The following is a 48,496-nucleotide window of genomic DNA, read 5'->3' as shown; positions in this document are numbered from 1 at the left end:
GCCGGTCCCGCCCGCTGTGGCTGCTGGACGCGGCGGCGGCGTCCGCGTTGCCGCGCTCGCTGTACCCGCCGGCTTCCCCCTGACAGGTGGGCCCCGGTCACCGCCTCGGGGGCTCCGCCCCCGAACCCCCGTTGCGCAGTTCCCCGCGCCCCTAGGTACCCATAGGCGCGGGGACCTGCGCAGTCTTTTGTCTTTTAGGGGCGCGGGGAACTGCGCAGTCTTTCAGGGGCGCGGGGAACTGCGCGGCCAGCCACAGCGCACCCGCGCCTGCCCCACTACCCCCGGCCCCACTACCCCCGGCCCCGCAACTCCCGGTACGTCGCCACGAGGGCAGCCGTGGACTCGTCCAGACCAGGCACATCCACCCCCTCCGTAAGCGCCGGCTCAACCCGCTTCGCAAGGACCTTGCCGAGCTCCACACCCCACTGGTCGAACGAGTCGACGTCCCAGATCGCCCCCTGCACGAACACCTTGTGCTCGTAGAGCGCGATGAGTTGCCCGAGGACCGACGGAGTCAGCTCCCGCGCGAGGATCGTGGTCGTCGGATGGTTCCCCTTGAACGTCTTGTGCGGCACCAGTTCCTCGGGCACACCCTCCGCCCGCACCTCGTCCGGCGTCTTGCCGAAGGCCAACGCCTGCGTCTGCGCGAAGAAGTTGGCCATCAGCAGGTCGTGCTGCGCCTTGAGCCCGTCGCTGAGCTCGGCGACCGGCTCGGCGAAGCCGATGAAGTCCGCCGGGATGACCTTCGTGCCCTGGTGGATGAGCTGGTAGTACGCGTGCTGCCCGTTGGTGCCGGGCGTGCCCCACACGACCGGGCCGGTCTGCCATTCGACGGGGCGGCCCTGGCGGTCCACGGACTTGCCGTTGGACTCCATGTCCAGCTGCTGCAAGTACGCCGTGAACTTGGACAGGTAGTGCGAGTACGGCAGCACCGCGTGCGACTGCGCGTCGTGGAAGTTGCCGTACCAGACGCCCAACAGACCCAGCAGCAACGGCACGTTGGACTCGGCGGGCGCGGTGCGGAAGTGCTCGTCGACGAGGTGGAAGCCGTCGAGCAGCTCCCGGAAGCGGTCCGGGCCGATCGCGATCATCAGGGACAGGCCGATCGCGGAGTCGAAGGAGTAGCGCCCGCCGACCCAGTCCCAGAACTCGAACATGTTGGCCGTGTCGATGCCGAAGTCGGCGACCTTCCCGGCGTTCGTCGACAGCGCCACGAAGTGCTTGGCCACGGCCTCCTGGCCGGCCTTCAGCTCGGTCAGCAGCCAGTCGCGCGCCGACGTCGCGTTGGTGATCGTCTCGATGGTGGTGAAGGTCTTCGAGGCGATGACGAACAGCGTCTCGGCCGGGTCCAGGTCCCGCACGGCCTCGTGCAGGTCGGCCCCGTCCACGTTCGACACGAAGCGGACGGTCAGGTCCCGGTCGGTGAAGGACCGCAGTGCCTCGTACGCCATCGCCGGGCCCAGGTCGGAGCCGCCGATGCCGATGTTCACCACGTTCTTGATGCGCCTGCCGGTGTGCCCGGTCCACTCGCCGGAGCGGACGCGCTCGGCGAAGCCGGACATCTTGTCGAGGACCGCGTGCACCGCCGGTACCACGTTCTCCCCGTCGACCTCGACGACCGCGTCGCGCGGGGCGCGCAACGCGGTGTGCAGGACCGCCCGGTCCTCGGTCGTGTTGATCTTCTCGCCGCCGAAGAGGGCGTCCCGCAGGCCGAACACGTCCGTCGCCGCGGCCAGCTCACGCAGCAGCCGCAGTGTCCGGTCGGTGACCAGGTGCTTGGAGTAGTCGACGTGCAGATCGCCGACGCGCAGGGTGTATGCGGTGCCGCGTCCCGGGTTCCGGTCGAACAGCTCGCGCAGCTGCGTCTCGGCGAGTTCCTTCCGGTGCTCGGCCAGAGCGGTCCACTCGGGCGTCTGGTTGAGCCTGGTGCGGCTGTCTGCGTTCATCTCGGAGTTCCGCCTCTTTCCTGCCTGTGCTGCGTACCTTGCCCCGCTGCCGGTCCCAACCTAATTGATCAGGCTGCGGCGTGAGGTGTCGTCCCGCCGCCGTCCGGCTCAACAACAGATACGTCCGCCCCCTGCGATTCCGTCACTCCAAGAACCGTAGAGGGCACCACTGACAATGGGCCGCGGGGCTGTGCGACCGCAGGCGTACGATAAATACGCCCGTATGAGAAATACGGCCGCGCGAAAGCACGGCCGCGCACACGACACAGCCGGCCGGACACCTCTCGGTGTCGGCCGGCCGGCTCTCAACTCCTAGATCTCGCCCCGCAGTTTGGCGAGCGCCTCGGCGAGGATGGCCTCGCCGTCCGCGTCGCTGCGCCGCTCCCGTACGTACGCGAGGTGCGTCTTGTACGGCTCGGTGCGCGGCGGGTCCGGCGGGTTGTCCCTGTCCTGTCCGGCGGGAAAGCCGCAGCGGGGGCAGTCCCAGGTGTCGGGGACCTGCGCGTCGCTGGCGAAGCTGGGCTGCGTCTCGTGCCCGTTGGAGCACCAGAAGGAGATGCGCAGCCGTGGCGCGGACTCGCCACGCTCGGCCTCGCCCATCGGCCCCGCCCCGACCCGGCTTCCTCGGATCGCGTTGCCACTTGCCACGGTCGTAACTCCCTGCGTGATGGTGCCGCGAAGCGAGTCGGCGTGACGCTTCGCTGCGGGCGCCTCAGTCTACGTAAGGCCCAACGCGCGTCCAGTGACAGGAGTTACACCTCCACACACAGACGCAGGCCCCATGATAGGCCGCGCCTGCGGGCGCGTACCGGACATGGGGCCTTACGTGCGCAATGTGCTTGCGTAATGTGCGTCTGTGCTGCCGTACCGATGGTGCCGGTGGTCAGTTGTTGACCTTCATCACGATGCCCAGCACCACGATGGAGGCGAACCACAGCAGTCCGACCACCACGGTGATGCGGTCGAGGTTGCGCTCGGCGACCGAGGAACCGCCGACGGACGACTGCATGCCGCCACCGAACATGTCGGACAGGCCGCCGCCCTTCCCCTTGTGCATCAGCACCAGCAGCATCAGCAACAGGCTGAAGACGATCAGGGCGATCGAGAACCCCATAACCACGGCTGGACCAACTTCCTAGGACTTGGACGGACGACGGGGGCCGGTGCTTCGGGTACGAAGCCGCCCGGCCCCCGCAAGGGTACGACGTAACGCCGCTACCGCATACTCGCGGCCTGGCGGCCCACCTCCGGAGCACGACTTACCGGTCTTACCGGTCGCGCCACGGGTCTTACTGCTCCTGCTGGTCCTACTGGTCCTACTGGTCGCGGAACCGGACGATCTTGACGAAGTCCTCGGCGTCCAGAGCCGCGCCGCCGACCAGGGCACCGTCGATGTCGGGCTTCGCCATGATCTCCGCGACGTTCCCGGACTTCACCGAGCCGCCGTACTGGATACGGACGGCGTCGGCCACCTCCTGCGAGTACAGCTCGGCGAGCTTGCCGCGGATCGCCGCGCAGACCTCCTGGGCGTCGTCGGCGCCGCAGACCTTGCCGGTGCCGATGGCCCAGACGGGCTCGTACGCGATGACGATCGACTCGGCCTGCTCGGCAGGGACGTCCTTGAGGCCGCCCTCGACCTGGCTGAGCGTGTGCGCGACGTGCTCGCCCGCCTCGCGGACCTCCAGCTCCTCACCGACGCACAGGATCGGGGTGAGGCCGTGCTTGTGGGCGGCCCGCACCTTGGCGTTGACGATCTCGTCGGTCTCGGCGTGGTACTGGCGGCGCTCGGAGTGGCCGATCGCCACGTACGTGCACTTGAGCTTGGCCAGCATGGCGCCGGAGATCTCGCCGGTGTAGGCGCCGGAGTCGTGCGCGGAGATGTCCTGGGCGCCGTACTTGATCTTGAGTTTGTCGCCGTCGACCAGGGTCTGTACCGAACGCAGGTCCGTGAAGGGCGGCAGGACCGCGACCTCACAGGCGTCGTAGTCCTTGTCGGCCAGGGCGAAGGCGAGCTTCTGGACGTGGGCGATGGCCTCAAGGTGGTTGAGGTTCATCTTCCAGTTGCCGGCCATCAGCGGCGTACGAGTGGTCATGCGGGGTCAGTCCTCCAGTGCGGCGAGACCGGGCAGCGTCTTGCCCTCAAGGTATTCGAGGGAGGCGCCGCCACCGGTCGAGATGTGGCCGAACGCGTTTTCGTCGAAGCCCAGGGTGCGGACGGCCGCGGCGGAGTCGCCACCGCCGACGACCGTGAAGGCCTGGGAGTCGAGAAGGGCCTGGGCGACCGCCTTGGTGCCCTCGGCGTACTCGGGGTGCTCGAAGACGCCCATCGGACCGTTCCAGAAGACGGTGGCCGCGTCGGTGAGTTTCGAGGCGTACAGCTTGTCGGACTCAGGACCGATGTCCAGGCCCATCCGGTCGGCGGGGACGGCGTCCGCGGCGACGGTGGTGGAGCCGGCCGGAGCCTTGGTCTTCAGGTCCGGGAACGCGGGGCCGACCACGACGTCGACGGGCAGGACCAGCTCGACACCGCTCTTCTCCGCGCGCTCGATGTACTCCTTGACGGCCGGGAGCTGGTCCTCCTGGAGGAGCGAGATGCCGACCTCGTACCCCTTGGCCTTGAGGAAGGTGAAGGCCATGCCGCCGCCGATGAGCAGCTTGTCGGCCTTGCCGAGCAGCTGGTCGATGACGGCGAGCTTGTCGGAGACCTTGGAGCCGCCGAGAGCGACCACGTAGGGGCGCGCGACGTCCTCGGTGAGCTTTTTCAGGACACCGACCTCGGTGGCGATGAGGTGGCCCGCGTAGTGCGGCAGCCGCGCGGGGAGGTCGAAGACCGAGGCGTGCTTGCGGTGCACGGCGCCGAATCCGTCGCCCACGTAGACATCGGCCAGGGCGGCCAGCTGATCGGCGAACTCGCCGCGCTCGGTGTCGTCCTTGGACGTTTCGCCGGCGTTGAAGCGCAGGTTCTCGATGACCGCCACCTGTCCGGGCTGCAGCCCGTTCACGGCGTCGTGGGCGGCGGGGCCGACGGTGTCCTGGGCGAACGCGACGGGCGCGCCGAGGAGTTCGCCGAGCCGCTCGGCGGCGGGCAGCAGCGAGAAGGCGGGGTCCGGGGCTCCCTTGGGGCGGCCCAGGTGCGAGGCGACGATCACCTTGGCGCCGGCCGCGGCGAGGGCCTTGACGGTCGGCAGTACGGCGCGGATGCGGCCGTCGTCGGTGATGCGGCCGTCGGCCAGCGGCACGTTCAGGTCGGCGCGCACGAAGACCCGCTTGCCGTCGGCCCCTTCGGCCAGAAGTTCGTCGATCGTCTTCATAAGTGGACTCCTAGGAGGCTCTTTTGTCCGAGTATCCGAGTAAGGGCTGGTCGATCAGCACGTGACACAGGGCCCGGGGTGCGCGGCGGTGCGCTGCCCGGGCCCTGTGCTCACATCGAGGTGCCTTGCTCTGGGACCTAGAGCTGGCCGCCGACGAAGACCGTGAGGTCGACGAGGCGGTTGGAGTAGCCCCACTCGTTGTCGTACCAGCCGAGGATCTTCACCGACGTGCCGTCCTGGACCATGGTCAGGGACGAGTCGAAGGTGCAGGAGGCCGGGTCGCCGACGATGTCCGAGGAGACGATCGGGTCCTCGGTGTAGGTCAGGTAGCCCTTGAGGTCGCCGTCGTCGGAGGCCTTCTTGAACGCGGCGTTGACCTCGTCCTTGGTGACCTCGCGCTGCAGCGTGACGACCAGGTCGGTGGCCGATCCCGTCGGGACCGGGACGCGCATCGCGATGCCGTCGAGCTTGCCCTTGAGCTGCGGGAGGACCAGCGCGGTGGCCTTGGCGGCACCCGTGGTGGTCGGGATGATGTTCTCGGCGGCGGCGCGGGCGCGGCGCAGGTCCGAGTGCGGGAAGTCCAGGATGCGCTGGTCGTTCGTGTACGCGTGGACCGTCGTCATCAGGCCCTTGACGATGCCGAAGTTCTCGTCGAGAACCTTCGCCATCGGCGCCACACAGTTGGTGGTGCAGGAGGCGTTGGAGATGACGTGATGGCTGGCCGCGTCGTACTTGTCCTGGTTGACGCCCATCACGATGGTGATGTCCTCGTCCTTGGCCGGAGCCGAGATGAGGACCTTCTTGGCGCCGCCCGCGATGTGCTTCTCGGCGTCGGCCTTCTTGGTGAAGATGCCGGTCGACTCGATGACGATGTCGACGCCGAGGTCGCCCCACGGGATGTCGGCGGGGTTGCGCTCCGAGAGCACCTTGATGGTGTGCCCATCGACGGTGATCGTGTCTGCGGTGTGCGACACCTCGGCCTTGAGACGGCCCAGAATGGTGTCGTATTTGAGCAGATGAGCGGTGGTCGCGGTGTCACCCAGGTCGTTGACAGCCACGATCTCGATGTCAGCACCCTGCTCCAGCAGCGCGCGGAAGTAGTTACGACCGATGCGGCCAAAGCCGTTGATGCCTACGCGGATCGTCACGAACCGATCTCCTCGTTAGGTACGCCGGCTGTGTACGCCGGCGAGTTGTATGGGATGTCCCCGACCGCCTACGACCCTACCTCCCTGAGGCTCCCGGGGTGACATCGAGATGCCCCATACGCGGCGAGGCGACCCGTACCCGCCAGTAGGGGGTACGGGCCGCCTCGGGGGACTTCCGGTGAATCTCCGGGCCGGAGGGCTGGAGTCCCCTTCGGTCCGTGTCAGTCCCTTCCGTCCGGGTCAGCCGCGCAGGGCGGCCAGCGCCTTACCGAGCAGGGCCGTGCGGTCGGCCGCCGTGGTGACGTGCTCCAGGCCGAAGCCGAAGAGCACGGTGTCCCGCGTGGTGACCGCGCCGTACGTCTTGAAGAGCTCGCCGGAGATGCCCCAGTCCTGGATGACCGCGGGGCTGCCCGCGGGCGGCCCCGCGACCTTCCAGGCGCCGAGGGACGTCTCGAAGCCCTCGGTCCCGGCGGCCGTGCCGCCGGTCACGACGGAGGTGTTGTCGGCGAGGACTCCGTGCCCGCCGGAACCCGGGTCGGTGATGTAGCTGAGCGACACCTCCACGGTCTTCCCGGCGTACGCGGACAGGTCGAACTCGACCTGCTGCCAGCCGTCGGAGGCCCCGGTGAAGCTGTTCCAGGAGCCGCTCGTGCCGGTCGGGACGCAGCCGCCCTCGCCCCGGGTCAGGTAGCGAGTGAGGGCGGGGTGCGCCTGGATGAAGTACCCGGCCTCGCACTCGGCGGGCACCGCGGTGCCGGTGGCGCCGCCCTTGTCCGGGAGCGTGGTCCAGTCGTCGGCACCGGCGGTGTGCGCCTCCAGGACCGCGTGGTCGTACCCCTCCTCGGTGTCCCACAGGAGCCTCGTACGCAGGGCGGGCGCGTCGGCCGCGCTCACCGAGGTGAGGTCGATGGTGCGGGTGAGGCGGTTCCAGGCGAAGTCGGAGTGCGTGACGGCCGCCATGGACGCGCCCTCGTAGGGGCCGTACGGGTTGACGGTGCCCGGATACGCCCCGGCGCCCGCGCTCGCGAACTGCGGGTACGTGGCGGCGGGCAGGGTGTCCGAGGTGACGCTGTAGGCGCCCGCCGCGTTCAGCGGATTGCCGGGCGTGTCGCCGAGCGGTCCCGCGGCGCCCGTGAGCTTCCCCGAGCCGGTGAAGGCCGTGACGCCCGGAGTCGTCGTACGGGAGTAGGCGCCGAGGTAGTACTGGCTGAAGTCGTTCGTCAGGGCGCCCGGCAGCGCGACCTGGCCGCCCGCCTGCTCGCCCGCCTCGATCAGCTTGCCGCCCTCGTTGAGGTAGGCGCGCAGCTGCAGCTGGGTGGTGTATCCGGGACGGTCGGCGCCGGTGTGGTGGACGACCGTGCCGAAGTGGCCGAGGACGCCGAGCGCGTCGGGCGCGCCCTGGGTGGTGACGTCCCATACGAGGGGCTTGCGGCCGTTGGCCTTCAGGGCCTCGACGTAGGTCTGGGCCTTCGTCGCCGCCGCTCCCTCCTCGGCGACCACGAGCGTGTCGGCACGCGGCCGTTCGGCGACCGTGTACGTGAAGTGCTCGCTGGAGGTGGGCTTCCCGCTCCGGGTCCTGCCGCTGAACCAGACCTCGACCTTGTCGCCCGGCTCGCCGTCCTGGACCAGCGCGCGGTACTCGTCGAAGTAGAGGTCGTCCTCGCCGCCGTAGGTCTCGCCGCCCTTCCAGTGTTTGAGCGCCCGGTCCTTCGTACGGCCGTCGTTGACGCGGTACCTGAGCTCCTTGTCGCGTACGGACTTGCGGGCGACCACGGAGACCTCCTGGTCGGCGCCGCGGGAGTACGACGTCGTGAAGGTGGCCGGGGTGAAGTCGGGGGCGTCGATGCCGACCGAGGACTTCGGCCGGTCGGGCGCGGCCGCCGACTCGGCGACGGAGAGCGCGAACGGGATGTTCTTCGCGAACTCCTGCTGGATCAGCTTCTCGTCGTCGGGGAAGGTGAAGACCGAGGCGCAGTCGGCCGCGTTCCAGGCGTCGTTCGGGTCGAGGTTCGACACGGTCTGGCAGGTCGACATCTCGGGGGTGAACATCGCCGTGCCGTTGACGTTGGACGCGTGTCCGTCGGCCTCGCCGTTGGTCGTGTAGAGCTCGGAGGACACCTGCGGGTGGTAGCCGGGGATCGCCGAGTTCTCGGGGGTGCCGGCGAGGGACTTGTAGAGCACGTCGTCGGGGCTCGGGGTCGCCACCTGCCAGCCGACTCCGTAGAGGAGCAGTTCGGCGGCGGAGTGGTAGTTGATGCCGTACTCGAAGCCGATGCGCTTCTCGAAGGCGTCGAGCGCCTTGGTCTCGGGCTCGGAGCCGGGGCTCGCGCCGCGGTAGGTCTGGCTGGTCGGGTACGGGGACGAGCCCTCGTCGTCGTAGCCCCACTTGTAGGCGAAGTTGCGGTTGAGGTCGACGCCGTCGCCCGTCGTCAGGGCCCCGTCGCCGTTGACGTCCCGCAGGTTCTTGCGCCACTGGCGGTCGCCCTCGGGCTTGAACGTCCAGTCGTAGCCGTCCGGGTTCGCGGACAGGACGAACCACAGCTCGGTGGAGTCCACGAGCCGGGTGACGCGCTTGTCCTTGCCGTAGTTGTCCAGGTAGTAGTGCATCAGGCGCCGGGTCATCTCGGGCGTGATCCACTCACGGGCGTGCTGGTTGGACATGTACAGCGTGGCGGGCTTGGCGCCGTCCTTGGTCTTCTTGGCGCCCTTGGTGAGCTTGACGGCCAGGATGTCCTGCCCCTGGAGGGTCTTGCCGATGGAGACGACCTTCGTCAGGGCCGGGTTCCGCTGCCCGGTCCTGAGAATTTCTTCCTTGAGGTTGCCCGCGCCGCTGTACGGCCGGTAGACCCCGTCCCCGGCAGCCGCCACGCGCGCGCGTGCCGTGGCCGAGAGTTTGTGTTCGGCGAGGTCGACGCCCTTGTCCTCCAACTGCTCGGCCTGCTTGTCGGTGAGGTAGACCTCGACCGTGGCCGTGCCCTTCTGCGGCACTCGTTCGCCCAGCTCGTGACTGTCCTGGCCGACCGCGAGAAGCAGGGGTACCTGCTCCTTGGTGACGTCCGCGCGGAAGACCTTGACCTCGTCCGCGCCCGGGCCGGCCGGTGCGCCGGGTTCCGCCTGTGCCATCGGCGCGACGGCCACTCCGCCGAGCAGGAGCGCGCCGGCAGCGAGGATCGATCTCGCTCTTCGTCTCATGAGCCCCCCTTGCAGGAGTCCGCCACAGCGGCGAACAGGTGCCAGGGTCATGACACTTCATGGTCAAGTCAAGACGGTGCCCCGGCGGCGCGACACGGACACGGTTACCCCAAATGGTCGTGCGTCGAGGTGCGTTGAGGTGCGTTTGCGGGAGCGACGGAGACGTGGGGGAGGCGGAGCGGGGCTGCTTGCCAGGTGCGGGCCGGTGGGGATTGCTCGCACAGTTCCCCGCGCTCCTGGGTATCAGAAGGGCCCTAGGGGCGCGGGGAACTGCGCGACCGGCCACAGCTGACCCGCACCCGTTGTCCGTACCCGCGTCCGTGGATACGACGCGCCGGCGGGCGGTCAGCCGGTCAGCCGACGAGGTTGTCCGCCATCTCCTCGCTGAGCGTGGACTCCGTGCCCGGGATTCCGAGGTCCTGGGCCCGCTTGTCGGCCATCGCGAGGAGCCGGCGGATACGGCCCGCCACGGCGTCCTTGGTCAGGGGCGGCTCGGCGAGTGCGCCCAGCTCCTCCAGGGAAGCCTGCTTGTGCTCCATGCGCAGGCGCCCGGCGGCGGCCAGGTGCTCCGGAACCTCGTCCGCGAGGATCTCAAGGGCACGCTGCACGCGCGCGCCGGCGGCGACGGCGGCCCGGGCCGAGCGGCGCAGGTTGGCGTCGTCGAAGTTGGCGAGGCGGTTCGCGGTGGCGCGGACCTCGCGGCGCATCCGCCGCTCCTCCCAGGCCAGCACGGACTCGTGGGCGCCGAGGCGGGTCAGGAGCGCGCCGATGGCGTCCCCGTCACGGACGACGACCCGGTCCACGCCGCGCACCTCGCGGGCCTTCGCGGCGATCGACAGACGCCGGGCGGCGCCGACCAGCGCGAGCGCGGCCTCCGGACCCGGGCAGGTCACCTCCAGGGAGGACGAGCGGCCGGGCTCGGTGAGCGAGCCGTGGGCCAGGAAGGCCCCGCGCCAGGCCGCCTCGGCGTCGCAGGTGGCCCCCGAGACCACCTGTGGCGGCAGACCCCTGATCGGGCGGCCACGGCCGTCCACGAGGCCGGTCTGGCGGGCCAGCTGGTCACCACCGGCGACAACCCGGACGACGTAGTGCGAGGCGCGGCGCAGTCCGCCGGGTGCCATCACGATCAGCTCGGAACTGTGGCCGAAAATCTCCAGGATGTCCCGCTTCAGCCGTCGTGCCGCCATCGCGGTGTCCAGCTCCGCCTCGATCACGATGCGCCCGCTCACCAGGTGAAGGCCGCCCGCGAACCGCAGGATGGCGGAGACCTCCGCCTTTCTGCAGCAGGTCCGGGTGACGGGAAGCCGGGAGATCTCGTCCTTCACCGCTGCCGTCATCGCCATGGGCCGATCCTTCCATGCATCCGAAAAATACGGTCGTACGCGGCGGCCAACAGCTCCGGGTCGTGCCTCGGAGTCCCGTCGGTCCTGGCCACCGGCGCCAGCTCGACCGCGGCACCGAACCGTTTCGCGGCGTCGGTGAGTGAGTCACGGTCGGGCACGGCGGCCTCGTCGGCCAACACCACGTCCAGGGCGAGTTTAGGGGCGTGTCGTCCCAAAACCTCCAAATGACGCTGCGGGGAGAAGCCTTCTGTTTCTCCGGGCTGCGGCGCGAGGTTCAGCGGGAGGACCCGGCGCGCCTTCGTCTCGGTGAGGGCGTCGAGCAGCTCGGGCACCAGCAGGTGCGGGATCACCGAGGAGAACCAGGAGCCGGGACCGAGGACCACCCAGTCCGCGTCGAGGACCGCGGCGACGGCCTCGGGCACGGCCGGCGGGTCGTTCGGCATGAGGTGCACGGACTGCACCTCACCGGGCGTGAGGGCCACGTTCGCCTGGCCCCGGACGGTGTCGACGTCCTCGGGCCGCTCCGGGTCGTGGCCCTTGACCAGCGCCTGGAGCTCCAGCGGTACGGCGGACATGGGCAGCACCCTGCCGTGCGCGCCCAGCAGCCTGCCGACCAGGTCCAGGGCCTGCACATGGTCGCCGAGCTGTTCCCACAGGGCGACGATCAGCAGATTGCCGACCGCGTGCTCGTGCAGTTCGCCCTGGGACTGGAAGCGGTGCTGGATGACGCGGGCCCAGGTCTGCCCCCAGTCGTCGTCGCCGCACAGCGCGGCCAGGGCCTTGCGCAGGTCACCAGGCGGAAGCACGCCCAGCTCGTCGCGCAGACGGCCGCTGGAACCGCCGTCGTCGGCGACCGTGACGACCGCGGTGAGGTCGCCGGTGATGCGGCGCAGGGCGGTGAGCGAGGCGGACAGGCCCATGCCCCCGCCCAGTGCGACGACCTTGGGCTGGGCGCCGCGGCGGCGCGGCTTGGCGCCGCGGGACTCGGCGGGCTTGCCGCCGCGTCCTTCGGCGCCCACACGCCGCAGCCGGCTCAGCCGCAGAGAGCGTTCCGTCATTCCCGGCCCATGTCCCGGTGGACGACGACCGTCTCCACTCCCTCGGACACCAGGCGGGCGGCAAGCCTCTCGGACATGGCGACGGAGCGGTGCTTGCCGCCGGTGCAGCCGACCGCGATGGTCACATAGCGCTTGCCCTCACGGCGGTACCCGGTCCGGATGAGGTGCAGCAGTTCGGCGTACCGGTCCAGGAACTCCTTGGCGCCGGGCTGGTTGAAGACGTACGAGGCCACCTCCTCGTTGAGCCCGGTGTACTGGCGCAGCTCCGGGACCCAGTGCGGGTTGGGCAGGAACCGCATGTCCGCGACCAGGTCGGCGTCGACCGGCAGGCCGTACTTGAAGCCGAAGGACATGACGGTGGCCCGCAGCTCGGGCTCCTCCTCCCCGGCGAACTGGGCGTCCATCTTGGCGCGCAGCTCGTGCACGTTCAGGCTGGAGGTGTCGATCACCAGGTCGGCGTCGCCGCGCAGCTCGCGCAGCAGTTCGCGCTCGGCGGCGATGCCGTCGACGATGCGGCCGTCGCCCTGGAGGGGATGCGGCCTGCGCACGGACTCGAAGCGGCGCACCAGGGCGTCCTCGGAGGACTCCAGGAAGACGATCCGCCGTGTGACGTTCTTGGTCTCCAGGTCGGCGAGGGACTCGCGCAGGTTGTCGAAGAAGCGGCGGCCACGGACGTCGACGACGACCGCGATCCTCGCCACGTTCCCCTGCGAGCGGGCGCCGAGCTCCACCATGGTGGGGATCAGCGCGGGCGGCAGGTTGTCGACGACGAACCAGCCCAGGTCCTCCAGACACTTGGCGGCGGTGGACCGGCCCGCGCCCGACATCCCGGAGATGATCACCAGCTCCGGAATGGCCGTCTCGGGGACGCCGGCCGTCTCGATGATCGTGCCCGTGTTCACTTCCGCTCCATCTTTCAGTACCGCTTCGTCGCCCGTGCCGCCCGTGCCGGCTGCGTCGGCTGCGTCGGCTGCGTCGTCGGTGCCGGACGGATCGTCGGTACCGGCCACGCCGGCCGCCGTCGTCCGCCGCGCACCAGCTTCGCGCGCTTCCTTGTGCGATGACTCGGTTTCAGCTGTGCGTGGTTCCCCGGCCGCGCTCGCGGCTGCGTTCGCGGCCGCGTCCGCATGCGGTTCTTCGGCGTCCGGCGTGCGCCGTGCCGCCGGTTCTCCCTGCTCATGCTGCTCGTGCTCGGTCATCTCTCCTGCCCCCGTCGCTCGTCCGAGGCGCCCGCGGACACGGGCTCCCCCACGGCCCCCGCCGTCGCCTCGGGTGCCGCGTCCTCCATGCGATCCACGTTCTCCACGCGATCCACGTTCTCCTCGCGGGCCTCGTGATCTTCGTGATCCTCGTCTTCGATGATCTCTCCGGTCGCGGTGTTCACGGCGGGAGCCACCGGAGCCGCCTGGGCGAAGGCCACGGCGATCGACTCGGCCGTCTTGCGGCCTATGCCGGGAACCTCGCAGATCTGGTCGATTGTCGCGGATCGCAGCCTTTTCACCGAACCGAAATGCTTGATCAGCGCCTGCTTGCGCGTCTCCCCGAGGCCCGGCACGTCATCGAGCGGGCTCGCCCTGAAACGCCGGGCCCGCTTGGCGCGCTGGTAGGTGATCGCGAAGCGGTGCGCCTCGTCGCGCACACGCTGAAGAAGATAGAGCCCTTCACTGGTACGTGGCAGTACCACCGGGTCGTCGTCGCCGGGCAGCCAGACCTCTTCGAGCCGCTTGGCGAGGCCGCAGACGACGATGTCGTCGATGCCCAGCTCGTCCAGGGCCCGCTGGGCGGCGGCGACCTGCGGCTTGCCGCCGTCCACGACGACCAGCTGCGGCGGGTACGCGAACCGCTTGGGCCGCCCGTCCTCCTCCGTGAAGCCGGTCTCGCCGTCGGCCCACTCGCCGGTCTTCTCCTTCTCCCCCAGGTACCGCTTGAAGCGGCGTGTGATCACCTCGTGCATGGACCGGACGTCGTCCTGGCCCTCGAAGCCCTTGATCTGGAAGCGCCGGTACTCGCTCTTGCGCTGCAGGCCGTCCTCGAAGACGACCATCGACGCCACGACGTCGTCGCCCTGGAGGTGCGAGATGTCGTAGCACTCGATCCGCAGGGGCACGCTGTCCAGGCCGAGGGCCTCGGAGATCTCCTCCAGCGCGCGGGAGCGGGTGGTCAGGTCGGAGGCGCGCTTGGTCTTGTGGAGGCCGAGCGCCTGGAGCGCGTTGCGCTGGACCGTCTCCATGAGGGCCTTCTTGTCACCGCGCTGCGGAATCCGCAGCGACACGTTCGACCCGCGCCGCTCGGTGAGCCACTCCTGGACGGGCTCCACGGGGTCGGGCAGCGCCGGGACCAGCACCTCCTTGGGTACGGAGTCGCCGGTCTCCTCTCCGTACAGCTGCTGGAGCGCGTGCTCGACCAGGCCTGCCGTAGTGACCGCCTCGACCTTGTCGGTGACCCAGCCGCGCTGGCCGCGCACCCGGCCGCCGCGTACGTGGAAGATCTGCACGGCGGCTTCCAGCTCGTCCTCGGCGAGCGCGATCAGATCGGCGTCCGTCGCGTCGGCGAGCACGACGGCGCTCTTCTCCATGGCCTTCTTGAGGGCCCCGATGTCGTCGCGCAGACGGGCCGCGCGCTCGTACTCCATGTCCTCGGCGGCATCCGTCATCTGCCGTTCCAGGCGACGGATGTACGTCCCCGTGCGACCGGTCATGAAGTCGCTGAACTCCTCGGCGAGTTCCCGGTGCTCCTCGGCCGAGACTCGCCCGACGCAGGGCGCGGAGCACTTGCCGATGTAACCGAGCAGACAGGGCCGGCCCGACCGCTCGGCGTTCTTGAACACGCCCGTGGAGCACGTCCGTACGGGGAAGACGCGCAGCAGGAGGTCCACGGTGTCGCGGATCGCCCACGCGTGCCCGTACGGACCGAAGTAGCGCACGCCCTTCTTCTTCTGGCCGCGCATCACCTGCACCCGCGGAAACTGCTCGTTCATGGTGACCGCGAGGTACGGGTAGCTCTTGTCGTCGCGGTACTTGACGTTGAACCGGGGGTCGTACTCCTTGATCCAGGAGTACTCCAGCTGGAGCGCCTCGACCTCCGTGGACACCACTGTCCACTCCACCGAGGCGGCCGTGGTGACCATCGTGCGCGTACGCGGGTGGAGGCCGGAGAGGTCCTGGAAGTAGCTGGCCAGGCGCTGGCGCAGGCTCTTCGCCTTCCCGACGTAGATCACCCGGCGGTGCTCGTCGCGGAATCTGTAGACCCCTGGGGAGTCGGGGATCTGTCCCGGCTTGGGGCGGTAGCTGGAGGGGTCGGCCATGTCTCCCACCCTACTGGCGGGGTATGACAGCGCGACGGCCCGCCAGTCCCCGGGCCGACCGCGAACCGCGGCGCTCACCGGCCACTCGGCCGGCCGCTGCCGCACGCGTCCGGGGCGTGCCGTCCCGGCCCACTTCCCGGCCCACGTCTTGCAGCCGACCGGACGTTGAAGGTTACAGCTGCCAGGAGGTGGGCAATTGTGGTGGACCGGAACCCGTTTCGGGTGCTGGCCGTGACGACCCGAAGACAATTCGGGGCAATGCTCGTACCAGTGCAGATGCAGGTGGACCCGCCGCCTCGGACACAGGCGTCGGATCGATGACCGAAGGGCTGCGGAAGATGCGACAGACACGGATCGAGAAGACACGGCGGTCGGTCCGGGTCCGCCCGTACCAGGACGAGGAGCGGTACGGCGACGGCCTGCTGTCCGGCCTCGATCCCCGCGACCCCGACATCGTGCGCGCCAAGCGCCTGCGGCCGGCCCGGCAGGGCGGCGACGGCCGCACCTGAGCCGGACGGCTGCCGCACCGTTCGTGAGGCGTGACGGCGGCCCGGAGCACAGGCGTGGCACGTACGGGTGAAGACCCGTCCAGGACGCTCCCTCGTCGGGCGCCCACCGCCTGCGCTCCGGGCCGCCCCCTGTCCGCCTTCCCTGGTCCCGCAGCTCTCACCGGCTGTCGGCCCCACCTGCCGCGTACCGCGTACCGGATGCCGCGTGAAGACACCGCGGCAGCCTCACGATGTACGTGCCGCCCCCGCCCGATTGCGCGTGGTGAGGGGTGAAGCGGCGCGTCCGGGACGTCCCGGACGCCCCGGGGCGCCCTCGGTGCGTCGGGCTTCAGCGAAGTTACGCATCAAGTGTTGTCCGGGCCTGGTCAACAGGCTTCAATGCGGGATTACTTGGGCCGGGCACCACGGCGTACGCAGGTGAACCTTTCCCGTACGCCGACCGGGCGGCCCCTACGAACAGCGCGAACGGCCCGACCAGCCGTTGTGAGCATTCACAGAAAGGGCCCTGCATGCGGCACGGCACACAGCACGCGGACGTCGCCACGGCGGAACTGGAGACGGCCCTGCGGGGCGGCCCCTTCCATGTCGCGCTGCGCGCCGCGATCACCGCCCGCGGACTGCCGCTGCAGCGCGTACAGCACCATCTGACGCGCTACGGGGTCAAGGTCGGCGTGACGAGCCTGAGTTACTGGCAGCAGGGCGCCCGGCGCCCCCAGCGCGCCGAGTCGCTGCGAGCCGTGCGCGCCCTGGAGGAGATACTCCAGCTGCCGGACGAGTCACTGATCAGGCTGCTCACGACGGCGGACGAGCTCACCGGCGCGGAACGGCCCGCGGCCCGCTCCTACCGCTCGCTGGTCGAGGCCTCCGGCGCCCTGGAGAAGCTGCTGGCCGAGCTCGACTCACCGCTCGACGGCGGGCTGCTCGCCCTCGGCCATCACGAACGGGTACGGATCGGCGCCCGCCGCGAGCTGCTGGGGCGCGACTCCCAGCACATCGTGCGGGCCCACAAGGACGGGGTCGACCGCTATGTGGCCGTCCACCACGGCGACCCCGGCTGCACCCCGGAGCGCATGGCCGTGCACGCCCTGGAGAACTGCCGTGCCGGACGCGTGCTGTGGCACCACGAGACCGGCGTGCTCGTGGCGGAGCTGCTCTTCGACACCCGGCTGCGGTCGGGCGACACCTTCCTGTTCCGCTACGGCGTCGAGGACGGCACGGCCGGCGCGTCCAGCGAGTACGTCCGCGGGTTCGGCTTCTCCGGCGGGCAGTACGCCCTGGAGGTGCGGTTCGCCGAGGAGGCGCTGCCCGTGCGCTGTCACCGGTTCACCCAGCACTCGGCGGCGGCGCCCCGCAGCGGCCGGCAGGAACTGACGCTGAGCGGGCGCCACCGGTCGGTCCACATGGTGGAGCAGCGGGTGCGCTCGGGGATCGTCGGAATCGGGTGGGACTGGGAGTGATGGGACTGGGAGTGATGGGGCTGAGGGTGATGGGCCTTCACTGAGCCCCCGCTGAGCTCCCCTCCCTCGACGTAAACGCTTACGTAAGCGTTTACGTCCCTCGCCGCATGGGGTACTTTCGCGGGCGGGCAGACCGTTCCGGGGAGGGCAGCATGGCGACGATGGCCGACGTGGCCCGGCACGCGGGCGTATCCGTCGCGACGGTGTCGCACGTCCTCAACGACACGCGCCCGGTGCTGCCGCACACCCGCCAGGCCGTGCTCGACGCCATCGACACACTCGGGTACACCACGAACAGCCTGGCCAGATCCCTGGTCACCGCCCGCACACGGTCCATCGGGCTCGCGGTGTCGGCGATCAGCAACCCCTACTTCACCGAGATCCTCCAGGGCGTGGAGGCGGGCGCCCTGGAACACGGATACAGCCTGTTGATCGCGGACCCGCACGACGACCCGGAGCATGAACGCAAGGTGGTCCGGCTGCTGCACGAACGACGCGTGGACGGCATGATCGTCGCGCCCTCCTCGGAGCCGCGGGAGCTGATCGGCTACCTCGGGCGGCACGGCGTACCGACGGTGTTCCTGGACCGGCTGGTCGACGGGGTCGACCAGGGCCCGGTGCCCGGTTTCGCGTTCGACCAGGTGTGTGCGGAGAACGCCGAGCCCGTCACCCGCCTGGTCACCCACCTCGCCGAACTGGGCCACCGGAGGATCGGCCTGGTCGCGGGCCTTTCGGGGCTCAGCACGACGAGCGAGCGGATCACCGGCTACCGGCACGGCCTGGCGTACGCGGGACTGGCGTACGACGAGCGGCTCGTGGTCCCCGGCAACTCCGAGGCGACGGGCGCCGAGCGGGCGACGGACGCCCTGCTGTCCCTCCCGGCACCGCCGACAGCGCTCGTCACCGCCAACAACGCGATGACCATCGGCGCCCTGCGGGCCGTACGCGCGCGGGGTCTGACCGTGCCCGCCGATCTGGCCCTGTGCTGCTTCGACGACTTCTCCTGGGCGGACCTCTTCTCGCCCCGGCTCACCGCGATCTCCCAGCCCAGCAAGGAGATCGGGGCGCAGGCCGTGCGGCTGCTGCTTGAACGGCTGGACTCCCCCGGCCGCGCGGCCCGTACGGTCCGGCTGCCCTCCGCCTTCGTCCACCGCACCTCGTGCGGCTGCCCCGGGAAAGGAACCGACTCGTGATCGTCGTCGCAGGTGAGGCCCTGATAGACCTGGTGCCCAGCGAGTCGGGCGCGCTCGCCGGGCTCACCCCGCGCCGCGGCGGCGGCCCGTACAACACCGCCGTGTCGCTGGGCCGGCTCGGCTCCCCCACGGCCTTCTGCTCCCGGGTATCTGCCGACGCCTTCGGCGAGGCCCTGGTCGGCGGGCTGCGCGAGGCCGGCGTCGACGTGTCGTCCGTGCAGCGGGGCGCCGAGCCCACGACCCTCGCCGTCGCGTCCATCGCCTCGGACGGTTCCGCCGGTTACTCCTTCTACGTCGAGGGCACCGCGGACCGGTTGTTCTCGGCGCCCGCCCGACTCCCGGACGGGACGCGGGCGGTGTCCTTCGGTACCTGTTCGCTGGTCCTGGAGCCGGGGGCGAGCGCGTACGAGGAACTGATGCGGAGCGCGTCCGCGCAGGGCGTGTTCACCACGCTCGATCCGAACATTCGCGCGGGGCTCATCTCCGATCCCGACGCCTACCGGGCCCGCTTCAAGAGCTGGTTGCCGTCGGTGTCGCTGCTCAAGCTGTCCGAGGACGACGCCCGCTGGCTGGGCGGCACACCGCGCGAGTGGCTGGCCTCGGGTCCCTCGGCCGTCGTGATCACGCGGGGCGGTGACGGACTGACCGCCTTCACCCGTGACGGCGGTGAGTACTCCATGCCGGGCGAACCGGTCGACGTGGTGGACACGATCGGCGCGGGCGACACGGTGAACGCGGCGCTGCTGCACGGCCTCGCCTCCCGCGACGCGTTGTCCGGCGCCGCGGTGACAGGGCTGGGGGCCGACGGCTGGGGCGAGTTGCTGCGGTTCGCCGCACGGGCCGCGGCGATCACCTGCTCCCGAGCCGGCGCGGAACCGCCGTACGCCCATGAGCTGGGCGCCCTCTGAGCGACCTCGATCTCAACAGGGTGGCGCCCCGAAGGGGCGCGGGGAACTGCGCGATCGGCCACGACGGCCCGCAGACACAAGACGGCCTGACCCGGCACCCCTGGGTGGAACCCCCGGCAGGGTTCCACAACGCGCCGCGCCCCACGGGGGATCCCGTGGGGCGCGGCGCGTGACGGTGACGACGTACAGGACCACACGGCCCTGGAGCCGGTTCAGGCCTTGCGGGCCCGGGTCGTCTTCTTGGCCGGGGCCGCCTTCTTCGTGACCGCGGTCGCCTTCTCGGCTGCCGTGCCGTTGGCGCCCTTGGCCGCGGTGGTCTTGGCCGCCGCGGACTTCGCCGTCGTGGTCCTGGCCGTCGCCGTCTTCCTCGTCGTCGACCTGGCCGCCACGGCCGTCCTGGCGGCGGCCTTGCGCGCGGGCTTCGCCTGCGGGGCGTCGCTGACGCGCTCGGCGCCCAGGACCTCCCGCAGGAACTTGCCCGTGTGGCTGGCCGGCACCCCGGCGACCTCCTCGGGCGTGCCCTCGGCGATGACGAGGCCACCGCCGCCGCCGCCCTCGGGACCCATGTCGACGACCCAGTCCGCGGTCTTGATGACATCGAGGTTGTGCTCGATGACGATGACCGTGTTGCCCTTCTCGACCAGACCGGACAGGACGACGAGCAGCTTGCTGATGTCCTCGAAGTGCAGGCCGGTGGTCGGCTCGTCCAGGACGTACACCGTGCTTCCGGTGGACCGCTTCTGGAGCTCGCTGGCGAGCTTCACGCGCTGGGCCTCACCGCCGGACAGGGTCGTCGCGGACTGGCCGAGCCTGACATAGCCGAGGCCGACGTCGTTCAGCGTCGTGAGGTGACGGGAGATCCGCGGGACCGCGTCGAAGAAGTTCATGGCTTCCTCGATCGGCATGTTCAGGACGTCGGCGATGGACTTGCCCTTGTAGTGGACGTCCAGGGTCTCCCGGTTGTAGCGGGCACCGTGGCAGACCTCGCACGGGACGTACACGTCCGGGAGGAAGTTCATCTCGATCTTGATCGTGCCGTCGCCCGAGCAGTTCTCGCAGCGGCCGCCCTTGACGTTGAAGGAGAAGCGGCCGGGCAGGTAGCCGCGCACCTTCGCCTCGGTGGTCTCGGCGAACAGCTTGCGGACGTGGTCGAAGACGCCTGTGTACGTCGCCGGGTTCGACCGGGGGGTGCGGCCGATGGGCGACTGGTCGACGTGCACGACCTTGTCGACGAGGTCGTCGCCGTCCACGCGCGTGTGACGGCCGGGAACGCTCCTGGCGCCGTTCAACTCGCGGGCCAGGTGCGTGTACAGGATGTCGTTGACCAGCGTGGACTTGCCGGAGCCCGAGACTCCCGTGACGGCCGTGAGGACGCCCAGCGGGAACGACACGTCGATGTCTTGGAGGTTGTTCTCACGGGCTCCGTGCACCGTGAGCTGCCGGGAAGGGTCGCGCGGGCGCCGGATGTCGGGCAGCGGGATGGCCTTCTTGCCGGACAGGTACTGACCGGTCTGCGACTCCTCGTTGGCGAGGAGCTCCTTCAGGGAGCCACTGTGCACGACGTGGCCGCCGTGCTCGCCCGCGCCGGGACCGATGTCGACGATCCAGTCGGCGACCTTGATGGTGTCCTCGTCGTGCTCGACGACGATGAGCGTGTTGCCCATGTCGCGCAGCCGGACGAGGGTCTCGATGAGGCGGTGGTTGTCCCGCTGGTGCAGACCGATGGAGGGCTCGTCCAGGACGTACAGGACGCCTACGAGGCCGGAGCCGATCTGGGTGGCCAGCCGGATGCGCTGGGCCTCGCCGCCGGAGAGGGTGCCCGCCGCGCGGTTCAGCGACAGGTAGTCGAGGCCGACGTCGACCAGGAACCGCAGCCGTTCGTTGACCTCCTTCAGGACGCGCTCGGCGATCTTCTTGTCGCGGGCGTCGAGCTTGAGCTCGCCCAGGAACTCCGCGCAGTCGCTGATGGACATGGCGGCGACCTCGGCGATGGACTTCTCCATGACCGTGACCGCGAGGACGACCGGCTTGAGGCGCGTGCCCTCACAGGTGGGACAGGGCACCTCGCGCATGTAGCCCTCGAAGCGCTCGCGGCTCGCGTCGCTCTCGGCCTCGCCGTGCCGGCGCTTCACGAAGGGGACGGCGCCTTCGAAGGGCGTGGTGTACACACGCTCTCTGCCGTACCGGTTCCGGTAGCGGACCTCGATCTGCGTCTTGTGCCCGTACAGGAGGGCCTTCTTGGCGCGCTGCGGGAGACCGGCGAAGGGGATGTCGGTCCGGAATCCCAACGCGTCCGCGAGGGCTCCGATCAGGCGCGCGAAGTAGTCCTTGGTGTGCCCGTGCGACCAGGGGTGGATGGCGCCCTCGTCGAGGGACTTGTCCTCGTCCGGGACGATCAGCTCGGCATCGACCTCCATGCGCGTGCCGATGCCGGAGCACTCCGGGCAGGCGCCGAAGGGCGAGTTGAAGGAGAAGGAGCGGGGCTCCATCTCCTCGAAGGACAGGTCGTCGTACGCGCAGTACAGGTGCTCGGAGTACATACGCTCGCGCTCGGGGTCATCGGCCGGGAGGTCGACGAAATCGAGCACGACCATGCCTCCGGAGAGGCCGAGCGCGGTCTCCACGGAGTCGGTCAGGCGGCGCTTGGCGCCGTCCTTGACCGTGAGGCGGTCGACGACCACCTCGATGGTGTGCTTCTCCTGCTTCTTCAGCGTGGGCGGCTCGGTGAGCTGGATCGTCTCGCCGTCGACCCGGGCCCTGCTGTACCCCTTGGTCTGGAGGTCGGCGAAGAGGTCGACGAACTCTCCCTTGCGCTCACGCACCAGCGGCGAGAGCACCTGGAAGCGGCTGCCCTGCGGGAGCTCCAGGACCTTGTCGACGATGGCCTGCGGCGACTGGCGCGAGATGGGACGGCCGCACTCGGGGCAGTGCGGCTTGCCGATGCGCGCGAAGAGCAGACGCAGGTAGTCGTAGACCTCGGTGATGGTGCCGACCGTCGAGCGCGGGTTGCGCGAGGTCGACTTCTGGTCGATGGAGACCGCAGGGGAGAGGCCCTCGATGAAGTCGACGTCCGGCTTGTCCATCTGGCCGAGGAACTGCCGGGCGTACGAGGACAGCGATTCCACGTAGCGCCGCTGTCCCTCGGCGAAGATCGTGTCGAAGGCCAGCGAGGACTTGCCCGACCCCGACAGGCCCGTGAAGACGATGAGCGAGTCGCGCGGGAGGTCGAGCGAGACATTCTTCAGGTTGTGCTCGCGCGCTCCACGGACGATGAGACGGTCGGCCACGCCGGTCCGCACCTTTCTTGAGAGAAGTGACAGGGGCGAGGCCCCACGTCTTTCTCAGACTAGGGGGAGCCACTGACAACGCCGGTTCGGTTCGTCTCGATGAGAACAATCCCGGGCTTCCAAGAATGCCAGGCGCCGCCCATGACCATATAGCACGCGCATTCGATTTGCGGAGGCTGTCCACCACCTTCACCCGAACGTGTGGCGGGGCTATCGTCGGACGCATGAATGATCATGTGCGCGACCTGGCGTCTGTACGTGACGCGACCGATCGGCTGCTCAGCGCAGTCGCCGGGCTGGACAACGCTTCTGTGACCCAACCGTCACGGCTGCCCGGCTGGAGCCGTGGCCATGTCCTGGCTCATCTCTCCCGCAACGCGGACGCCCTCGTGAACGTCCTGGAGGGGCGGCCGATGTACGCCTCCGAGGGCGCCCGGGACGCCGACATCGAGCGGGACGCCCCCAGGCCCCTGGAGACACAGCTCACCGACCTGCGCGACAGCGCGGCCCGCTTCCAGGAGAGCGGGGCGGCACTCGCCGACTGGTCCCGCACCGTGGAGCTGCGCAACGGGGTCACCGACTCGGTGGCCCGGCTGCCGTTCCGGCGGTGGATCGAGGTCGAGCTGCACCGGGTGGACCTGGGGCTCGGGTACGAGCTGGAGGACCTGCCCGCGGAGTTCGTGGAACGGGAGGTCGCCTTCCTCGCGGACCGCTTCGCCGGGCACCCCGAGCTCCCGTCCACCCGCGTCACGGACGGCACGCACGCGTGGAGCACGGGACGCGCCTCCGGAGGCGGGCCCGAGGTCACCGTGACAGGTCCCGCCCCCGTCCTGCTCGGCTGGCTCACCGGGCGCCGGAAGGGTGCCGAGCTGCTCGTCGCGGGCGGACCCCTTCCCGTACCGCCCCCGCTATAGGCTGAGCGGTATGACGTACAGCGGAGCGGTGAAGGTCGGCGGCCCTGCGGATGTGCACGAGCTGCGGGACCTGATGATCTCCAAGGTCGCGGTCGGCCCGATGGACAACAACGCCTACGTGCTGCGCTGCCGGGCCACGGACGAGCAGCTGCTGATCGACGCGGCCGACGACGCCGGGACGCTGCTCACGCTGATCGGCGACGACGGGATCACGTCCGTGGTGACCACCCATCGGCACGGCGACCACTGGCAGGCGCTCGCGGAGGTGGTGGCGACCACGGGCGCGCGTACGTACGCCGGACGGGACGACGTCGACGGCATCCCCGTCCCGACGGACGTCCCGGTCGGGGACGGCGACACGATCCGGGTGGGACACGTGGAGCTGACCGCGCGCCATCTGGTGGGCCACACACCCGGCTCGATCGCGCTGGTCTACGACGACCCGCACGGGCACCCTCATGTGTTCACGGGTGACTGTCTGTTCCCGGGTGGTGTGGGCAACACACGTAAGGACCCGAAAGCCTTCGCCAGTCTGATCCACGATGTCGAGACGAAGATCTTCGGCACCCTGCCCGACGAGACCTGGGTCTACCCGGGACACGGCAACGACACGACACTGGGCTCGGAGCGGCCCCATCTGCCGGAGTGGCGCGCACGGGGCTGGTGAAGCGCACGGGGCTGGTGCATCCGCCTGTGCCGCGAGCGGGACGGTGAACGGTCCGCTGTCGGCTGCCCGCCGGGAGGCGGGCGGACGTCTGTGGGACGTCCGCTGCGGCATGCGATGCCGGGGAGCGCGCGCGTCGGCGCGCGCCCCGTGTGAACCGAGCGCTCACGCCGGTGCCCCGCGCGCGCTCCCCGCGCCCGGGGGCACGCTGTCCACTGGTAGCAGTCCCGCACAGGATGACGGCTCCTGCGCGGACGGGCCGCCGGCCATTCGATCCCCGCCCTCGGCCGGCGGCCCCGCTCGGCAGCGGTGGCCGACGTCCGGCGGCCACCGCCCCGGGGTTCGGCCCGGTGGACACGTGAATCGCCGCTGATGTCACACCAGTTCACAGCATTGCAACACCCGTTCCCACTATGCGGACAGTTGTCGCTGTGACCTCGACAGCCGGGCCCGCGCACTGCCACTCTCCCGCCATGCATCCTGCCCAAGTCACCCTGCGCGGGGCTCTGTCCGCCGCCACCGTCGCTCTGCTCGCCGTCGCCGTCGGCTGTGCCCCGCAGCCCGAGGACCCCGAGGACAAGGCCGCCGACAAGCCCTCCGGCGCGTCGTGCGCCAAGGGCAAGCTGGACACCGAGACCTCCGGCAAGCTGACCGTCGCGACGGACGAGCCCGCGTACGAGCCGTGGTTCACGGACGGCAAGCCGGCCAACGGCAAGGGCTTCGAGTCGGCCGTCGCGTACGCCGTGGCGAAGCAGCTCGGGTACGACAAGGGTGACGTCGTCTGGCAGACCGTGCCCTTCAACAAGGCCTTCGCGCCCGGCGAGAAGACCTTCGACCTCGACATCAACCAGGTGTCGATCAGCGACGAACGCAAGAGGGCCGTCGACTTCTCGTCCGGCTACTACGACGTGCGCCAGGCCGTCATCGCGCTGAAGGACTCCAAGGCCGCCCGGGCGAAGAGCATCGCCGACCTCAGGGGCGTCAAGCTGGGCGCGCAGGTCGGCACGACCAGCCTCGACTACATCGACGACGTGGTGAAGCCGACCCGGGCACCGGCCGCGTACGCGAAGAACGACCAGGCCAAGTCCGCGCTCAAGAACGGTCAGGTGGACGCCATCGTGGTCGACCTGCCGACCGCGTTCTACATCACCGCGGCCGAGGTCACGGACGCGAGGATCGTCGGGCAGTTCGAGAACCAGGGCGGCGCACCGGAGCAGTTCGGGCTCGTGCTGGACAAGGGCAGCGCGCTCACCTCGTGCGTGACGGACGCCGTGGACGCCCTGCGCGAAGACGGCTCCCTCGCCGCCATCGAGAAGCAGTGGCTGTCCGACGCCGTCGACGCGCCGGTACTCAAGTGACCGTCGTGAAGGCGGAGTCGGGCGAGGGACCCGGCAAAGGGCCTGCCGAGGGCGACGCACACGATCCGTATGTCCCGTCGCGGCGGCGGATCGAGCGTGAGCGCCACAAGCGCTCGCGTGCCCGCCGCGCGACCACGATCGCCGCGCTCTCCACTCTGGTGACCGGTGTCCTCCTCTACCTCGTCGTCGTCAACGCACCCGGCTGGCCGCGTGCCAAGGAGACGTTCTTCAACGCGCGGTACGCGCGCGAGGCGTTCCCCAAGGTTCTGGAAGGTCTGTGGCTGAACGTCCGGCTGCTGCTCGTGTGCGGCGCGGCGGTCCTCGTACTCGGCATGCTGATCGCCGTCGCCCGCACCCTGCGCGGTCCGGTCTTCTTCCCCCTTCGGGCGCTGGCCGCCGCGTACACCGACTTCTTCCGCGGCCTGCCGCTGATCATCAACCTGATGATCGTGGTTCTGGGCGTTCCGGCGCTGCGGCTGCAGGGCATCACGGTCGATCCGGTGCTGCTGGGCGGCACGGCGCTCACGCTGACGTACTCGGCGTACGTCGCCGAGGTGTTCCGCGCCGGCATCGAGTCGGTGCATCCCTCGCAGCGGGCCGCGGCGCGCTCGCTCGGGCTGAGCAACCGTCAGGCACTGCGGTACGTGGTCCTGCCCCAGGCCGTACGCCGCCAGGTGCCGCCGCTGCTCAACGACCTGGTGTCGCTGCAGAAGGACACCGGACTCGTCTCGATCGGCGGCGCGGTCGACGCCGTACGTGCCGCGGACATCATCGTGGGCCGCAGCCTCAACTACACGCCGTACATCGTCGCGGGACTGGTCTTCGTCGCACTGACCATTCCCATGACCCGATTCACGGACTGGGTCACGGCGCGGATGGACCGCCGACAGGCACAGGGAGGAACCATATGAGCCGGGCGACCACGGACTCCGCCGCCCCCGTGCTGCGTATGGAGGCCGTCCGCAAGACCTTCGGCAGTTCGGTCGTGCTGCGCGACGTCGACCTGGAGGTCGCTCCGCACACGGTGACGGCGCTGATCGGGGCCTCGGGGTCCGGCAAGTCCACCCTGCTGCGCTGCGCGAACCTGTTGGAGGAGATCGACGACGGCGCCATCTGGCTGGACGACGAGGAGATCACCGACCCGCGGACCGACCAGGACGCGGTGCGCCGCCGCATCGGCGTGGTCTTCCAGGCGTACAACCTGTTCCCGCACATGACCGTCATGGAGAACATCACGCTCGCCCCGCGCCGCGTGCACGGCATGGACCGCGGGGAGGCACAGGCACGCGCCCGCGAGCTGCTCGACCGGCTCGGGCTCGGCGCCAAGGCCGACGAGTATCCCGACCGGCTGAGCGGCGGCCAGCAGCAACGGGCCGCTATCGTCCGCGCCCTGGCCGTACGCCCCCGCCTGCTGCTCCTCGACGAGGTCACCGCCGCCCTCGATCCGGAGCTCGTGGGCGAAGTCCTGGGCGTCGTCCGGGACTTGAAGGACGACGGCATGACCATGGTGCTGGCCACGCACGAGATGGGCTTCGCCCGCGATGTCGCGGACCAGGTCTGCTTCCTCGACGGCGGGGTCGTGCTGGAGCGCGGCACGGCCGAGGAGATCTTCGGCGAGCCGCGGGAGGAGCGCACGCGACGCTTTCTGCGACGGATCGTGGAGGCGGGACGGCTCTGAGAGGTCATCGGACAGGTCATGCGCGAGGTCATGTGTCGATGGTGGCACCCGCCACTGACATCGACCGCCCGACCGCCCGACCGCCTGACCGCCGGTGATCGGTGACCGGTGATCGCTCACGTGTGACCGCTCACCCGTGGCGGCTCTCGCGTGGCGACTCACCCGGCCTCTCACCCGTGGTCGTCAGGCCTGCGCCCGCCCCGTCCCCGCCAGCGCCGCGACCCGCTCCACCCCGAACACGTACCCCTGCACACCGCAGCCCGCGATGACCCCGTCGGCACGAAGCGAGACGTACGAGTGGTGCCGGAACTCCTCGCGCTTGTGGATGTTGGAGATGTGGACCTCCAACACGGGCAGGCCGTCACAGGTGTTGAGCGCGTCCAGGATCGCGACGGAGGTGTGCGAGTAGGCGCCCGGGTTGATCACGATCCCCGAGTGGCCGAGGCGTGCCTCGTGGATCCAGTCGACCAGCTCCCCCTCGTGGTTGGACTGCCGGAAGTCGACCGTGCCGCCGTGCGCGGCCGCCGCCTTGGCGCACAACGCCTCGATGTCGGCGAGGGTGTCCGAACCGTAGATCTCCGGCTGCCGCTGGCCGAGGAGATTCAGGTTGGGGCCGTTGAGAATCATGATGGGGGCGCTGGCGAGGGTGCGGGGCACGGTTCCTCCGGTCCGATCGGGTGGGCCGGTCCGTTCAGGACCGCTGACCCGGTTTATCACGGTGCGCGGACACCGGGACGGCCTGTGCCCTGCCCACCGCTCTGCCCGGCGCATCACGGTGATGCACTGAAGCCCCTGGGCCCCCGCGCGCCCCCGTAACCCCTGGTGACCGTGGGTAGTTGACGCGGCATGCATCGTGTACGCACAGTAAATCCCCCTTCCGGTCCCCCTTCCATGTTGCGGCTCGCGGCCGCCGCGCTCGCCGGGACGGCCATCGAGTTCTACGACTTCTTCGTCTACGGGACGGCGGCCGCGCTCGTCCTCGGTCCCCTGTTCTTCCCCACGTTCTCGCCGGTGGCGGGGACGCTGGCCGCCTTCGCGACCTTCGGGGTCGGGTTCGTGGCGCGGCCCCTGGGCTCGGTCCTGTTCGGCCACATCGGGGACCGGCACGGACGGCGGCCCGTGCTCGTCGCCTCCCTGTTGCTGACCGGCGCCGCGACCGTCGCGGTCGGCTGCGTACCGACGTACGACTCCATCGGTACGGCCGCTCCCGCGCTGCTCCTCGTGCTGCGTTTCCTGCAAGGGCTCGGGCTCGGCGGGGAGTGGGGCGGGGCGGTGCTGCTGACCGCGGAGCACGCGCCCGCCGACCGTCGCGGACTGTGGTCGAGCTTCCCCCAGATCGGTCCGGCGCTGGGCTTCGTCCTCGCCAACGGCGTGATGCTGGCGCTGTCGGCGACGCTCTCGGAGGCGCAGTTCGCGGCCTGGGGCTGGCGGGTGCCGTTCTGGGCGGCGGGCGTGCTCGCCGCGGCCGGGCTGTGGCTGCGCTCCTCGCTCGCCGAGAGCCCGCGGTTCCTCGAACTGCGGGAGCACGCGCGCGTACCGCTCGTCGAAGTGGTCCGCGGCCACTGGCGACTCGTGCTGCTGACGGCGGGGGCGCTCGCGGTCGGGTACGCGCTGTTCTACGCGGTGACGACCTGGTCCCTCGCCTACGCGACCGAGCGGCTCGGGGTGAGCCGTACCGTCATGCTGGCCTGCATCATGGCGGCCGTCGTGGTGAAGGGCGCGCTCACTCCGCTGGTGGCTGTCCTGAGCGACCGTTACGGACGGCGGCCCCTGTGCCTGGCCGGCTGCGCGGGCGCCGCGGTGTGGATGTTCCCGATGATCGCACTGCTGTCGACGGGCGAACCGCTGCTGATGTTCCTCGGCTTTCTGGTGGCGCTGATCGCCTTCGTGACGATGTTCGCCGTGATCGCCGCGTATCTGCCGGAGCTGTACGAACCGCGGGTGCGCTGCACGGGCGCGGCGGTGGGCTACAACCTGGGCGGGGTGCTCGGAGGCGCGCTCACCCCGATCGTGGCGACGGCGATCGCCGACCAGAGCGGGCGGGTGCCCTGGGGCGTGGCCGCCTATCTGACGGGCATCGCGCTGCTCAGCCCCGGATGCTTCGCGCTGCTCCCGGAGACACGGCCCGTGAAGGCGGTGACGGCGGAACCGGTCACGGGCTGAGCTGGACAGCTACGGATTGATCGCAAGCTCCAGATACGCCGCGAACAGCACCAGGTGGACCCCGCCCTGAAGCGGGGTCGCCCGGCCGGGGACCACCGTGAGGGAAGCGACCACGACGGTCAGGGCGAGCAGCACCATGTGGGTGGCGCCCAGGCCGAGGACGAGTGGCCCGGAGAGCCAGATGGACGCGACGGCCACGGCCGGGATGGTCAGGCCGATGCTCGCCATCGCCGAGCCGAGGGCAAGGTTCAGGCTGGTCTGTACGCGGTCACGGCGGGCGGAGCGCAGTGCGGCGATCGTCTCGGGGAGCAGGACGAGCAGAGCGATGACCACGCCGACCACGGAGTGCGGCATCCCGGCCGCCTGCACGCCGGACTCGATGGTGGGCGAGACGCCCTTGGCGAGACCGACCACTCCGACCAGGGCCAGGCCGAGGAGTCCCAGGGTGATCAACGTGGTCCTGGAGGAGGGGATGTCGGCGTGGTCGTCCTCGTCGATCACCTCGCCCTGTCGGGTGATCGGCAGGAAGTAGTCGCGGTGCCGCACTGTCTGCGTGGTCACGAACATGCCGTACAGGACGAGCGAGGCAAGGGCGGCGAAGGTGAGCTGCGCCGTGGAGAACTCCGGCCCCGGCTTGCTGGTGGTGAAGGTCGGCAGCACCAGGCTGAGCGTCGCCAGTGTCGCCACGGTCGCGAGGGCGGCGCCGGCGCCCTCCGCGTTGAAGACGGCCAGGCCGTGCCGCAGGGAGGCGACGAGCAGGCTGAGGCCGACGATGCCGTTGCAGGTGATCATCACGGCCGCGAAGACGGTGTCGCGGGCCAGCGTGGAGCTTTTGTCCCCGCCGTCCGCCATGAGGGTGACGATCAGCGCCACCTCGATGACCGTGACGGCGACGGCGAGGACCAGCGAACCGAAGGGCTCGCCGACCCGGTGCGCGACCACCTCGGCGTGGTGGACCGCGGCCAGCACCGCGCCGGCCAGCACCAGCGTCACCAGGGCGACGACCACGCCGGGCAGATCACGGCCCCAGGTGAGGGCCAGCAGGACGATCGCGATCACGGGCACGACGGCCGTCCACTGCGTCATGAGTGACCGAAGCCGAACGATCATGCAGCGATCGTCGCAGGCCCGCTCGTGCCTCGCACTCCGGCGGGGCGTCCCCGAGCCGTGGAGCGTTCAGCGCACGGGGCAAGCACCGGGGGCGGTGGTCGGCGGAGCGCCGACCACCGCCCCCGGGGACGTGGACTCCCGGTGACGCTGGGCTCCCGCGTCCGACGCGGTCAGACGTCGATGCTGTCCTTCTCGGAGCCTTCGGACCCTTCGGCCTTCTGGACTCCTCCGGTCTCCCGCGTCTCTTCGGCCGCCTGCTTCCTGGAGGCCATGAGGCTGGTGACCGTGGTGACCACCAGGACGGCGCAGATGACGCCGAGGGAGACCGGGATGGATATCTCCGGTACATGGACGCCGGACTCGTGCAGCGCGTGCAGCACGAGCTTGACGCCGATGAATCCGAGGATGACCGACAGGCCGTAGCTGAGGTGGACCAGCTTCCTGAGGAGTCCGCCGATCAGGAAGTACAGCTGCCGCAGCCCCATCAGCGCGAACGCGTTGGCCGTAAAGACGATGTACGGGTCCTGCGTCAGGCCGAAGATCGCAGGGATCGAGTCGAGCGCGAAGAGGACGTCGGTGGTGCCTATCGCGAGCATGACGACCAGCATCGGGGTCATGACCCGCTTGCCGTTCTGCTGGATCCACAGCTTGGTGCCGTGGTAGCGGTCGGCGACACCGAAGCGGCGCTCGACGGCCTTGAGCAGCCGGTTCTCCTCGAACTCCTCGTCCTCGTCGTCCGCGCGGGCTTCTTGGATCAGCTTCCACGCGGTGTAGATGAGGAACGCGCCGAAGATGTAGAAGACCCATGCGAAGCTCGCGAGGATCGCGGCTCCCGCGGCGATGAAGATCGCGCGCAGGACGAGGGCTATCAGCACACCGACCAGCAGTACACGCTGCTGGTACTGCGTGGGCACCGAGAACTTCGCCATGATCAGGACGAAGACGAAGAGGTTGTCGACACTCAAGGACTTCTCGGTGATGAAGCCGGCGAAGAACTCACCGGCGGGCTGGCCGCCGGAGAAGAGAAGCAGTCCGAGTCCGAACAGGCCGGCCAGGGCGATCCAGACGACCGTCCAGATGCCGGCTTCCTTCATGGATACGTCGTGCGGCTTGCGGCCGATGAAGAAATCGACCGCGATGAGGGCTGCCAGGCCCACGATCGTCAGGACCCAAAGGGTCATGGAAACATCCACTGCGCGCCTCCGGCAGTACGTAACGGCAAGGGTCAGCGTCGTCGCTGCCGGAGGTCTCTTCCACCCGATGTGTCCGGGGCGCGCGATGCGCCCGGTGTGATTCGGGCCGACGCCCCGGGATCCTGTCAGATCCGTATTGACGGGTGCGCCGCAGTAGTCAGGGAGTACTCCCCTCCGCACCCACAACAGTACCCAATCACCAAGGAAAGGTAAAGAGATTGGTAAAGCAAAGGCCAAGTTCCCTGGTCAGAGGATTTGACTAACTCATGGGGAAGCGGAGGGAGGGCTCAGCGGACGGGCCACGGCGGCCCTCAGCGGTTCCAGGAGCGGCGGGCGGCCGCGACCTGGGTGAGGACGTGCTGGAGCACCTGGCTGTCCGGCGGAACACGGGAGGGGTCGTAGGTCCACGTGTGCCCGACCCACGGGTCGGCGAGGTGATCGTCGGGTACCGGTGTGAGCCGCAGCAGCGACCGCCACAGCGGGTCGAGCAGCGGCCCGTAGGCGGCGGCGTCCTCCCGGTCGGCGACCAGCATGAGGTGCACACCGACGGCCGGGCCCTCGTCCGCGAGGTAGCGCAGCCGGGTCACGGCACGGTCGTCGAAGCCGTGCGGGAAGTCGTTGACGATCAGCAGTTGCTCGGCCGGGTCGAGGTCGGACGGCAGTGAGTCGGCCGCACCGCCCCGGATCGCCATCTGCACCAGGTCGACGCGCTGTGTCAGCCGGGCCAGCACGTCGTTCACCCCCGCGGCGCCGACAGCGGGCGGGCCGGCGAGCACGCCGGTGCTCACGAGCGGCAGGAGGGCCGAGGTCGCGGAGCCCGCCGCGTCGATGACATGCACGGAGAATTCGCCCGCCGGGTAGACGGCGAGCAGCCGGGCCGCGTGGGCCACGGCCGTGTCCATGGCGAGGCGGCGCAGTTCGTCGGAGTCCGCGATCGAACCGTCGAAGGACCCCGTGCTGCCGCTGTCGATCCACAGGCCGCGCTCCAGCGGCAGCCGCACCAGCATCGGAATGCTCAGGTCCGCGCTCTCGGGCAGGTGCAGGTCGCCCAGGCGCAGAGCCATGGGGATCTCCATCGGCACCCGGTAGCCGTGCCAGGCGGGGTTGTCCCAGCCGGCGAACGCGGGCGGCAGCGCGGGCTCGACGACCTCGGCCTCGGCGGTGAGCTGGGCGAGGTCGCGGTCGAGTACCTGCTTGGCCCGGTCGACCAGCTCGGCGTGCTTGGCGCGGGCCGCCTCGCGGGCGGCGTCGCCCTGGCCGCCGATCCGGCTGCGTGGGTCGGACAGGACCTTGTCGAGCTCCTGTTCCATGCGCGACTCGGCGAAGTCGACCGCGCTGCGGTACGCGGCGGCGGTGCGGGCCAGGTCCTCGAACATGCCCCACACCTGGTTGTACAGGCGCTCCTCCATGGACCAGCCGGTCGCGTCGCCCGCCACGGGCTGAGCGGGCTGGCCCGGCCGGGCAGGGGGCGCGGTCGGCGGGGGCGGAGGCGGCGCGGCGGCCTGCCGGCCCGGGTGGCTGTAGTTGACGGGGCCGCCTGCTCCGGGGCCGCCGGACTGCGTGACGGCGGACGGGTCCTGCGGTGCGGACGCCGCGGGGTAGTTGGACTGCGGCCCGCCGGGTCCGGCGCCGGGTGTCGCGGATCCCTGCCCCCCGGGGTGTCCGTGCTGCGGGGGCACCTGGTCCGGCGCGCCCGGGGATGTCGAGCCGCTCTGGTCCTGTCCCAGCGCGGGTGCCGCGGCGTGCCGCGAGCGGTCGCCCTCGGCCGTACGCGGCGGTGGTGCGGCCACCGAGCGCGCGAGGCCCTGGACGACCGCTTCGTTGATGCTGCCCGCGAGCTGCTGGGCCTGGGACAGGCCCTGGTCGGCGAGGAGCTCCGCGAGGCCGCCCGCGTAGCCCTGGCCCACGGCTCGTACCTTCCAGGCGTCCTGCCTGCGGTAGAGCTCCAGTACGACGACGGCCGACTCGGCGTCGAGCCCCGTGACCGTGTAGCTGGCGATCTCGGAGCCGTCGAGTCCGGTGACCGCCACGAAGGGAGCGGCGACGGCTCCGAACCGCACCGGACCGCCCACTCCCGACGGCAGGGCAAGCAGCACACTGACCCGGTGCACGGTCTCCGGCAGGGCGTCCAGGTCGCACGCGAGCCGGTGGTCGGCCGCCGCCTGCTTGGACACCTCCATGCCGGGCAGAGTGGGTGAGCCCGGGTGGGCCACCCACTCGACACCGTGCACTTTGCCCTTCTCGTCACAGAGCGTTGCCCCGGCCACGATCGGCTTGCCGGCCGACACCCGGATCTCAAGTCGCGCCTGGGAGAGCGGGTGGTTCTGCCCCCGGACCAGCTCAGCCGTCATCGCCTTCGTTCCCCCCATGTACTCGTGCGCCGGGCGCCGGGCTGTCTACAGGTGCGGCAGGATCGCCGGCATCAGGTCCTGGAACGTACGGCCGTTGGCAGGCGTACCGAGGGCGGTCATCTGCCAGCCCGCGCCCGCACGGTGGACCTTCGCCATGATCTGCGCGGTGTACTGCCCGCCGCCGGCCAGGGTGTACCGGGCCAGCTCCTCGCCGTTGGTCTCGTCGACCAGACGGCAGAACGCGTCCTGCACCTCCTGGAAGGTCTGGCCCGTGAACGAGTTCACGGTGAAGACGATCTGGTCGATGTGGACCGGGACGCGCGCGAGGTCGACAAGGATCGCCTCGTCGTCACCGCCCTGGCCGACACCGCCGACGAGGTTGTCACCGGTGTGCCGCACCGAGCCGTCGTCGCTGACGAGGTGACGGAAGAACACCACGTCGACGGGCTGCTTGTCCGCGAACAGCACGGCGGACGCGTCGAGGTCGATCTCGCGGGTACGAGAACCGAACAGGCCACGTCGCGGGGCTGCCTGCCAGCCGAGCCCCATGCGCACCGCGGTCAGCGTGCCCCCGTCGTTCTTCTGCAGACTGATGGCCTGACCCTTGGTCATGTTGACCGTCACGCGCTGTTCCCCTCTCGGACTGTCCCCTGTTGCCGCAGAATCCTGCGGTTGACCAGCAACCCTACGCAGGGCCACTGACAGCGCCGAAGACCGGTGCACACTTTGTGTCGGTCTTGCAACACAGCGCGCTGCACCGGCGTCAGGCGATACCGGCTTCCTTCATCTGCCGCAGCTCCTTCTTCATCTCCGAGACCTCGTCGCGCAGCCGCGCCGCGATCTCGAACTGCAGGTCCGCGGCGGCCGTGCGCATCCGCCCCGTCATCTCCTCGATCTGCTCCGCCAGCTCCGCCGCGGGACGGTCGGTCGGCACGGTTGCCTTGCCCTTGCCCTTGGCGGACCTGGCTCCCTTGTCCGCCTTCGACCCCAGGGCGGGCACGGGCGCCTTGGCGCTCTTGCCGTCCGACGGCCTGCGGTAGCCCGAGCCGAGCAGCTGCTCCGTGTCGACGTCCTCGCGGGCGATCTGCGCCACGATGTCGTTGATCTTCTTTCGGAGGGGCTGCGGATCGATGCCCCGCTCCGTGTTGTACGCGACCTGCTTCTCCCGGCGGCGGTTGGTCTCCTCGATGGCCTTCTCCATCGCCGGGGTGATCCGGTCGGCGTACATGTGGACCTGACCGGACACATTGCGCGCCGCGCGGCCGATGGTCTGGATCAGCGAGGTGCCGGAGCGCAGGAAGCCCTCCTTGTCGGCGTCGAGGATCGACACCAGGGAGACCTCGGGCAGGTCGAGGCCCTCTCTGAGGAGGTTGATGCCGACGAGGACGTCGTACTCGCCGGCGCGCAGTTCCCGCAGCAGTTCGACCCGGCGCAGGGTGTCGACGTCACTGTGCAGGTACCGGACCTGGATGCCCATTTCGAGGAAGTAGTCGGTGAGGTCCTCGGCCATCTTCTTGGTGAGCGTGGTGACCAGGACGCGCTCGTCCTTCTCGGTGCGCTTGCGGATCTCGTGCACCAGGTCGTCGATCTGGCCCTCGGTGGGCTTGACCACGACCTCGGGGTCGATGAGGCCGGTGGGGCGAATGATCTGCTCGACGAAGCCGTCCCCGCGCGAGAGCTCGTACTTGCCCGGCGTCGCCGACAGATAGACGGCCTGGCCGATGCGCTTCTGGAACTCCTCCCACTTCAGGGGACGGTTGTCCAGTGCCGAGGGCAGCCGGAAGCCGTGGTCGACGAGGGTGCGCTTGCGGGAGGCGTCGCCCTCGTACATGGCGCCGATCTGGGGCACCGTGACGTGCGACTCGTCGATGACGAGCAGGAAGTCGTCCGGGAAGTAGTCGAGCAGCGTGTTCGGCGGGGAGCCGGGCTCTCGGCCGTCGAAGTGCATCGAGTAGTTCTCGACACCGGAGCAGGAGCCGATCTGGCGGAGCATTTCCAGGTCGTACGTCGTGCGCATGCGCAGGCGCTGGGCCTCAAGGAGCTTGCCCTGCTTCTCCAGCTCGGACAGGCGCTCGCCCAGCTCCTTCTCGATGTCGTTGGCGGCGCGCTCCAGGCGCTCGGGCCCCGCGACGTAGTGGGTGGCAGGGAAGATGTACAGCTGCTGGTCGTCGGTGATGATCTCGCCGGTGAGCGGGTGCAGCGTGGAGAGGGCCTCGATCTCGTCACCGAACATCTCGATGCGGACGGCCAGCTCCTCGTAGACCGGGAAGATTTCGATGGTGTCGCCGCGGACGCGGAAGGTGCCGCGGGTGAACGCCAGGTCGTTGCGCGTGTACTGGATGTCGACGAAGCGGCGCAGCAGGTCGTCGCGGTCGATCTCGTCGCCGATCTTGAGGTTGACCATGCGGTCCACGTACTCCTGCGGCGTGCCCAGGCCGTAGATGCAGGAGACCGAGGCGACCACGACGACGTCGCGGCGGGTGAGCAGCGAGTTGGTGGCGGAGTGGCGCAGTCGCTCCACCTCCTCGTTGATCGAGGAGTCCTTCTCGATGTAGGTGTCCGACTGGGGGACGTACGCCTCGGGCTGGTAGTAGTCGTAGTACGAGACGAAGTACTCGACCGCGTTGTTCGGCAGGAGCTCGCGGAACTCGTTGGCCAGCTGGGCGGCCAGCGTTTTGTTCGGCGCCATCACGAGGGTGGGGCGCTGCAGCTTCTCGATCATCCACGCGGTGGTCGCGGACTTGCCGGTGCCGGTCGCGCCGAGGAGGACGACATCCTTCTCCCCTGCGAGGATGCGCCGCTCAAGGTCGGTGATGGCAGCGGGCTGGTCGCCGCTGGGCTGGTAGGAACTGACGACCTCGAAAGGCGCCACCGTGCGTTCGATCTTCGATACGGGCCGCATGGAATCAACCGTACGACCCCGCACTGACAACGGGGTCCGCTCACCGGTTCTGCGGGGTGCGGGAGCTTCCGTGGTGGCGGGTGCGGGTGCGCGGGCCGGGCACGTGCCGCAGACCGGTGTGGTGGTGGACCGGGTGGGCCGGGATGCCGGGTTTCTGCTCGGCGGGGCTCCAGTCGGGCTTGCCCATGACCATCAGCGGGTCGAACATCACGACGACGCCGGCCAGCAGCAGGAAGGCCAGCGGGCCGATCATCAGGGGGGCCAGCAGGGCCGCGGGCGAGTCCCCCGAGGGGGTGGCGGCGGCACCGTGCAGATGGACGCTGAGGGCGGCCATCCCCGTGTAGTGCATGCCGCTGACGGCGAGGCCCATGACGAGACTCGCGCCCACGCTCCACAGGAAGCCGCGGACCTGTCCCGCCGCCCACAGGGCCGCGGTCGCGGCGGCGACGGCTATGACGACCGAGGCGGCGACGGTGAGGGTGTTGTACTCCAGCTTGCCGTTGAGACGCATTCCGGCCATACCCAGGTAGTGCATCGAAGCGACGCCCAGACCGGTGATGGTGCCCCCGGTGAACAGGGCCGTTCCGGAGGCTCCCCGGTATCCGACGATGAAGATCCCGACGCCGACCATGACGATCGCCACGCCGAGGCTCGCGAAGGTCATGAGCCTGTCGTAGTGGATCGGGGTCTCCTGGACGGAGAACCCCATCATCGCGACGAAATGCATGGTCCAGATGCCGGAGCCGATCGCCGCCGAGCCGAGGGCGAGCCAGCCGGGGCGCCAGGAACGGGTGACGAGCATCGACCTCGTGGTGCAGCGCAGACCGAGCGCTCCGCCGAGGCAGGCCATCAAGTACGCCACGAGCGGCGTGACGAGTCCGTAGCTGAATCCGTCGACCGTGCCCTGCATCCGCGGTTGCCCTTCCGCCCTGTTACATCCCGGAATTCCGTGAAATGCCCCCGCCCCGGGATCGCCGTGGCGACCAGGGTTGTCGCAGAGAGTATGACTCGCACCTGAACGGTCGAACGATTTTCCGGCAAAGAATCACGGCCTCACCCCAGTTGTGCGGCACGCGTGATCGGACTTGGGCAACTCCATTCAATTTGTGGCCATCCTGCACCCCCCTGATGTTGACCCACTGCTGTCACTCTGGAACGGTCCGTGATCGCAGACGCAAGGAGTCCGCATGCACGCGCGCGCTGCCGCCGCCACGACCACCGCGCTCCTGGGAGCCGCCGTCGTTCTCCCCATCTCCACCGCTCACGCCGCTCCGGCCGCCGTGAACAGCGACCATCCCCTGGTCATCGCACATCGCGGAGCCTCGGCCCAGGCTCCCGAGAACACGCTCGCCGCCATTGACCGGGCGGCCCGTCTCGGGTTCCGCTGGGTCGAGAACGACGTCCAGCGCACCAAGGACGGTCAGCTCGTCGTGATCCACGACGACAGCCTGACCCGTACGACCGATGTGGAGGAGGTCTTCCCCGACCGGGCCCCGTGGAAGGTGAAGGACTTCACCGCCGCGGAGATCGCGCGCCTGGACGCGGGCAGCTGGTTCAGCCCCCGCTACACGGGCGCGCGCGTGCCGACGCTGAAGCAGTACATGAACCGCGTCTCGCACAACCACCAGAAGCTCGTCCTTGAGATCAAGAACCCCGCGCTGTACCCGGGCATCGAACAGGAGACCCTCAAGGTCCTCAGCAACGAGGGCTGGCTGGGCCCGGCCCGGGTACGGAGCAAGCTGGTGATCCAGAGCTTCGACGCCGACAGCATCCGTACGGTGCACGCGCTGCGGCCCGACATCAAGACGGGCTTCCTGGGCACTCCGTCGGTCGCGGAGCTGCCCGCGTACGCGCAGTTCGCCGACCAGATCAACTCGTCGCACACGACGATCTCCCTCGGTTACGTCGCCGCGATCCACGCGCTCGACGGACCGCACGGCAAGCCCCTGGAGATCTCCACCTGGACCGTCGACACCCCGGAGGACACGCGGCGCGTCGCGGGCTTCGGTGTGGACGGCGTCATCACGAACAAGCCGGACGTGGTGCGGGAGGCCCTCCGCGAGGACTGAGGACCCTGCCCGACAGCCCGTCACCGGTGGCGCGGACGCCTGCGAGCGTCCGCGCCACCGGCGTTGTCAGTGGTGCGCCGTACCGTGGAGCGCATGAACAGCCATGGGCAGAACGAGCAGCGGGTGGTGTGGGCCGTCGTCGACAGCGGCATCGGCCCGCTGCTGCTGGCGGCGACCGGCGAGGGCCTGGTCAGCGTCGTCTTCCACGCCACGGACGCGGTGCGCGACAAGGCGCTGGAGCGGCTCGGATCGCGGTTCGCCACCGTGCCCGTCGAAGCACCGCGGTCCCCGCTGCTGGCCGAGGCGATACGTCAGTTCGCGGCGTACTTCGCGGGCGAGCGTCGCGACTTCGAACTGCCACTGGACTGGTCCCTGATCTCGGGGTTCAACCGTCAGGTGCTGCGCGAGCTGGCGTCGGGCGTGCCGTTCGGGGCGGTGGTGGGCTACGGCGACCTGGCACGGCGGGTCGGCCAGCCGGGTGCGGCCCAGGCGGTGGGAACGGCCATGGGATCCAACCCGCTGCCGGTCGTCGTGCCCTGCCACCGGGTCGTGGAGAGGGACGGTGGCATCGGCGGGTTCGGGGGCGGCGTGGAGACCAAGCGGAAGCTGCTGGCGCTGGAGGGTGTACTGCCCGAGCCGCTGTTCTGAGAGACGCCCTTGTTCGCCCGGGGCAGGATTCCCCCGCCGTGACGTGCCGTACCGGTGCCCGCGCGAAGGCTGGCCGGAACGCTTCGGCGGGAGCAGACTCCGCGACACGTACAGCCACGGGCATCCGAAGTCACGGGGGCCGAAGGGACGGCGATCACGTATGAGCGGGAACAGGGCAGTCGCGTACCTCAAGCCGGGCGCGGTGGAAGTCAGGACCATCGATTACCCGACGCTCGAACTGCAGGACGGACCGGGAGTGGCCGCCGCGAACGTCGGCCGCACGTGCCGGCACGGAGTCATCCTGAAAGTGCTCGCCAGCAACATCTGCGGCAGTGACCAGCACATGGTGCGCGGCCGTACGACCGCGCCGGAGGGACTCGTCCTCGGGCACGAGATCACCGGAGAGGTCATCGAGCGGGGCCCGGACGTCGAGTTCGTCGAGGTCGGGGACATCGTCTCGGTGCCCTTCAACATCGCCTGCGGACGGTGCCGCAACTGCAAGGAGCGCAGGACGGGCATCTGTCTGAACGTCAACCCGGCCCGCCCCGGTGCGGCGTACGGCTACGTCGACATGGGCGGCTGGGTCGGCGGCCAGGCGCAGTACGCGATGGTTCCGTACGCGGACTTCAACCTGCTGCGGTTCCCGGACCGGGACCAGGCACGCGAGAAGCTGCTCGACCTGACCATGCTGTCGGACATCTTCCCGACCGGCTTCCACGGTGCGGTGACCGCGGGTACCGAGGTCGGTTCGACGGTGTACGTGGCCGGGGCGGGTCCGGTCGGTCTCGCCGCCGCGGCATCGGCGCAGCTGCTCGGCGCGGCCGTCGTCATCGTCGGCGACCTCAATGCCGAACGTCTCGCACAGGCCCGGAGTTTCGGCTGTGAGACGGTCGACGTCAGCCAGGGCGACGTGGGCGAGCAGATCGAGCAGATCCTGGGCGAGCCGGAGGTGGACGCCGCCGTCGACGCGGTCGGCTTCGAGGCGCGGGCGCACGGCTCCGACGCTCCCGAGGCGCCCGCCACGGTCCTCAACTCGCTGATGGGCCTCACGCGCGCGGGCGGCTCCCTGGGCATTCCGGGCCTGTACGTCACGGACGATCCCGGCGGGGTCGACCAGGACGCGCGGACCGGCACGCTCAAGGTGCGGCTCGGTCTGGGATGGGCGAAGAGCCACCGTCTCAGCACAGGTCAGTGCCCGGTGATGCAGTACCACCGCGGACTGATGAAGGCGATCCTCCACGAGCGGGTGCACATCGCCAAGGCCGTCAACGCGACAGTGATCGGCCTGGAGGACGCGCCGAGCGGCTACGCCGAGTTCGACCAGGGTGCCAGCCGTAAGTACGTCCTCGATCCGCATGGGTCGCTGGGCGGGACACGGCCCGTCTGAAGGCCGGCCGTCTGAGGGCCGGGCAAGGAGAAGGGGGTGTCCACGCGCGTGTGGGCACCCCTTCGTGGCGGTCGCACTGTGGCGGTCGCAAGGGTTTGGCCGGGCGCGTCGGCCGCCAGGGATGAGAGGAGAACCGACAGACAGGAGGCACGCGCGTGCTGATGGTGTCCGAAGAGGTTCGGGAGGCGCTCACCGCGGGGCGGCCCGTGGTGGCACTGGAGTCGACGATCATCGCGCACGGGCTGCCCCGTCCGCGCAATCTCCAGGTGGCGCTGGAGCTGGAGGACGCCGTACGCCAGGAGGGCGCCGTTCCGGCGACCGTCGCCGTGCTCGACGGGCGGCCCCACGTGGGCCTCGGCAAGGAGCAGGTGGAGCGGGTCGCCAACGAGGACGGCATCCGCAAGCTGGGACATCGCGATCTGCCGCTCGCGGTCGCCACCGGCGCCAGCGGGGCGACCACGGTGTCGGCGACCGCCCTGCTGGCCGCGCAGGCGGGCATACGGGTGTTCGCGACGGGTGGCCTCGGGGGCGTGCACCGGGAGTGGACGGTTACGCAGGACGAGTCCGCCGACCTGGGACTCCTCGCGCGCACCCGGATCACGGTGGTGTGCGCGGGGGTGAAGTCGATCCTGGACGTGCCGGCGACCCTGCAACGCCTGGAGACGCTGGGGGTCGCGGTCGCCGGATACGGCACGGCACGCTTTCCCGGCTTCTATCTGTCGGACTCGGGACACCCGGTGGACTGGACGCTGGAGTCGCCGGACGAGGTCGCGGCCGTGATGCGCGCGCAGGACACACTGGACGGACCCGGGTCGGCACTGATCGTGGCCAATCCCGTGCCCGAGGACCGGCAACTGGATCCCGCGCTCCACGCGCGCGTGCTCGCCGACGCGCTGCACGCGTGCGAGGAGGCGGGCGTGAGCGGCCAGGCGGTCACGCCGTTCCTGCTCGACCACCTGGTACGCCACACCGACGGGGCGTCGCTGGAGGCCAATCTGGCGGCGGTACGCGGCAACGTACGGCTGGCGGGACGGATCGCGGCGGCCTGGGCACAGGCGTGAAAGAGGCAGGCGGCCCCTTCGAGGCTGTCCCGGGCGGGGCCCTCCTGGTCGTCGGTGACGTCATCACGGATGTCGTCGCCCGGCACCGCGGGCCACTCGCTCCGGGCACCGACACGGTCGCCGCCGTGCGGACGGTGCCGGGCGGCGCGGGCGCCAACGTCGCGTGCTGGGCGGCCCGCCGGGGCGGACCGGAGGTGCGGTTCCTCGGCCGGGTGGGCGCGGACTCGGCCGCGTGGCACGAGCGGGAGCTGGTGGCTTCCGGGGTGCGCCCTCTCCTGGTCGTGGACCCGCGGGCGCCGACGGGCACGGTGATCTGCCTGGTGGACGCGGACGCCTCGGCGGAGCGCACCTTCCTCACGGACAGTGGCGCGTCGCTGCGGCTGGACGCCGACGACTGGTCGCCCGCGCTGCTCGACGGTGTCGCGTGGCTGCATCTGTCGGGCTATCTGTTCTTCTCCGAGCCGTGCCGGGCTCTGGTGTCGGTGGCGGTGGAGTCGGCACGCGCGCGTGGAGTGCCGGTGAGTGTGGATCCCGCGTCGGTGGGGTTCCTCAGCGAGCTGGGCGTGGACCGGTTCCTCTCGCTCGCCGAGGGGGTCGACGTCCTGCTGCCGAGCCGGGACGAGGCCCGTCTGCTGACAGGCCTGCCCGATACGGCGGACGCGGCGGCCAAGTTGAGCCGTCACGTCCCGCTGGTGGTGGTGAAGCAGGGCGGCGCCGGAGCCCTCGTCGCCCGATCGGGGGTAATCCTGGCCCGGGTCCCGGCGGAACCGGCGTCCCCCGTCGACACCACGGGCGCCGGCGACGCCTTCACCGGAGCCTTCCTGGCCGCGCTGCTCGGGGGCGGCCGGCCGCGGGAGGCAGCCGCCGAGGGGTGCCGGGCCGGGGCCCGGGCGGTGGAACAGGTGGGCGGCAGACCGAAGCGGGAACCGCAGAAGGAACCAAGGAGAAAACCGGAGAGGAAACCGATGAAACCGAAGAAAGGGGCCTAGGCCGACGACCCGCCGCTACGCCTTGCGTCCCCACGCCGAGATCAGCGGGGCCGTGATCAGGTCCATCCCGCCCGCGGCCACGTTCGCCAAGTGGCGGTCGATGTCCTGGTCGGTGACGAGGCCCGACGCGACCAGCTGCTCCCGGACCTGGCCGACCGTCTCGGACTCAAGCGCTCCGCAGGCGGGCGAGGTGAGAGGAAAGTACGCGTCGGCCCCGACCTGCCGCAGACCGGCCTCGCGGAGCAGCCGGGGAAGCCGCCGCCCGTACGCGGGATCGGTGCCCCCTTCGGCGAGCACATCGCGCGTCGCGTGGCGCACCCGGTTGGCCAGCTGTTGCTCGGGCCCATGCTCGTCCGGGCAGGCCAGCGGCTGCAGTGTGGGATCGGCGTCCTCGACCAGGAGCCGTCCCCCGGGCCGTAGCGCCCTGACCACCGAACGCAACGCCCGGTCCCTGTCCGGCACATGAGCGAGGACGAGGCGGGCGTGCACGAGGTCGAAGCCCTCCCCCGGCGGTTCGTCGGCGCCCACGTCGTGGACGCGCAGCTGAATCGGCGGGCGGACGACCGGGGGCGCCCAGGAGGTGTCGAGGTCGGTCGCGACGACCCGGCCGGTGGGCCCGGCCCGCTTGGCGAGCCAGGACACCACGGACATGCCGCCCGCACCCACCTCCCAGCAGCGCCAGCCGGATCCGATGCCGAGCCGTTCGAGGTGCCGGAACGTCGTGGGATCGAAGAGAGCGGCGAGGGCGTCGAACCGCTGTCCCGCGTCGGACTGGCGGTGGTCGAGGAGGTATCCGTCGATTCGCATCATGCGCCGATCATCCCATTTGTCATGCTTTTTCCTGGTGGCCGACGCTCCCGACGTGAGCGCGTCCCACTCGGCGGCCCTCGACTGGACGGGCGGTTCCGGAGCGGAATGTTCCGTTCCCACAGGCTCGACCGGCCGTCAAAACATCCTGGCAGACTGGCCGCAGCAAGGCGCAGAGTGCGGCGCGAGGAGATCCACGCAGGGAGATCCAGATGTCCATGGCAGTGAATCTGCGGAAGGTCACGGGCCTGAGCAAGGTCGGCGGTCTCCGCAGGGTGGCACGGCTGACACGACGGCGCGCCCGTGTCGACCTGAGTCATCCCGCCCGCTCGCCCCTGGGCTCAGCGGTGGTGAACTGCGTGGCGTACGAGGAGGGGGCCCGGGTTCCCGCCGGACGCGATCTGGTCGAGACGGTGGAGCGGGTCCGCAAGGCCGACGGCGGTTTCGTCTGGCTCGGGCTGCACGAGCCGACGGAGGTGGAGTTCGCGGGCATCGCCGAGCTCTTCGACCTGCACCCGCTGGCGGTCGAGGACGCGGTGGACGCCCATCAGCGCCCGAAGCTGGAGCGGTACGGCGAAACGCTGTTCGCGGTGTTCAAGACGGTCTGCTACGTCGAACACACCGAACTGACCTCGACCAGCGAGGTGGTGAACACCGGAGAGATCATGGTGTTCGTCGGCCGGAACTTCGTGGTGACCGTGCGGCACGGCCGGCACGGCTCGCTGGGCCCGCTGCGTGAGGAACTGGAGGCCACCCCCGAGAAGCTCGCCAAGGGGCCGGCCGCCGTGCTGCACGCGATCGCGGACCATGTGGTGGACGACTATCTGCATGTCACGGATTCGGTGCAGGAGGACATCGACGAGGTCGAGGCGGACGTGTTCGCGGCGAACGGCGCGCGGGCCGACCCCGGGCGCATCTACCAGCTCAAGCGTGAGCTGCTGGAGCTCAAGCGGGCAGTGGTCCCGCTGGGCCGGCCCATCATGGATCTCGCGACGCGGCCGATACGGGTGATCGACCCGGAGATCCAGGCCTACTTCCGGGACGTCTCCGACCACCAGTTGCGGGCCGCCGAGCAGATAGCCGCGTTCGACGAACTGCTCAACTCGATCCTGCAGGCGCACCTCGCGCAGGTGAGCGTGGCGCAGAACGAGGACATGCGCAAGATCACGGCGTGGGCGGCGCTGATCGCCGTGCCGACGATGGTCTGCGGGGTCTACGGCATGAACTTCGACCACATGCCGGAGCTGCACTGGAAGTTCGGGTACCCCTTGGCGGTCGGCATGATCGCCGTCGCGTGCTTCACCCTCTACCGGGGTTTCAAGCGGAACGGTTGGTTGTGAGGTCTCAGGTCTCAGGTCTCAGGTCCCTCGTCCGGCACGGCCTGCCGACGTCAGCGTGACTCGCTCTTCGCGTAGACGCTCTCGGCCCAGCTCGCGAGTTGTTCGTCCGTCAGGTGCGTGGCCAGATCGGCCTCGCTGATCATTCCGACCAGACGCTTGTTCTCGATCACAGGGAGGCGACGGATCTGATGTCCCTGCATTTCGCCGAGCACCTCACTGACGTCGGCGCCCGCGTCGATCCAGCGCGGGGTGCCCTGGGCCATCTCACCCGCGGTGACGTGGGCCGGGTCGTGGCCCATGGCCACACAGCCGACCACGATGTCGCGGTCCGTGAGAATCCCGCAGAGCCGTTCGTTCTCGTCACTGATGGGCAGTGCGCCCACCTTGAGCTCGCGCATCAGTTGAGCGGCCCGGTCCAGGGTCTCGTGAGCGGGGATCCACTGGGCGCCGCTGTGCATGATGTCTCCGGCGGTGGTCATGTAGTACCTCCCGGTGCCGGACGGCCGGCGCGGCACAGACACGCACCGCAAGTCCCGGCCCATACATTTTCGCCGGGTACGGGCAGACGCGCATCCGGAAGTCCGCGGCTCCCGGCCGGCACCCCGCGCCTCAGCCGTTCCACGCCGGATGACGTGGGTCGTCCGCCCTCACCAGGATGTCGGCCGTGTCGCCCGGAGCCGTCTCGTCCTCGTACCGCTCGTACGCGGGGAGCGTCCAGTGCTCGTCCTGCGGGGTGCGGCGGCGCAGGGCGGCCGGTGAGAGACGTACATGGACGGCGAGGTCGAAGGGGAACCAGTGGCGCAGGAGCAGCGGCCCGTGCAGCAACAGCACCGCACCGGGCGGAAGTTGCACGTACGGGCTGCGGGTGGCGCGGTCGGTGGCCGGGTCCCGGAGGTCGGGCAGGACCCGGCCGTCACCGCCCGGTTCCAGCGGGCCGAAGACCTCGCGCCACAGGGCGCCGGTGTCGAACCAGCCGTCGTAGTAGGTCTCCACGTCCTGCCGGCCGTACTCCAACCGGAGTGAGGCGGCTCGCAGATAGCCCTCCGTGCCGACGACCAGGGCGGAGCGGCCGCGTGGGCGAAGGGCCTCGGCGACGCGTTCGGCGAGGTCACCGGGGCGGGCGGCCGGGGCTCCGTCGAAGGCGACGCGCGGCCAGGGGCTGCCGTCGGCCGGCTCCAGGTCGAGCAGACGCTCGGCGATGAGGTCGCCGAGCCGGTCCCAGGTGATCGCTTCGAGTCGCACACGGCCCATGATGCCGCGCGGGCGCACACGGACGACGACCGCGTGCTTGTGGTGACGGGGAGTGCCGTGCAGGATCTTGAGGTTCGGGTCGTCCGGCCCCACGGTTCCGGGAACGGTGCGGGAGTCGGTGCGGGAGCCGGTGCGGGAGCCGGTGCGGAAGTTGTTGACAAGACGGTCGGCCTACGGGGGAGTTGCCATGATCGAGGGACCGTACTTCGTGCTCACCGTGGTGGGCGTGCTCGGCACGGGGCTGGTGGCCGGGGTGTTCTGCGCGTTCTCGACGTTCGTGATGAAGGGACTGGCCGCGCTGCCGCCGGCGCAGGGCATCGCGGCGATGCAGTCGATCAACGTGACGGCGGTGATGCCGGCCTTCATGCTCGTGTTCCTCGGGTCGGCCGCGGTGTGTGCCGTGATCGCGGTGGTCACCTTCGTGCTGTGGCCCGACGAGGGCACGGTGGAACTGCTGCTGGGTAGCGCGCTGTATCTGTTCGGCTGTTTCGGGGTCACGATCGCGGCGAACGTCCCGCGCAACAACAAGCTGGCCGGGATGAGCCCCGGCACACCGGAGGCCATCGCGTACTGGCCCACGTTTGTCAGCGAGTGGTCCATACGGAACCACGTCCGGATGGTCGCCTCGGCCGCCGGAACGGTCTCGTACGTACTGGCGCTGACCTGAGCGCACCGAAAACGATCAGCATCGCCGGAAACGCTCGGCATCACCGAATCGCTCGGCATCACCGGAATCGCCGCGCCGTCGTATCCTGGCGGGGAGAGTCTGCCAGCAGGCCCTGCGGCCCGCCGCCCGGACGACGGTGTCATCAATGGCGTCACGGATGACGTCGGACATCACATCGGACACGGCGTCGGAGATGGCGTGGAGACGGTGCCGTGTCGTACCGGATGCGGTGCCGGAAATGGCGTCGGAGACGGTGGCGGAGACCGTACGGGCCCCCTTCGTGTACGTGAGGGAGACGGCCATGGCCGATCCCAGGGGTTTCCTCAATTCCTCCCGCGAGGAGTGGCCTCGCCGGCCCGTCGAGGACCGGGTCCGTGACTGGGACGAGGTATACGTTCCGGGGGCGCTGCTGCCGATCATCCGGACGCAGGCCGACCGGTGCATGGACTGCGGTGTCCCCTTCTGCCACGACGCCTGCCCGCTGGGCAATCTGATCCCCGACTGGAACGATCTGGTCGCGCGTGACGACTGGCGGACGGCGAGCGACCGGTTGCACGCGACGAACAACTTCCCCGAGTTCACCGGCCGGCTGTGCCCCGCACCGTGCGAGACGGGCTGTGTGCTGGCGATCAACCAGCCCGCGGTCACGATCAAGAACGTCGAGGTCGCCATCGCCGACCGGGCCTGGGCGGACGGGTTCGCACCGCCCAGGCCGCCGGACCGGCTGACGGGGCGGACCGTCGCGGTGGTCGGCTCGGGACCCACCGGGCTCGCGGCGGCGCAGCAGCTGACCCGGGCAGGCCACACCGTCGCCGTCTACGAGCGGGACGACCGGATCGGCGGGCTGATGCGGTACGGCATCCCCGAGTTCAAGNNCGACGCGGTCGTCCTCGCCGTGGGCGCCACGGCCGGGCGTGAACTTGCTGTGGAAGGAAGGGAGTTGAGCGGTATCCACCAGGCGATGGAGTATCTGCCGCTGGCCAACCGGGTGTGCGAGGGGGACCTGGAGGCGTCTCCGTTGTCCGCAGCGGGCAAGGACGTCGTGATCGTCGGCGGCGGCGACACGGGGGCCGACTGTTTGGGCACTGCCATACGCGAGGGCGCGAAGTCCGTGACGCAGCTGGACATCTACCCGCAGCCCGGCGCGGAGCGTGACGAGAACTACGAGCCGTGGCCAGTGTACCCGAAGATCTACCGGATGTCGGCCGCGCACGAAGAGGCCCGGGAACTGGAGATCGCGCCCGAGGCCCACGCGGACGCCCGGCTCTTCGCGGCGTCCACGCTCCGC

The 48,496-nt window shown here is 70.1% G+C and carries 40 protein-coding genes and 3 pseudogenes; 20 read left to right on the top strand and 23 right to left on the bottom strand.

The window, feature by feature from the left end; translation table 11 throughout:
• Positions 1 to 83, top strand: a pseudogene (locus AOK01_RS42625) (6-phosphogluconolactonase); the annotation flags it as partial.
• Positions 84 to 290: 207 nt separating this feature from the next.
• Here the strand turns inward: AOK01_RS42625 and pgi are convergent.
• From pgi to uvrC, 11 genes are all read right to left on the bottom strand, one after another.
• Positions 291 to 1,946, bottom strand: a complete 1,656-nt coding sequence (gene pgi / locus AOK01_RS12815; protein WP_055511105.1) for a glucose-6-phosphate isomerase — start codon at positions 1,944 to 1,946, stop codon at positions 291 to 293.
• 312 nt (positions 1,947 to 2,258) lie between these two features.
• The gene (locus AOK01_RS12810) at positions 2,259 to 2,594 is read right to left on the bottom strand and encodes an RNA polymerase-binding protein RbpA (RefSeq protein ID WP_003957010.1); all 336 of its coding nucleotides are present in this window, start codon (positions 2,592 to 2,594) and stop codon (positions 2,259 to 2,261) included.
• A 235-nt stretch (positions 2,595 to 2,829) separates the two neighbouring features.
• Positions 2,830 to 3,060: a preprotein translocase subunit SecG gene (secG, locus tag AOK01_RS12805; RefSeq protein ID WP_055511104.1), complete on the bottom strand. Its 231-nt coding sequence runs from the start codon at positions 3,058 to 3,060 to the stop codon at positions 2,830 to 2,832.
• A 202-nt stretch (positions 3,061 to 3,262) separates the two neighbouring features.
• Positions 3,263 to 4,039 (bottom strand): triose-phosphate isomerase, encoded by a 777-nt coding sequence (gene tpiA / locus AOK01_RS12800; RefSeq protein WP_055511103.1) that lies wholly within the window; start codon positions 4,037 to 4,039, stop codon positions 3,263 to 3,265.
• A gap of 6 nt (positions 4,040 to 4,045) precedes the next feature.
• Positions 4,046 to 5,257, bottom strand: a complete 1,212-nt coding sequence (locus AOK01_RS12795; RefSeq protein WP_055511102.1) for a phosphoglycerate kinase — start codon at positions 5,255 to 5,257, stop codon at positions 4,046 to 4,048.
• 137 nt (positions 5,258 to 5,394) lie between these two features.
• Positions 5,395 to 6,405, bottom strand: a complete 1,011-nt coding sequence (gap, locus tag AOK01_RS12790; RefSeq protein WP_055511101.1) for a type I glyceraldehyde-3-phosphate dehydrogenase — start codon at positions 6,403 to 6,405, stop codon at positions 5,395 to 5,397.
• Positions 6,406 to 6,645: 240 nt separating this feature from the next.
• The gene (locus AOK01_RS12785) at positions 6,646 to 9,597 is read right to left on the bottom strand and encodes a M14 family metallopeptidase (protein ID WP_055511100.1); all 2,952 of its coding nucleotides are present in this window, start codon (positions 9,595 to 9,597) and stop codon (positions 6,646 to 6,648) included.
• A gap of 353 nt (positions 9,598 to 9,950) precedes the next feature.
• Entirely contained in the window at positions 9,951 to 10,940 is a 990-nt protein-coding gene (whiA, locus tag AOK01_RS12780; protein ID WP_055511099.1) for a DNA-binding protein WhiA, read from the bottom strand.
• Positions 10,931 to 11,998 carry a gluconeogenesis factor YvcK family protein gene (locus AOK01_RS12775; RefSeq protein ID WP_055511098.1) on the bottom strand — a complete coding sequence of 356 codons (1,068 nt, stop codon included), beginning with the start codon at positions 11,996 to 11,998 and terminating at the stop codon, positions 10,931 to 10,933. Before AOK01_RS12775 ends, whiA begins: the two co-directional genes overlap by 10 nt.
• Positions 11,995 to 13,197 (bottom strand): RNase adapter RapZ, encoded by a 1,203-nt coding sequence (gene rapZ, locus AOK01_RS12770; protein ID WP_055511097.1) that lies wholly within the window; start codon positions 13,195 to 13,197, stop codon positions 11,995 to 11,997. Before rapZ ends, AOK01_RS12775 begins: the two co-directional genes overlap by 4 nt.
• Positions 13,194 to 15,302 carry an excinuclease ABC subunit UvrC gene (gene uvrC, locus AOK01_RS12765; RefSeq protein WP_055511096.1) on the bottom strand — a complete coding sequence of 703 codons (2,109 nt, stop codon included), beginning with the start codon at positions 15,300 to 15,302 and terminating at the stop codon, positions 13,194 to 13,196. Before uvrC ends, rapZ begins: the two co-directional genes overlap by 4 nt.
• 338 nt (positions 15,303 to 15,640) lie before the next feature.
• Between uvrC and AOK01_RS44075 the strand changes: the two genes are divergently transcribed.
• From AOK01_RS44075 to AOK01_RS12745, 4 genes are all read left to right on the top strand, one after another.
• Positions 15,641 to 15,811: a hypothetical protein gene (locus AOK01_RS44075; RefSeq protein ID WP_169800126.1), complete on the top strand. Its 171-nt coding sequence runs from the start codon at positions 15,641 to 15,643 to the stop codon at positions 15,809 to 15,811.
• Between the two features lie 509 nt (positions 15,812 to 16,320).
• Positions 16,321 to 17,268 (top strand): hypothetical protein, encoded by a 948-nt coding sequence (locus AOK01_RS12755; RefSeq protein WP_055511094.1) that lies wholly within the window; start codon positions 16,321 to 16,323, stop codon positions 17,266 to 17,268.
• A gap of 152 nt (positions 17,269 to 17,420) precedes the next feature.
• Positions 17,421 to 18,461: a LacI family DNA-binding transcriptional regulator gene (locus AOK01_RS12750; RefSeq protein ID WP_055511093.1), complete on the top strand. Its 1,041-nt coding sequence runs from the start codon at positions 17,421 to 17,423 to the stop codon at positions 18,459 to 18,461.
• Complete coding sequence (locus tag AOK01_RS12745) at positions 18,458 to 19,369, top strand: carbohydrate kinase family protein (protein WP_055511092.1); 912 nt, start codon at positions 18,458 to 18,460, stop codon at positions 19,367 to 19,369. The genes AOK01_RS12750 and AOK01_RS12745 overlap by 4 nt, the downstream gene beginning before the upstream one ends.
• Positions 19,370 to 19,581: 212 nt before the next feature.
• Here AOK01_RS12745 and uvrA read toward each other — a convergent pair whose 3' ends face one another.
• Positions 19,582 to 22,656, bottom strand: a complete 3,075-nt coding sequence (uvrA, locus tag AOK01_RS12740; RefSeq protein ID WP_055511091.1) for an excinuclease ABC subunit UvrA — start codon at positions 22,654 to 22,656, stop codon at positions 19,582 to 19,584.
• Positions 22,657 to 22,880: 224 nt separating this feature from the next.
• On the opposite strand from uvrA, the gene AOK01_RS12735 reads away from it, so the two are divergent.
• The 5 genes from AOK01_RS12735 (at position 22,881) to AOK01_RS12715 (ending at position 27,270) form a co-directional block, all read left to right on the top strand.
• Positions 22,881 to 23,570: a maleylpyruvate isomerase family mycothiol-dependent enzyme gene (locus AOK01_RS12735; protein WP_055511090.1), complete on the top strand. Its 690-nt coding sequence runs from the start codon at positions 22,881 to 22,883 to the stop codon at positions 23,568 to 23,570.
• A gap of 10 nt (positions 23,571 to 23,580) precedes the next feature.
• The gene (locus AOK01_RS12730; RefSeq protein WP_055511089.1) at positions 23,581 to 24,237 is read left to right on the top strand and encodes an MBL fold metallo-hydrolase; all 657 of its coding nucleotides are present in this window, start codon (positions 23,581 to 23,583) and stop codon (positions 24,235 to 24,237) included.
• Between the two features lie 470 nt (positions 24,238 to 24,707).
• A complete protein-coding gene (locus AOK01_RS12725) occupies positions 24,708 to 25,592 on the top strand; it encodes an ABC transporter substrate-binding protein (protein ID WP_055511088.1) in 885 nt (294 codons plus the stop codon).
• A complete protein-coding gene (locus tag AOK01_RS12720; RefSeq protein WP_055511087.1) occupies positions 25,589 to 26,503 on the top strand; it encodes an amino acid ABC transporter permease in 915 nt (304 codons plus the stop codon). Before AOK01_RS12725 ends, AOK01_RS12720 begins: the two co-directional genes overlap by 4 nt.
• Entirely contained in the window at positions 26,500 to 27,270 is a 771-nt protein-coding gene (locus AOK01_RS12715; protein WP_055511086.1) for an amino acid ABC transporter ATP-binding protein, read from the top strand. Before AOK01_RS12720 ends, AOK01_RS12715 begins: the two co-directional genes overlap by 4 nt.
• Positions 27,271 to 27,453: 183 nt before the next feature.
• Here the strand turns inward: AOK01_RS12715 and aroQ are convergent, their stop codons facing one another.
• Complete coding sequence (aroQ, locus tag AOK01_RS12710; RefSeq protein ID WP_055511085.1) at positions 27,454 to 27,927, bottom strand: type II 3-dehydroquinate dehydratase; 474 nt, start codon at positions 27,925 to 27,927, stop codon at positions 27,454 to 27,456.
• A 234-nt stretch (positions 27,928 to 28,161) separates the two neighbouring features.
• Here aroQ and AOK01_RS12705 point away from each other — a divergent pair, with 234 nt between their 5' ends.
• The gene (locus tag AOK01_RS12705) at positions 28,162 to 29,433 is read left to right on the top strand and encodes an MFS transporter (RefSeq protein ID WP_055511084.1); all 1,272 of its coding nucleotides are present in this window, start codon (positions 28,162 to 28,164) and stop codon (positions 29,431 to 29,433) included.
• Positions 29,434 to 29,442: 9 nt separating this feature from the next.
• Here AOK01_RS12705 and AOK01_RS12700 read toward each other — a convergent pair whose 3' ends face one another.
• From AOK01_RS12700 to AOK01_RS12675, 6 genes are all read right to left on the bottom strand, one after another.
• Positions 29,443 to 30,543, bottom strand: a complete 1,101-nt coding sequence (locus AOK01_RS12700; RefSeq protein WP_055511083.1) for a calcium:cation antiporter — start codon at positions 30,541 to 30,543, stop codon at positions 29,443 to 29,445.
• 170 nt (positions 30,544 to 30,713) lie between these two features.
• The gene (locus AOK01_RS12695; RefSeq protein WP_055511082.1) at positions 30,714 to 31,736 is read right to left on the bottom strand and encodes a TerC family protein; all 1,023 of its coding nucleotides are present in this window, start codon (positions 31,734 to 31,736) and stop codon (positions 30,714 to 30,716) included.
• A 311-nt stretch (positions 31,737 to 32,047) separates the two neighbouring features.
• Positions 32,048 to 34,087 carry a TerD family protein gene (locus tag AOK01_RS12690; protein ID WP_055511081.1) on the bottom strand — a complete coding sequence of 680 codons (2,040 nt, stop codon included), beginning with the start codon at positions 34,085 to 34,087 and terminating at the stop codon, positions 32,048 to 32,050.
• Positions 34,088 to 34,132: 45 nt separating this feature from the next.
• Positions 34,133 to 34,711: a TerD family protein gene (locus tag AOK01_RS12685; protein WP_055511080.1), complete on the bottom strand. Its 579-nt coding sequence runs from the start codon at positions 34,709 to 34,711 to the stop codon at positions 34,133 to 34,135.
• A 139-nt stretch (positions 34,712 to 34,850) separates the two neighbouring features.
• Positions 34,851 to 36,989, bottom strand: a complete 2,139-nt coding sequence (uvrB, locus tag AOK01_RS12680; RefSeq protein WP_055511079.1) for an excinuclease ABC subunit UvrB — start codon at positions 36,987 to 36,989, stop codon at positions 34,851 to 34,853.
• A gap of 40 nt (positions 36,990 to 37,029) precedes the next feature.
• Positions 37,030 to 37,899, bottom strand: a complete 870-nt coding sequence (locus AOK01_RS12675; protein WP_055511078.1) for an MHYT domain-containing protein — start codon at positions 37,897 to 37,899, stop codon at positions 37,030 to 37,032.
• Positions 37,900 to 38,176: 277 nt separating this feature from the next.
• Here AOK01_RS12675 and AOK01_RS12670 point away from each other — a divergent pair, with 277 nt between their 5' ends.
• From AOK01_RS12670 to AOK01_RS12650, 5 genes are all read left to right on the top strand, one after another.
• Positions 38,177 to 39,058 carry a glycerophosphodiester phosphodiesterase gene (locus AOK01_RS12670; protein WP_055511077.1) on the top strand — a complete coding sequence of 294 codons (882 nt, stop codon included), beginning with the start codon at positions 38,177 to 38,179 and terminating at the stop codon, positions 39,056 to 39,058.
• A gap of 93 nt (positions 39,059 to 39,151) precedes the next feature.
• A complete protein-coding gene (locus AOK01_RS12665; protein WP_055511108.1) occupies positions 39,152 to 39,706 on the top strand; it encodes a methylated-DNA--[protein]-cysteine S-methyltransferase in 555 nt (184 codons plus the stop codon).
• A gap of 160 nt (positions 39,707 to 39,866) precedes the next feature.
• Complete coding sequence (gene fdhA, locus AOK01_RS12660; protein WP_055511076.1) at positions 39,867 to 41,093, top strand: formaldehyde dehydrogenase, glutathione-independent; 1,227 nt, start codon at positions 39,867 to 39,869, stop codon at positions 41,091 to 41,093.
• Between the two features lie 161 nt (positions 41,094 to 41,254).
• On the top strand, positions 41,255 to 42,154 hold the full coding sequence (locus AOK01_RS12655; protein ID WP_055511107.1) for a pseudouridine-5'-phosphate glycosidase: 900 nt from the start codon (positions 41,255 to 41,257) through the stop codon (positions 42,152 to 42,154).
• Positions 42,151 to 43,143, top strand: coding sequence for a carbohydrate kinase family protein (locus tag AOK01_RS12650; protein WP_055511075.1), 993 nt, complete (start codon positions 42,151 to 42,153; stop codon positions 43,141 to 43,143). The genes AOK01_RS12655 and AOK01_RS12650 overlap by 4 nt, the downstream gene beginning before the upstream one ends.
• A 15-nt stretch (positions 43,144 to 43,158) precedes the next feature.
• On the opposite strand, the gene AOK01_RS12645 is transcribed toward AOK01_RS12650, so the two are convergent.
• Positions 43,159 to 43,953 carry a methyltransferase domain-containing protein gene (locus AOK01_RS12645; protein ID WP_055511074.1) on the bottom strand — a complete coding sequence of 265 codons (795 nt, stop codon included), beginning with the start codon at positions 43,951 to 43,953 and terminating at the stop codon, positions 43,159 to 43,161.
• 209 nt (positions 43,954 to 44,162) lie between these two features.
• Here AOK01_RS12645 and AOK01_RS12640 point away from each other — a divergent pair, with 209 nt between their 5' ends.
• Positions 44,163 to 45,290 carry a magnesium and cobalt transport protein CorA gene (locus tag AOK01_RS12640; protein ID WP_055511073.1) on the top strand — a complete coding sequence of 376 codons (1,128 nt, stop codon included), beginning with the start codon at positions 44,163 to 44,165 and terminating at the stop codon, positions 45,288 to 45,290.
• Between the two features lie 50 nt (positions 45,291 to 45,340).
• On the opposite strand, the gene AOK01_RS12635 is transcribed toward AOK01_RS12640, so the two are convergent.
• Both AOK01_RS12635 and AOK01_RS12630 read right to left on the bottom strand, forming a co-directional pair.
• Positions 45,341 to 45,769, bottom strand: coding sequence for a CBS domain-containing protein (locus tag AOK01_RS12635; RefSeq protein WP_055511072.1), 429 nt, complete (start codon positions 45,767 to 45,769; stop codon positions 45,341 to 45,343).
• A 130-nt stretch (positions 45,770 to 45,899) separates the two neighbouring features.
• The gene (locus AOK01_RS12630; protein ID WP_190855741.1) at positions 45,900 to 46,541 is read right to left on the bottom strand and encodes a nucleoside/nucleotide kinase family protein; all 642 of its coding nucleotides are present in this window, start codon (positions 46,539 to 46,541) and stop codon (positions 45,900 to 45,902) included.
• A 187-nt stretch (positions 46,542 to 46,728) separates the two neighbouring features.
• Here AOK01_RS12630 and AOK01_RS12625 point away from each other — a divergent pair, with 187 nt between their 5' ends.
• Positions 46,729 to 47,208, top strand: coding sequence for an anthrone oxygenase family protein (locus tag AOK01_RS12625; RefSeq protein WP_055511071.1), 480 nt, complete (start codon positions 46,729 to 46,731; stop codon positions 47,206 to 47,208).
• Positions 47,209 to 47,223: 15 nt separating this feature from the next.
• Here AOK01_RS12625 and AOK01_RS12620 read toward each other — a convergent pair whose 3' ends face one another.
• A complete protein-coding gene (locus tag AOK01_RS12620) occupies positions 47,224 to 47,511 on the bottom strand; it encodes a hypothetical protein (protein WP_055511070.1) in 288 nt (95 codons plus the stop codon).
• On the opposite strand from AOK01_RS12620, the pseudogene AOK01_RS44950 reads away from it, so the two are divergent.
• Positions 47,510 to 48,082: pseudogene (locus tag AOK01_RS44950) on the top strand (FAD-dependent oxidoreductase); the annotation flags it as partial. The gene AOK01_RS12620 and the pseudogene AOK01_RS44950 overlap by 2 nt on opposite strands.
• 2 nt (positions 48,083 to 48,084) lie before the next feature.
• Positions 48,085 to 48,496, top strand: a pseudogene (gltD, locus tag AOK01_RS44945) (glutamate synthase); the annotation flags it as partial.

The organism is Streptomyces aurantiacus, assembly GCF_001418335.1.
Classification (GTDB): Bacteria; Actinomycetota; Actinomycetes; order Streptomycetales; family Streptomycetaceae; genus Streptomyces; species Streptomyces aurantiacus.
The sequence above is the reverse complement of the archived record's forward strand: the minus strand, read 5'-3'. Positions and strand labels throughout refer to the sequence as shown.

Bases quoted from the DNA above. Each gene is read 5' to 3' on its own strand.
- pgi (WP_055511105.1), bottom strand. From the start codon at position 1,946: ATGAACGCAGACAGCCGCACCAGGCTCAACCAGACGCCCGAGTGGACC.
- secG (WP_055511104.1), bottom strand. From the start codon at position 3,060: ATGGGGTTCTCGATCGCCCTGATCGTCTTCAGCCTGTTGCTGATGCTG.
- tpiA (WP_055511103.1), bottom strand. From the start codon at position 4,039: ATGACCACTCGTACGCCGCTGATGGCCGGCAACTGGAAGATGAACCTC.
- AOK01_RS12795 (WP_055511102.1), bottom strand. From the start codon at position 5,257: ATGAAGACGATCGACGAACTTCTGGCCGAAGGGGCCGACGGCAAGCGG.
- AOK01_RS12785 (WP_055511100.1), bottom strand. From the start codon at position 9,597: ATGAGACGAAGAGCGAGATCGATCCTCGCTGCCGGCGCGCTCCTGCTC.
- whiA (WP_055511099.1), bottom strand. From the start codon at position 10,940: ATGGCGATGACGGCAGCGGTGAAGGACGAGATCTCCCGGCTTCCCGTC.
- AOK01_RS12775 (WP_055511098.1), bottom strand. From the start codon at position 11,998: ATGACGGAACGCTCTCTGCGGCTGAGCCGGCTGCGGCGTGTGGGCGCC.
- rapZ (WP_055511097.1), bottom strand. From the start codon at position 13,197: ATGACCGAGCACGAGCAGCATGAGCAGGGAGAACCGGCGGCACGGCGC.
- uvrC (WP_055511096.1), bottom strand. From the start codon at position 15,302: ATGGCCGACCCCTCCAGCTACCGCCCCAAGCCGGGACAGATCCCCGAC.
- AOK01_RS44075 (WP_169800126.1), top strand. From the start codon at position 15,641: ATGCGACAGACACGGATCGAGAAGACACGGCGGTCGGTCCGGGTCCGC.
- AOK01_RS12755 (WP_055511094.1), top strand. From the start codon at position 16,321: ATGCGGCACGGCACACAGCACGCGGACGTCGCCACGGCGGAACTGGAG.
- AOK01_RS12750 (WP_055511093.1), top strand. From the start codon at position 17,421: ATGGCGACGATGGCCGACGTGGCCCGGCACGCGGGCGTATCCGTCGCG.
- AOK01_RS12735 (WP_055511090.1), top strand. From the start codon at position 22,881: ATGAATGATCATGTGCGCGACCTGGCGTCTGTACGTGACGCGACCGAT.
- AOK01_RS12730 (WP_055511089.1), top strand. From the start codon at position 23,581: ATGACGTACAGCGGAGCGGTGAAGGTCGGCGGCCCTGCGGATGTGCAC.
- AOK01_RS12725 (WP_055511088.1), top strand. From the start codon at position 24,708: ATGCATCCTGCCCAAGTCACCCTGCGCGGGGCTCTGTCCGCCGCCACC.
- AOK01_RS12715 (WP_055511086.1), top strand. From the start codon at position 26,500: ATGAGCCGGGCGACCACGGACTCCGCCGCCCCCGTGCTGCGTATGGAG.
- AOK01_RS12705 (WP_055511084.1), top strand. From the start codon at position 28,162: ATGTTGCGGCTCGCGGCCGCCGCGCTCGCCGGGACGGCCATCGAGTTC.
- AOK01_RS12700 (WP_055511083.1), bottom strand. From the start codon at position 30,543: ATGATCGTTCGGCTTCGGTCACTCATGACGCAGTGGACGGCCGTCGTG.
- AOK01_RS12690 (WP_055511081.1), bottom strand. From the start codon at position 34,087: ATGACGGCTGAGCTGGTCCGGGGGCAGAACCACCCGCTCTCCCAGGCG.
- uvrB (WP_055511079.1), bottom strand. From the start codon at position 36,989: ATGCGGCCCGTATCGAAGATCGAACGCACGGTGGCGCCTTTCGAGGTC.
- AOK01_RS12675 (WP_055511078.1), bottom strand. From the start codon at position 37,899: ATGCAGGGCACGGTCGACGGATTCAGCTACGGACTCGTCACGCCGCTC.
- AOK01_RS12670 (WP_055511077.1), top strand. From the start codon at position 38,177: ATGCACGCGCGCGCTGCCGCCGCCACGACCACCGCGCTCCTGGGAGCC.
- AOK01_RS12665 (WP_055511108.1), top strand. From the start codon at position 39,152: ATGAACAGCCATGGGCAGAACGAGCAGCGGGTGGTGTGGGCCGTCGTC.
- fdhA (WP_055511076.1), top strand. From the start codon at position 39,867: ATGAGCGGGAACAGGGCAGTCGCGTACCTCAAGCCGGGCGCGGTGGAA.
- AOK01_RS12655 (WP_055511107.1), top strand. From the start codon at position 41,255: ATGGTGTCCGAAGAGGTTCGGGAGGCGCTCACCGCGGGGCGGCCCGTG.
- AOK01_RS12645 (WP_055511074.1), bottom strand. From the start codon at position 43,953: ATGATGCGAATCGACGGATACCTCCTCGACCACCGCCAGTCCGACGCG.
- AOK01_RS12640 (WP_055511073.1), top strand. From the start codon at position 44,163: ATGTCCATGGCAGTGAATCTGCGGAAGGTCACGGGCCTGAGCAAGGTC.
- AOK01_RS12635 (WP_055511072.1), bottom strand. From the start codon at position 45,769: ATGACCACCGCCGGAGACATCATGCACAGCGGCGCCCAGTGGATCCCC.
- AOK01_RS12630 (WP_190855741.1), bottom strand. From the start codon at position 46,541: ATGGGCCGTGTGCGACTCGAAGCGATCACCTGGGACCGGCTCGGCGAC.
- AOK01_RS12625 (WP_055511071.1), top strand. From the start codon at position 46,729: ATGATCGAGGGACCGTACTTCGTGCTCACCGTGGTGGGCGTGCTCGGC.
- AOK01_RS12620 (WP_055511070.1), bottom strand. From the start codon at position 47,511: ATGGCCGTCTCCCTCACGTACACGAAGGGGGCCCGTACGGTCTCCGCC.